The following is a 57464-nucleotide window of genomic DNA, read 5'->3' as shown; positions in this document are numbered from 1 at the left end:
CCGCCCCGCCCGGTCTCATAGGCCTCGCGCAGCGCCTCAGCGCTCTCGACCAGCGTGCCCCCGGTCGGAAAATCCGGCCCCTGCACATGCCGCAGCAGGTCATCCGTCCCGGCCTGGGGGTTGCGGATCAGCTCCAGCGCCGCCCCGCACAGCTCGCCCGCATTGTGCGGCGGGATGCTCGTCGCCATGCCGACCGCGATACCCGTCGCGCCATTGGCCAGCAGGTTGGGGAAGGCCGCCGGCAGCACCACCGGCTCCTGCTCCTCGCCGTCATAGGTCTGGCGGAAGTCGACGGCATTCTCGTCGATGCCTTGCAGCAAGGCCTCAGCGACGGTGGTCAGCCGCGCCTCGGTGTAGCGCATGGCCGCCGCGTTATCGCCGTCAATATTGCCGAAATTCCCCTGCCCATCGACCAGCGGGTAGCGCGCCGCGAAGTCCTGCGCCTGCCGCACCAGCGCCTCGTAGATCGAGGCGTCGCCGTGCGGGTGATACTTGCCCATCACGTCGCCGACGATGCGGGCGCATTTCTTGAACCCCGCCTCCGGGTCGAGCTTGAGCTGATGCATTGCCCAGAGCAGCCGCCTGTGGACCGGCTTCAGCCCGTCCCGCACATCCGGCAGGGAGCGGGACATGATGGTCGAGAGCGCATAGGCCAGGTAGCGTTCCGACAACGCATCGGCGAGGCCGGTATCGCGCGTGCCACCGCCATCCGGGGCGCCGGGAAGGGTCTTGATGTCGTCGGGCATCGTCCGCCGTTTTCGTGCTTTGTTCTCTCTGGCAGTCTAGCCGAGCCGGCCGGGGATTGCCACCCTCGGCCTCACCCCCGCCCGGTCGCGCAGGCGAGCGCCGTGCCGCAGGCCTCGGCGGCGCGGCGGACGGCCTCCAGCACGTTCGGCCCGTCGCTATGGATGCAGACGCTCTCCACCGCCATCGGCAGCACCACGCCGCCGCGCGCCGTCAGCGTGCCGCGCGTCAGGATTCCGGTGATGCGCGCCTCGACCAGCGCCGGCGCCACCGGCCGCTTCCGCCGCTCGACCAGCAGCATGCCGTCCTCGGCATAGTCGAGGTCCGGATAGGCCTCGGTGACGACGCGGAAGCCCCGCGCCCTTGCCCGCTCGGCGAAGACCTCGCCCGCCAGCCAATAGACCGCCGCCCCCGGCGCCGCGCCGGCGATGGCATCGAGCGCCGCCTCCGCCATCGCCGGGTCGCGCAGCACATGGAACATGGCGCCATGCGGCTTTACATGGTTCAGCGGCATGTCATGGATGCGAAGGAAGGCCTGAAGGGCGCCGATCTGGTAGGCGAAGCAGGCATGCAGCTCGGCGGCGCTCAGCGCCATGACGCGGCGGCCGAAGCCCGCGAGGTCCGGCAGCCCGGGATGCGCCCCGACCGCGACGCCCGCCGCCCGCGCCGTCGCCACCGTCTCCATCATGATGAGCGGGTCGCCGGCATGGAAGCCGCAGGCCAGATTGGCGGTGGTGACGAGCGGCAGCAGCGCCGCGTCATCGGCCATCCGCCAATTGCCGAAGCCTTCGCCCATGTCGCAATTGACGTCGAGACGCGTCGCGGCCACGCGGACCTCCTCGGCCGATGCGCCCCAACTTCACCACTCGCCGCCGCCTCAGGCAATGGCGGCCGCCACCCGGTCCTGCAGCATGCCCCGCGTCGACGGCATCCCGCCCGGCCGATGGCCGAAGGCATCGCGCGCCAGGAAATGCCCGGTCAGCCGCAGCCCCGCCAGGCACTCGGGAAGGCTCACCGGGCCCGACTGGCCAAGCAGGAAGCGCGGCAGCGGCAACAGCCGCCCGGCCCAGGGCTCGGACGCGCCCGCGCTGACCGCCCGCCCTGTGCGGGGCGAGACGAAGGCGAGATCCTCTATGCTCCCGGTCAGTGCGCAGCGCGCGAGGTCGAGCCCATAGCCCAGTTCGGTCAGCAGCTCCGCCTCCCAGCGCACGTAATCGGGCAGCGCCGCCACCGCCCCCTCGCCCAGCCGCGCGACCAGCGCCACAAGCCCATGGAAGCAGCGCGGATGCGGCTCCCGCTCCGGCAGCGCCCCCTCGGCCACCGCACAGGCGGCCGAGAGCAGGGCGAGGCCGAGCGGGTCCTCCAAGGCAAGCGCCGCCGCCGGATGCACCAGCTCCCCCGACAGCGCCCCGAGCTGGTCCGCCAGCCGCGCCACCCAGCGCGCCTCGACCAGATTGCCCGCCATCCAGAGCGAGGATTGCGCCCGCGAGGTGCCGCCCTTGGCGAGGCCTGCATGGCGGCCCAACGCCTCCGTCAGAAGGGTCACCACGGCACCCGATTCGCCATGCGGCCGGGCGCCGAGGACGATGGCCGGGCCTTGCCACTCGGTGCTCATGGGCAGAGAGATGGTGCCGCTCCGTTGCAGTTTCGAGGGAGACCGCGCCTGCTCACCCCCCATCCAGCCCGCGACGCCGTCTGGCTCGACCTCCTCGACGGCACGACGGAGGAAAAGGCGCGCGTCGCCGAGGCCACCGGCTTCCGCGTCCCGACCCTCGACTTGCTCCAGGAGATCGAAAGCTCCAGCCGCATGGCGGCCGAGGGCGACACCCTCTACCTCAGCCTGCCCGCCATCGCCCGCACCGGCGACGACCGGCCGGTGCTGACGCCGCTCGGCATCGTCCTCTCGCCGCGCCACCTGCTGACCGTGCGCTTCGCCGCGGTCGGCGCCGTGGAGGCGATGGCGGCGCGGCCGGGGCCGCCGACCGGCAGCTTCGGCACCTTCGTCACCCTGCTCGAGGTGCTGGTCGACCGCATCGCCGATGCGCTGGAGCGGCTGCGGGCCGAGCTCGACACCCTCTCCCGCGCCGCCTTCGAGGCGGAGATGCCGGTGCACAATCGCCCGGCGGCGATGGACAGGCGCCTCCGCCTTGCGCTGCGGGCCATCGGCCGCACCGGCGACCATGTCTCGGTGCTGCGGGACACGCTGCTCGGCGTCGAGCGCATCCTGCCCTTCGCCGCCGATCAGGCGAAGCACTGGATGCCCCCCGAGTTCGACGACCGGGTGCGGACGCTCCGCCAGGACATCGCCTCGCTGAACGATTACGACGCGCGGCTCTCGGACAAGGTGCAGTTCCTGCTCGACGCCACGCTCGGCTTCATCAGCATCGAGCAGAACAACACCATCAAGATCCTGACCGTGGTCTCGGTGGTCGGCATCCCGCCGACGCTGGTCGCCAGCATCTACGGGATGAATTTCAAGTACATGCCGGAGCTGGACTGGCTCTGGGGCTACCCCTGGGGGCTGGCGCTGATCGCCCTCAGCGCAATCGCCCCGCTCGTCCTGTTCCGGGTCAAAGGCTGGTTGTGAGCAGCGCCGCCACCTGACGGGCGAAACCGGCCGGGTCGCGCGGCACGTCGCCATCCTGCAGCCGGGCGAGGTCGAGCAGCGTGCCGGCCTCGGATTTGAGGTCGCCCTCCATCCCGGCGAGCTTGCGGATGAGCCCGTGGCGCGGATTGACCTCCAGCACCGGCAGCCCGGTGCCGAAGCTGCGCCCGGCGCGGCGCAGCAGCCGCTGCATCTGCAGGTCCGGCCCACCCTCGGGCGCGGCCAGCACCACGGCGCTGTCCACCAGCCGGTCGGTAGCCCGCACCTCGGAGACCTCGCCCTCCAGCGCCGCCTTCAGCAGCGGCAGCAGCTTCGAGACATCGGCCGCCTCGCCCGCTGCCTCGGCGCCGGCGATCTTCGAAAGGTCGACGCTACCCTGGGTGATGCTGCGGATCGGCTTCTCCTCGAAGCGGTCGAGCCGCTCCGGCCAGAAGGCATCCACCTGGTCGGAGAGCAGCAGCACCTCGACGCCGCGGGCGCGGAAGCCCTCAAGCTGGCTCGACTTGGCCAGCGCCTCCGGGTCGTCGCCGACCAGGATGTAGATGGCCTCCTGCCCCTCCTTCATTCGCGAGACGTAGTCGGGCAGCGAGGTCCAGCCCTCGACGGCGGAGGAGCGGAAGCGCAGCAGGGGGGCGAGGTCCTTGCGGTACTCGTTGTCCTCCCAGACGCCCTCCTTCAGCACCGGGCCGAAATTCGCCCAGAAGCCGGCATAGGACTCGGCATCCTTGGCCTTCGCCTTCAGCTCCGACAGTACGCGGCCGGTCACCGCCTTGCGGATGCGGGCCAGCGCCGGCGTCGATTGCAGCATCTCGCGCGAGACATTGAGCGGCAGGTCCTCGGTATCGACGACACCCTGCACGAAGCGCAGCCAGGGCGGCAGCAGCGCCGCCTCCTCGGTGATGAACATCCGCCGGACATGGAGGCGCACGCGGCTGTCGCGGTCACCTTCGACCGGCATGAAGGGCTTCATGCCCGGAATGAAGAGCAGCGCCGCGAACTCGGTCGTGCCCTCGGCCCGCCAGTGCAGCGTCGCCCAGGGCTTGTCGAAGGCATGGGCGACGTGCCGGTAGAACTCGGCGTACTGCTCCTCTGTCACCTCGGACTTCGGCTTCCGCCAGAGCGCAGTGCCCTCGTTGGCCGCCTCGTCCTTGCCGTCACGGGAGATGGTGATCGGGACGGTGATGTGGTCCGCCCACTTCCGGATGATGGTCTGCAGCCGGATCGGCTCCAGGAACTCCTCCGCATCCGCCTTGATGTGGAGCGTGATGGTAGTGCCCGGCTCCTCGCGTGTGGCAGGGGCGAGGGTGAAGTCGCCCTGCCCGGCCGAGGCCCAGGTCCAGCCCTCCTCGGCGCCGGCGCGGCGCGAGACCACCTCCACCCGCTCGGCGACCATGAAGGCCGAGTAGAAGCCGACGCCGAATTGCCCAATCAGGCTCGGCCGCTCGCCCGGCTTGGCATCCGCCAGCGATTGGGTGAAGGCGCGCGTCCCGGAGCGGGCGATGGTGCCGAGATTCTTCGCCAGCTCCTCCTTGGTCATGCCGATGCCCTGGTCGGCGATGACCAGCGTCCGCGCCGCCTTGTCTGGGGTGATGCGGATCGCGGCGCCCTCGGGCAGGGCGGGCACCGCCTGGGTCAGCGCCTCGAAGCGGCGCCGGTCCATGGCATCGGCGGCATTGGCCACCAGCTCGCGCAGGAAGATCTCGCGGTCCGAGTAGAGCGCATGGACCACCAGATCCAGCAGGCGCCCCACCTCAGCGCCGAATTCATGCCGCTCGACCGTTTCGCTCACGCCCTATCCTCCAAGAAGGAATGCCTATCGGCGGGGCGATATGCAGAAGCCAGGGCAGCGATTCAAGAGCTCAGGCGGCGGCGGCCAGCTCCTGATGCAATCCCGCCAGGATGGTGTAGGAGCGCTTGCGCAACTCGTGGTCATGGATCGCCGCCGTGACCATGAGCTCATCCGCCCCGGTCTCGGCGACGAAGTCCTGGAGCCCCCGCCGCACCGCCTCGGGCCCGCCGACGATGGCGCAGGCCAGCGCATGGTCCAGCATCGCCTGGCCATGCGGGTCGATCCGGCTCGCCATGTCCTCGACCGGACGCGGCAGCTTGCCCGGCCGCCCGCGGCGGAGGTTGAGGAAGCTCTGCTGGATCGAGCTGAACAGGAAGCGCGCCTCGGCATCCGTGGGTGCGGCGACGATGTTCACGCCGAGCATCACATGGGGCTTCGCCAGCCGCGCCGAGGGCTTGAAGCGCTCGCGGTAGATCGCCATCGCCTGGCGCATCTGCTCCGGCGCGAAATGCGAGGCGAAGGCATAAGGCAGGCCGAGCGCCGCCGCGAGCTGCGCCCCATAGGTCGAGGAGCCGAGGATCCAGACGGGGATATCGAGCCCCTCCCCCGGCACCGCCCGCAGCGCCTGTCCGGGCTGGGCCGGCTCGAAATAGGCCATCAGCTCCATCACGTCGCGCGGGAAGTCGTCCACCTCCCCGGCGAGGTTCCGCCGGATCGCCATCGCCGCCCGCTGGTCGGAGCCCGGCGCCCGGCCGAGGCCGAGATCGACCCGCCCCGGATGCAGCGCGGCCAGGGTTCCGAACTGCTCGGCCACCATCAGCGGCGCGTGGTTCGGCAGCATGATGCCACCGGCGCCGATGCGGATGGTGCTGGTCGCCGCCGCGACATGCGCGAGCGCCACGGCCGTCGCCGCGCTGGCGATGCCCGGCATGTTGTGGTGCTCCGCCATCCAGAAGCGCCCGTAGCCGAGCCCCTCCGCATGCCGGGCGAGATCGGCCGAGTTGCGCAAGGCCTGGCCGGCATCGCTGCCCTCGGGGATGGGGGAGAGGTCGAGGATGGAGAGCGGGATCATCCTAGACATATGGGGTAGGTCGGGGGCGGCTGGAACCCCGCTCGTCGCGACATCGGTCCGGCACGGTGCAGCGACCAATGTGCCGCTACCGTGATGACGATCCGGGGACGGGGATAACCATCTCAGGGAGCGACAAGGTCTCAGCCCTGCTGCTGAGGATGGACCGGCCTTCCTCTCCGCCGGAGCAACGACGCCGCCGATGCATGGGAGAGCTACTCCCGAGGGCTGGCGTATGGCGCCCCTCCCAATCATGGAGACCGTCGATGACGACAAGCATGCAGCGGCCACCCGCTGGGCCAGCCGATCTCGGCAAGGCGGCATTCTATCCCCCGCAAGCGGCCCGGGACCTGCCCGCCTGGCTACTCGCCGCCATGAGCGGCACGCGGCGGCCGGAAATCGCCGCTTCCCCGTCCAGCCCGTCCGAATCCGGTGCGGAACGCGCCTGGTCCTGCCAGGCGGATGACGCCGAGCAGCCTCCTGCGGACCGGCGGCCGTGACCGCCCTCGATCCGGACTCCGCTGCGCCGGCGGCCCGATGGGACGGTCGCCGCGTGCTCTTCGACGTGCAGCACGAGCGGCAGGTCGTGCCCTGCGCTGTCTCGCCTCTCGTCCTGCGCGAGCTCGCCCCGGGGCCGTGCTTCAAAACGAAGGACATCCTGAAATGCTTCGTGGCAGCACGCAGCCAGCTCGAGGCCGCGGCGCAAAGCAAGCTCCAGCGGCGTGCCCTTCCCTACCCGACGCCGCTCACGGTCTGGTCGAGCGATCTCGAGGACCATGCCGCAACGCTGCGCATGTCAGCCAGGCCCGCCTCGTAAAGCATCTCCCAGCCGACAAAGGATTCAGATGACGGTCACGCTCAGCCTTGCCTTGATGATCCTAGCGCTCAGCGCCATCGCCATGGCGGCGGGCCTCGGCCAACCCCATCCCGTCCCGGCAGTCGCGCAGAAAGCTCCTATGCCGCCCCGGATCCGTCGCGCCGCCGGTCCTGCGGTTCTGCCATGCTTGCGCTGATCAAGCGCCGGCTTGGCGCGCTGCGTTACAGGCGCCGCTGGAGCGCCTTGGCCGCCGCCGCCGCCAGCCGAGCGGACCGTGCGACCGCGCTGCACAATCGGGCCAAGCCTGAACCGGCCAGGCCAGCACAGGCCAGGACGGGCTTCCGCCTCCTGCTGAAGCTCCCTCGCCTCTCCGAGTGAGCCTCGCCGCGAGCAGGGAGGTGGCGATTCCTGCTTCGTCCCGAGAGACGCCAGCCGCCGCCCCGAATTCAGGACAACACGGAAAGGGATCGTCACATGCCAATGCGGGCTTATCGAGCGTCGGCCGCTTATGCGGGGGCGCAAATCTCCGCCAATCTGTGGCTCTGGATCATCGCCTTCATCGCCCTGACGGCGGTGATGTGCATTCTGAACTGGCTGAGCCCGCGTTCCGGACCATGGAGCCATCTCGTCGCCCTCGCCGGCATGGTCGCCGGCACGCTGGTGATGATGCAAAGCCAGGTGGGCTACGTGTCGCCCTACGCGCCGAAGGACGACGAGGAGGACACCGTCGTCGCCACCCCTCCCACCCCGCGCGCCTGACCCACGGCCGCGATCACGCCTGCCAGGCGGGCCGGGCGGGCGGCGCCTCGAGACCGGTCCGCCCCCGCCAGAGCAGCCAGGCCGCGATTGCCATGGTCACCGCGTTCCAGGCGAGGCCGTTGATCACCGCCATCTTGTAGGAAGCGGTCGCATCGAAGATCGCCCCCGACATCCACCCGCCGAGCGCCATCCCCACCAGTGTGGAGGACAGCACCAGCGCGACCCTGAACCCCGCCTCCCGCGCCGGGAAGCTCTCGCGGACGATGATCGCGTAGCTCGGCACGATCCCGCCCTGGAACAGGCCGAACACCGCCGAGATCGCATAGAGCGAGGACAGTCCGTCGAAGGGCAGGAAGAGCGACAGCGCCACCGCCTGCAACGCCGCCCCGAGCAGCAGCGTCGCCCGGCTGCCGATCCGGTCGAGGATCCAGCCGGAGGCGAGCCGGCTCACCACCCCGCAGGCCAGCATGAGGGAGAGCATCTCCGCCCCGCGCGCCGCGCCATAGCCGAGATCGACGCAATAGGCGACGATATGCACCTGCGGCATCGCCATCGCCACGCAGCAGGAGATGCCGGCGAACATCAGCAAGGCCTGCAAGGCATTGGGCGGCAGGCCGAAGGTGCCGCGGTTCCCGGCCGGTGCCGCGACCGGTGCCGCCTGGGCCGGCGGCGGCCGCCGCAGCATCAGCGAGAGCGGCAGCATGGTGACGAGGCAGAAGACGCCGATGCCGATATGCGTCTGCCGCCACCCCACCGTCTCGATGAGATGCGACAGCACCGGCGGCCAGAAGGCGCCCGCGAAATAGTTGCCGCTGGCGCAGAGCGACACCGCCAGCCCACGCCGCCGCACGAACCAGAGCGAGGTATCCGCCACCAGCGGGCTGAAGGTGGCGCAGGAGCCGAGCAGCCCGACCAGAACCCCGTAGATCACGGCGAAGCCGGCCATGCTGCCGGCGAAGGCGCTGCCGATATAGCCCGCCGCCAGGGCCAGGGTGCCGAAGATCACCGGCACCATCACCCCGAACCGGTCCGCCGCCCGCCCCATCAGCACGCCGCCGACGGCGAAGCCGAGCGTCGTCAGCGTATAGGGCAGCGAGGCCCCGGCCCGCAGCGTGCCGAATTCCGCCTGCACCGTCGGCAGCACGACGACGATGGACCAGAGCCCGACACCCCCGAGCGTGCTGAGCGCCACCGAGGCGGCGAGCCGGACCCAGGCATAGCGGGAGTCCACGCCATCGGGCGTCGCGGCCATGCGGTTTCCTCCTGACATTTCTCCCAGCATGCCAGCGACGCGGGCCAGGCGCCATGCTTGACCCCGGCGCAGGCAGGCTTAGCCTCGGCTCATTCGGGAGAGACGAGCCATGACCGCGGAGATCGACAAGGCGATGGGCTTCGCGCCCGACTATGACAGCCCCATCCCCTACATGCTGCGCACCCGGGAGTATTACCGGGCCATCGGCTACGACCCCTATCGCTGGGCGCATTACCTGGAGGTGCCCTTCTCCCCGCTGCGCAAGCCATTGGCCGAGAGCCGCGTCGCCCTCATCACCACCGCCGCCCCCTTCGACCCGGAGAAGGGCGACCAGGGGCCTGGCGCGGCCTACAATTCGGCGGCCAAATTCTACCAGGTCCATTCCGGCCGGACCGACGAGGAGCACGACCTCCGCATCTCCCACATCGCCTATGACCGCAAGCACAGCCCGGCTACCGACATGCGCGCCTGGTTCCCACTCCAGGCGCTACGCGACGCGGCCGGGGCGGGCCGGATCGGTGGCCTGACCGAGCATTTCTTCGGCGCGCCGACCAATCGCAGCCACCGCCACACGGTCGAGATCGACTGCCCGGAGATCCTCTCCCGCTGCCTGCAGGACGGCGCCGATGTCGCGGTACTGGTGCCCAACTGCCCGGTCTGCCACCAGACCGTCAGCCTCACCGCCCGCTACCTAGAGCAGCACGGCATCCCGACCGTGGTGCTGGGCTGCGCCAAGGACATCGTCGAGCATTGCGGCGTGCCGCGCTTCTTGTTCAGCGACTTCCCGCTCGGCAACGCCGCCGGCAAGCCGCATGACGCCGCGAGCCAGGCCGCGACGATCGAGATGGCCCTGAAATTGCTGGAGAGCGCCGTCGGCCCGCGCACCACCCTGCAATCTCCCCAGCGCTGGGACGCGACCGGGGAATGGAAGCTCGACTACCTCAACCTCGAGCAGATCGGCGCCGAGGAACTGGCCCGCCGCAAGGAGGAGTTCCTCCGCCAGAAGGCCATCGCCAAGGACCTGCGCGAGAAGGCGGCATGACCGCCCGCCCCTTCGAGGGCATCCGCATCCTCGACTTCACCCAGGTCCTCGCCGGCCCCTTCGCCAGCTACCAGCTCGCCCTGCTCGGCGCCGATGTGGTGAAGGTCGAGCGCCGCGAGGGCGAGGACATGCGCCGCACGCCGCTCTCCCGCGAATGGGCCGAGCGCGGCATGGCCTCCGCCTGGCAGGCGGTGAACGGCAACAAGCGCAGCCTCACCCTCGACCTGCAAAAGCCCGAGGCGCGGGAGATCATCCTCCGCCTCGCCCCCGAGGCCGATGTGGTGATGGAGAATTTCCGCCCTGGCGTGATGGACCGGCTCGGCCTCGGCTATGAGGCGCTGTCGAAGGTCAACCCGCGCCTCATCTTCTGCAGCGTCTCCGCCTTCGGCCAGACCGGGCCCGACCGGCTGGAGGCGGGCTATGACGGCCGCATCCAGGCCATGTCCGGCATCATGGCGATGACAGGCCACCCGGGCGGCGACCCGCTGCGCGCCGGCTTCGCCGTCTGCGACCAGCTCTCCGGCATGACGGCCGCCTTCGGTGTCGCCTCCGCTCTCTTCCAAAGGACGCATACCGGGCAGGGCCAGCGGGTCGATGTCTCCATGCTGGAATCGACGCTCGCCTTCCTCGGCGGCCAGGTGGCGGACTGGACCGTCGCCGGCCACAAGCAGCAGCAATGGGGCAACCAGGCGGTCAGCCGGAAGGCGACCGCCAACCTCTTCCGCGCCCGCGACGGCCACCTGCTGCTCGCCGTCAACACCGATAAGCAGTACGAATGCCTGATGCGCGCCATCGGCCGGGCCGATGCGCTGGAGGAGCCGCGCCTCGCCGACTGGTTCCTCCGCCTCGAGAATGCCGCCCTGCTGCGCGAGGTGATCGAGGGCGCGCTCGCCGCCGCCGACGCCGCCGATTGGGAGGAGCGGCTGAACGCCGCCGGCGCCCCCTGTGCCCGCATCTGGCGCGTCGACGAGGTGATAGACCACCGGCAGATCCGCGCGCGGGACGCCTTGCAGGAGGTGGAAACGCCCTGGGGCCGGCTGCGCTTCGCCACGACGGGCTTCCGCCTGGCGCATGGCGCGGCGCGGCTCGACCGCCCGGCGCCCGCGCTCGGCGCCGACACGGAGGCGGTACTGGCAGCAGCGGGCTACGACCGGGCGCGGATCGCGGCCTTCCGCGAGGGCGGCGTCATCTGATGCCGCGCCCCATCAGCACCACCCCCGCCGCGGCTGCCTGGATCACCGCCGCGGCGAGGAAGAGCCAGGATTCGCCGACCAGTCGCAGCACCCCGAAGGCGGCCGGCGCGAAGGCATAGACCGCCTGGTTGCAGGCGGTGACGAGCGCCACCGCCCGCGCCGTATCCGCCGGGGCGAAATCCTGCTGCGCGATCAGCGGCGGCAGCGAGGCCGCATTGCCGAGCCCGAGCCCGAACAGCACCACCCCCAGCACCAGCAGCGGCACCGAGGTCCCGGCCGCCGCCAGCAGGGCCAGGGACCCGAGAATCTGCACCGCCGAATTCGCCGCCGCGACCCGCCGGCGATCGGCCTCGGGCGGCAGCAGCCAGCCGAAGACGCTCCGCCCGGCGATGGCGCAGGCGGTCGCCAGCCCGGCCGCGAAGCCCGCCCCCTGCGCCCCCATCGCCGGCAGCAGCAGCGAGAAGAGATGCGCGATCAGCCCGATCTGGGCGAAAAGTATGAGCGAGGCCGCGACCGCGAGGGTGACGAAGCGCCGGTCGCTCCAGAGCGCCCGCCCCGGCAGCAACGCCGGCCCGGGCGGGGCCACGGGGCCCGCCGCCCCGCCATCCGGCCGCTGCCCGAGCGAGGCCGGCGTCGGCCCGAAGTAGCGCCCCGACAGCCACCACAGCGCCACCACCATCGCGCCACCCACCAGCGCCGCGGCGCCGACGAAGCCGCAGGCCGCGATCAGCGCCACCCAGAGCGGTGAGAAGAGAATGCCGCCGACGCTCGCCCCGTTATAGGCGAGGCTGAGCGCCGCCGGGCGCCGCCGCGCGAACCAAGGCGAGACCATCGCATTGATCGCCGCCCCGCCCGTCGCCGCCCAGCCGAAGCCGCTCACCAGCGTCGCGGCGAAGAGCTGCCAGGGCTCCGCCGCCAGCGCCCAGCCGAGGATGCCGAGCGCGCTCGCCACCGCCGCCGCCCGCGTCACTGCGACGATGCCGAAGCGCGCATGCAGCGCCGCCAGATTGGCGACGACCACGGCGCCGAGCAGGAAATGCGAGGTCACCGCAGCGGAGATGAGCGCCACCGACCAGCCCCGTGCCGCCTGGATGGCGGGCAGGAAGATCGGCGGCCCGTAGAAGCTCATCCCCCAGCCGAAGACCGCGACGGTGAAGGCCGCCCAGGCCACGTGCCAGCCGAAGAAGGGCGGCTCCTGCGGGATGGCGGGCGTGGCGGCAAGCGACATGAGGAAGTCTCCGACGGGCTACCGGCCCAGCCTGCCCTGCCCAGTCCCCATCATGCTTCGATACGCCCCGAAGCCTACCCCTCATCCTCCAGGCCGAGCGCCCGCAGCCGCCCGCGCTCCTCGTCCCAGCCTGGCCGGTCCTTCACGTTGAGGAAGAGATGGACCCGCCGCTCCAACAGCCCCTCCAGCTCGCGCCGGGCGCTCTGGCCGATGGCCTTGATCCGCGCCCCGCCATCGCCGATCAGGATCGCCTTCTGCGTCGCCCGGCCGACATAGACGGTGCAGTCGACGCGGACGCTGCCGTCCTTCCGCTCCTGCCAGTTCTCGGTCTCGACCGTCGCGTGGTGCGGCACCTCCTCATGCGTCTGGCGGAGGATCTGCTCGCGGACGATCTCGGCGACCAGCATGCGGTTCGGCAGGTCGGACAGCTCGTCCTCGGGGAAGAGGTAGGGGCCGGGCGGCATGGCCTCGGCCAGCCGGTCGAGCAGCCGGTCGAGGCCCCTCGCTTTCTCGGCCGAGATCATGAAGGTCTCCTCGACCGTGAGCAGCTCATTCAGCTCCTGGGCGAGCGGCAGCAGGCGGGGCGGGTCGATCAGGTCCACCTTGTTCAGCGCCAGCCAGACCGGCCGCCGATCCCTGCCCAGCCGCTCGACGATGGCGCGGACGGCATCGGTGAGGCCCGCACGCGCATCGACGATCAGCAGGGTGCGGTCGGCATCCTGCGCCCCGCCCCAGGCGGCGGCGACCATCGCCCGGTCCAACCGCCGGCGGGGGGCGAAGATGCCGGGCGTATCGACCAGGACGATTTGCGCGCCCCGGTGCATCACCACCGCGCGAATGCGGAAGCGCGTGGTCTGCGGCTTCGGCGAGACGATGGTGACCTTGGCCCCGGCCAGCGCATTCACCAGGGTCGACTTGCCGGCATTCGGCGCGCCGACCACGGCCACCAGGCCGCAGCGGGGCCCCTCCTGCACGCTCTCGCTCATCACGTCTCCAATTGGGCGAGCCAGGCCTCGGCCGCCACCTGCTCTGCCGCGCGCTTCGACTCGCCCATCCCCTCGGCCTCCCGCCCCGCCGCGCTCACCGCGACGACGAAGACCGGCTGGTGCGAGGGGCCGGTCGTCGAGACCAGCCGGTATTCCGGCAAGCCGAGCCCGCGCCCGAGCGTATGTTCCTGCAGCCTGCTCTTGGCCGACATTGGCGGGCGCGGGTCGGCGCCCATCTGCGCCTCCCATTCCCGCCGGACCAGGGCGCGCGCCACCGGCAGCCCGCCATCGAGGTACAGCGCGCCGAGCAGCGCCTCCATCGCATCGGCCAGGACATTGGCCCGCTCGCGCAACCCCGCCCGCCCCTCCGATTGCGGCACCCGCAGCACGCCGGCGAGGCCGAGCCCCTCGGCGATGCGGGTTAGCGTGTCGCGCGCCACAAGGACGCCGAGCCGCTTGCCGAGGTCGCCCTCACGCTCCTCAGGGAAGCGCTCCGACAGCCATTCGGCGATCAGCAGCGCCAGCACCCGGTCGCCCAGGAATTCCAGCCGCTCGTTGCTGTCGAGCTGCGCCCGCTTCGGGTCGGCCGCCGAGCGATGGGTGAGCGCCTGGGTTAGCAGCTCCGGCCTGGCGAAGCGATGGCCGAGCCGGGCCGCGAAGGCCGCAAGATCCCCCCCCGTCGTCATGCTGTCAGCGGACGCCGGAAAGCAGCCTGGTCCAGCGGATCGCGAAAGGCCATGCCCAAACCTCCCACCAGGCGGCGGAGCCATCGACCGAGAAGAAGATGAACTCCGCCCGGCCGACCAGATTGTCCACCGGGATGAAGCCCACCGCATTCTGCACCCGGCTGTCCAGGCTGTTGTCGCGGTTGTCACCCATGGCGAAGACATGGCCCTCGGGCACCCGGTATTCCGTGGTGTTGTCGAGCGGCCCGTCATCGGACTGCTCGACGATCGTGTGCGTCCGCTCCGGCCCACCCGCCGAGGCCGGCAGCGTCTCGCGGTACAGCCGCACCGTCATCCTCGGCCCGTCGCCCTCGACCACATAGGGCCCGACCACCTCGCGCCGCACCGCCGTGCCGTTGATGTAGAGCAGCCCGTTGCGGACCTGGATGCGGTCGCCTGGCAGGCCGATGATGCGCTTGATGTAGTCCTGGCTCGTATCCCGCGGCAGCTTGAAGACGGCGACGTCGCCCCGCGCCGGCAGGCTGCCGAAAATGCGGCCCTGGAACAGGTTCGGCCCGAAGGGCATCGAGTAGCGCGAGTAGCCGTAGGAGTATTTCGAGACGAAGAGGTAGTCGCCCACCAGCAGCGTCGGGATCATGGAGCCAGACGGGATGTTGAAGGGCTCGAAGGCGATGGTGCGGATGCCGATGGCGATCAGCCCGGCATAGACGATGGTCTTGATGCTCTCGAGCCAGCCGCCGCTGTTCTTCTTCGCCATGGAGGTGCTCAAGGTCTGACCCATCGGTGCAGGAGGGGGTTCGCCCGCGGATCGGGCCCCCGGTCGGCGGGGATACGGCATCAGGCGGCTGGGATGAAGCCTGCCGGGGGGTAAGGTGTCAAGGAAGCCCCCGGTTACGGCATGTAGCTGCCGCCGCCGACATCGATGGTCGCACCCGTGAGGTAGCCCGCCGCCTCGGAGGCTAAGAAGGTCGCCACTTCCGCCACATCCTCCGGCGTACCGAGCCGGCCGAGCGGGATATTGGCTGCGAAGGCGGCATTCGCCCCCTCGGTCGTCCCGCGCGCCATCGGCGTGTCGATCCGGCCCGGGGCGATGCTGTTCACCGTGATGCCATCCGGCCCAAGCTCGGCCGCGAGGCTGCGGGCGAAGCCCATCAACCCGGACTTGGCGGCGGTGTAGTGGGCGCCGGCGATCTGGCTCTTCGCCCGCGCCGCCTGGCTGGTCAGCATGATGATCCGCCCCCAGCGCCGGGCCCGCAGCGGCGGCAGGCAGGCCTGGGAGACCAGGAAGGCGCCGGTGAGGTTCACCGCCAGCACCCGCCGCCACTCCTCGGCCGGCATCTCGCGGATGGGCCTCGCCTTGCCATCCGGCCCCTTCGGCGAAATGCCCGCATTGTTGACGAGGATGCCGAGCCGCCCCCACCAGTCGCCCAGCGCCCCCGGCAGGCCCATGACGGCCGCCTCATCCGCCACATCGAGCGGGATGGCCCGCGCCTCGCCGCCCGCCGCGCGGATCGCCTCGGCCACCGCCTCGCGCTCTCCCAGCACATCGGCGACGACGACCGGATGGCCAAGCGCCCCGAGCTTCCGGGCGATGGCCTCGCCGATGCCCCTCGCCGCGCCGGTGACGAGGGCGACCTTCTCCCGGTTGCTCATGGCGCGAGGATCACCTTGCTGGCCGCCCTCTGCCGGGCGAGCTCGAACCCCTCGATCCCCCGCTCCAGCGGCAGGCGATGGGTGATCATCGGGCGGAAGGCCTCCGGCTCGGCCGCGAGCCAGGCCATGACCCGGTCCCAGGTCCGCCGCGCGGCACCATGGGTGGCGCGGAGCTGGTACCGCATGCGGACGAAGTCGGTGAGCGGCAGGGTCAGCGCCCCCGCATGGATGCCGGCCGCGACGATCACCCCGCCCTTCTTCAGTACCGCCATGCCCTCGTTGAGGCTCGCCGGCACGCCCGTCGCCTCCAGCACCACATCGACGGGGCGCCCGTCGGTCAGCGCCAGGACCTGCTCGGCGAGGGGCGCCTCCGCCACATCGACCGTCTCGGTGAAGCCGAGCGCCTGACACACGGCGAAGCGCGGCCCGTCGGCGCGCCCGGCGACGATCACCCGCGCCGCCCCGGCCCGCCGCGCCATCAGCGCGATCGCCTGGCCGATGGTCCCCGGCCCCAGCACCAGCACCGTGTCGCCGAGCCGGACCTCGCCGGTCAGCACCGCCTCGGCGCCGACGCCGAGTGGCTCGGCCAGCGCCGCCAGCTCGGCATCCACATTATCGGGCACCGCGACGCAGCAGCGGGCGGGGATGCGGACGGTCCGGGCGAAGCCGCCATCCCGCGTCAGCCCGATCCCCTCGCGCCTCGTGCAGTTGCGGGCATCGTCGGCGCGGCAAGCGGCGCAATGCCCGCAGGCGACGAAGGGGATGACGGTAACCCGCGCCCCCTCAGCACAGCCCGAGCCGGTGCCCGAGCGCACCACCCGCCCGGCGAATTCATGGCCGAGGGTGAGCGGCATGTGCGGGGTCATGAACTCATAGCCGCCCGTCCACTCATAGGCATGGACGTCGGAGCCGCAGATGCCGGCGGCCTCGACCTCGACCACCACCTCGCCCGGTCCGGGCGGCGGCGCCTCCGGCACCTCCTGGAATTCAAGGCCGAAGCCGGCCCCCGCCTTGCGCAGCGCCAGCATCAGAAGGGCTCCGGATAATGGCCGGCATAGAAGGAGATGGGCGGCTTCGCATCCGGGTCGGTGAGCACGTCGAGCAGCACCGGTCGCCGTGCCGCCAGCGCCTCGGCCAGCGCCGGGCCGATCTCGCTGCCCCGTTCGACCCGCCTGCCCTCCACCCCGCAGGCGCGGGCGATGGCCGCATGGTCCACGGCGGCGAAGAAGACGGCCTTGGTATGCTCGCCGAATTTCACCTCTTCCGCATGCTTCTGGTAGCCGAGGATGCCGTTGTTCAGCACTAGCGTGACGATCGGCAGCTCCATCCGCCGCAGCGTCTCGAGCTCGGCCCAGCTATGGGCGAAGCCGCCGTCGCCGCAGAGGCAGACGACCCGCGCCTCCGGGGCTGCGATCTGCGCGCCGATCGCCATGGGCAGCCCCCAGCCCAGCCCGGCGATGCCGCGCGGCGTCAGGAAGCGCTGCCCCGGCCGCTTCGCCGTCAGGTAGTTGGCGATCCAGATCGAGGAATAGGAGGCATCGGCGACGACGATGTCCTCCGGCCCGATCAACCGGTCGAGCTCCGCCATCAGCCGCTCCGGCCGGCAGGGCGAACTCTCCCGCGTGGTGACGCCTTCGACCGTTCGGCGCCAGCCCGTGACGGCCTCCGCGATCTCCGCCTCGATCGCTGGCCTCGCGGCGGCACGGGCGGAGAGGTCGCGCTGCGCCAGCGCCTCGGTGAGCGCCGCCAGGGTGAGCTTCGCATCGCCCACCAGCCGCATCGCCTCGTAGTTCCGCCCGACCTCCATCGGATCGGCGTCGAGATGGATGAAGCGCGTCTCCGCGCCGAAGAGCTTCCAGCTATCCGTCCCGTTCTGGTTGGTGCGGCTGCCGACCAGCAGGACGAGGTCGGCCCGCTCCACCATCGGCCTGAGCGCCGCCGTGCGCGCGCCCTGCCCCATTACATAGCCCACGATGCCGAGGGTCAGCGGATGGGTCTCGTCCGCCGCGCCCTTGCCCATGACGGTGGTGGCGACCGGCAGATGCGCCCGCTCCTGCAACGCAGCCAGCTCAGCCGCTGCGCCGGAGAGATGCACCCCGCCCCCCGCGATCACCAGCGGATGGCGGGCGATGGCCAACGCCTCCGCCGCCGCGGCGATGGCGGCCGGGTCTGCGAGGCTGCGATCCAGCGGCACCTCGCCAAGCGAGAGCCGGCGCGGCCGCAGCCCGCCGAGCGGCGCCGCCGCCTCGGTCAGCAGGTCGGCCGGCAGCAGCAGCACCGCCGGCCCCGGCCGGCCCGAGCAGGCAGCGGTGAAGGCCATGTCCACATAGTCGTCCAGCCGGTCTGCCCGGTCGATCCGCCGCACCCATTTCGCCACCGGGGCGAAGAGGCCGAGATGGTCGAGCTCCTGGAAAGCGTTGCGGTCCGTCGCATCCCGCGTCACCTCCTGGACCAGAGCGAGGACAGGGATGCTGGCCTTCAGCGCCTCGGCCAGCGGCGCCACCAGCAGCGTCGCGGCCGGGCCGTTCTGCGCGGTGACGACGCCGACCTTCCGGGCGATTCGCGCATAGCCATCGGCCATGGCGCCGCCGGCATTCTCCTGGCGATAGACCTTCTGGTCGATCCCCGCATGCGGCGCCGCCAGGTGGAAGGCCGAGGGCAGGCTCTGGCCGAAGGTGAGCGTCACCCCATGCCGGGCGAAGGCCTCTGCGAGGCGCAAGGCGACGGTGGCATTCGCGGCGCTGGCATGGTCCGGCATGGCATTCCCCCTTCGGCCCGGTTGCGGGCTCTCGGGCAGGATTGGATGACCGGGGGCGCAGGGGCGTCAAGCCGGTGCGGTTGCCTCTGACCAATGCGGCGCGGTTTGCCTCGCGTTCCGCATGACACGCCACGACGAGCGTTGCCGACAATTTCACACCACGCTCGAAACACCGCGCCACTCGGCCGCAGCCCCCAGGATTAACCGAAATTCTGGGATTCCGATCATTTACGACCTTGCACAGGGGGTTTTGCGCTCCGGAGATATTTCTTGGCAGAGATGAATTTCAATTTCGCGATGGGTGAACTTGGCCCATAAGTTGAAAAGCTTTGCCCATTACGAACCCATTCGTCAGTCCACAGGGTCCCAAAATGGCACCGCAGCCCGTCGTCAGCTTCCTCAACGGCCTCTCTCAGCAGGCCTTCCTGGGTGCCGACCAGACCTTCACCCTGCGCTTCGACAATTTCGCCAACGGCGCCGAAACGGGCTATGCGCCCTTTATCGACCTCATCCTGCCGGCCAATGGCGCGGACGGCGCCGGCTACGGCAACACCCCTGCGAATGACGGCGTCAGCTTCGTCTCCGCCACCTATCTCGGCGTCAGCCTCCAGGCGCGGACCATCGAGTTCGACGCCACCGGCCGTGCCACCCATCCCTTCGCCCGGGATGCCGCCGGCCAGCCGCTGATCCTCACCGGCACGCCGGGCAATACGCTGCTCGTCCTCACCCTGCCCTTCGGCAGCTTCACCACCAGCCAGACCCCGGCCGACATCGCGCTGACGCTGCACGTCTCCAACCTCGCCGACCCCGGCACGCCGCTCGCCCTCCAGGCGACCGGCGGCTTCGCCTTTGGCGCCGACCCGTTCAACAACCCGGCCGCCGACCCGGTCATCACCGGCCCCGCCGCGACGACCAGCATCGACCCGACCGTCGCCAGGCTCGCCGTCACCTATAACGGCCCGGAGCAGGAGACGGCGACCGGCCCCTCCTACCCACGGGAATGGGTGGTGAAGGGCCTGCTCGCCGAAGGGCAGCCCTTCACCAATTTCACCCTGAGCGACACCACGCCGGACGGCGTCGTCGTCACCGGCGCGCATCTCGAGATCAACGGCGTCGCCATCGCCACGCCCGTCAGCGTCACCGTCAACGCCGACGGCACCACCAGCCTGACCGGCACCTTCCCCGGCACCATCACCGGCGGCACGCAGGTTCCGAGCCTCGTCATCGACTGGTATGCCAGCGAATTCCTGCATGACGGCACGCCCGTGCTCGCTCCCGCGACCGGCAGCTTCCGCGACCTGCACACCAATGCCCGGCTCGAGGCCGACTGGGTGCCAATCGACACGCGCGACGCCAACCCGACGCATATCGACCTCAACCCGGCCGGCGCCGAGAACACCGTCACCGCCAAGTCCATCGCCATCCAGAAGAGCGTGGCCTTCGTCGGAGGCGATGCCGACCATAACGGCGTGTCCGACTGGCAGCCGCATGGCACGCTGGAGTACACGCTGAATGGCCAGATCTCGAACTACTTCGAGCTGGGCAGCCTCGTGGTGAAGGACAGCCTGCGCGACGGCCAGAGCTTCGATGCCGGCTTCACCCCGAAGGTCGTGATCCGCGAGGGCGGCGCCGTCATCTACAGCGGCGCGGTCGCCTATACGCTCGGCGCGAAGGGGGCGGACGGCACCACGCCCATCCTCTTCGACATCTCGAAGACCATGGCCGATGCCGGCCTCGACCGCGTGCTCGACGGCAATGGCGGCGCCCTCGGCGAGGCGACCCACGCCACCGCCTCCAACCAGGCGACCATCCAGCTCGTCTTCCACTCGACGCTCGACACCGCCTGGACCGGCCCCGTCCCCGGCGACCCTCTGGTCGACCAGGGCGACACCGTCCGCAACGACGTGCTCTATGACGGCAATGTCCTCGCCACCGGCAACACCGCCGAGGATGACAGCCATGCCAGCGTGACCTTGCCGGTCAACCAGGTCTCCAAGTCGATCTACGCCATCAACGGTGACACGGCGCTCGGCACGACGAGCTTCGCCGCACCCGCCAAGGTGCAGTCCGGCGACCTCATCACCTTCCGCCTCGGCCTCGACATCCCGCTGACCTCCTCGCATGTGGTCAAGCTGAAGGACTACCTGCCGCTGCCGGTCCTGAAGGCGACGGACCCGGATGCGGACGGCGCGGCCAGCGGCTACGGCTTCGCCGGCACCTTCGACCCGGCCCACCTCACCGCCGGCACTGTCACCTTCGGCCCAACCGATACCTTCCACACCCTGGTCCCCGGCGTCACACCCACCATCACCGCCGACGCCGCCGGCAATTCGCTGACGATCGACTTCGGCGGCGCGACCAATGCCAGCTATCCGGCGACGCATGTCGACCTGCTCGTCACCCTCCGCGTCAGCGATGCACCCTTCGGCGACGGGCTGCTGCTGACCAACCAGGTCACCTCCTCCGAGCAGACCTCCCAGCTCCAAGGCTCGCAGGACAACGCCATCATCCAGTTCGTCCTCGGCGAGCCGGCGCTGAAGGTGACGAAGGGCATCATCGGCGTTGACAACCCGGCCGCGACCTTCCTCAACGCGACGACGCATGACGCGACCATCGGCCCGGTCAGCTTCACCGCGCCGGGCAGCGCCGGCCCGCGCTTCAGCGGCAGGATCGACAGCGCCAGCCTCGCCAGCAAGCCGGTCGATGCCAACCTGACCTTCGCCGATGCGGGCGACCGCGTCTCCTTCGCCATCATCGTCGAGAACAAGGGCCAGGGCTGGAAGGGCGCCTTCGACACCCTGGTCCATGACACCCTGCCGAGCGGCTTCGTCATCCCGCCGGGCGGGCTGAACCTGCATGTCACCGACGGCACCGGCGCCGCGCTCGCCGCGATCGGCGACCTGTTCGGCGCCGGGCTCGAGATCACCGACGGCGCCAACCAGGGCGGCATCGGCGCCTACGACCCGACCAGCGGCAGGAACATCGCCGTCATCACCTACGACCTGGTGCTGGCAAGCAACCTGGCCATGCCGCAGCAGGCGCTGACCAACACCGCCGCCGTCACCCATTACGCGGCAGAGGAAGGCGGCATCGACCGCACCCCGACCGATGCGCTTCCGCTCTCCGACACCGCCTCCGTCACCGTGCTGCCGAGTATCGCCAAGGTGGTGAGCGCCACCAGCCTCGCCGCCACGATCAAGGCGCAGGGCGACGACACCATCGACGACCTGGCGATCGGCGAGACCGTCACCTACACCATTACGCTCCGCATGCCGGAAGGCGTGATGAGCCAGGTCCGTCTCGACGACCTGCTGCCGACCGTGGGCGGCCAGATCAAGGCGGTCTCGGCGAGCGTCACCGGCATCGGCACCCATGTCAGCGGCACCGGCCTCGCGCTCAACCAGGCAGCGGCCCTCGCCGACAGCAACGGCGACGGCATCGCCGACACGCTGAGCTTCGACTTCGGCACCGTGACCAACAACGTCGACAACCGGAACGACGCCGATGACACCATAACCGTCCAGGTCGTCGGCCAGCTCACCAAGAACGCCAGCAACACGGCCGGCGACGTGCTGGTGAACACGGCGCGGGTCAGCGCCGCGGACCCGAACAACCCCGGCAGCCGCATCAGCCAGGATGCGACGGCGAAGATCGAGGTGGTGGAGCCGCATCTCGCCATCACCAAGACCGTGGACAAACCGATCGCCGATGCCGGCGACCTCCTGACCTACACCATCACCCTGACCAACAGGGCGCTCGGCTTCGACGCCTCCGCCTTCGACGTCACCATTGACGACCTGCTGAGCCAGGTCGACCCGAATGCCCGCTACGTCGCCGGCTCGGCGCAGGTCACCGCCGGCAATGCCACCATCGCCAGCGGCAATGGCGTGGGCGACACCAACCTGGTCCTGACCGCGGCGAAGCTCGACCCCGGCCAGTCGATCACGGTCACGCTCCGGGCGCAGATGGTCCCGACGGCAGTCAGCGGCCAGACCCTACTCAACACCGCGACCGCAACCGCCTCCTCCCTCCCCGGCGCCGATCTAGCGGAGCGCGGCACCACCGTCAGCGCCACGGCGCCTGTCACCGTCACCGCCTCCTCCATCAGCAAGAGCGTGACGGGCACGAGCTACGACGACACCGGTACAACCAAGGGCGTCGCCGCAGACGCGGACGTCAAGGTCAATGAGGTCGTCACCTACACGATCACCCTGACGCTGCCCGAGGGCGAGAGCGTCAACTACCGCGTCATCGATCAGCTGGCGAATTCACTCGTCACCGGCAACAATGGCGGGCAGCTGCTCTACGTGCCGGGCTCGGCCGCCATCGTCAGCATCGGCGGCAACCTCTATACCGATGCCGCCTTCACCCAGCATCTGACGGGCGCCGCAATCTCCGGCGGCGATGCCGCTTCGCCCGCGGCCATCACCTGGGCCTTCGGCACCATCTACAACCAGGCCGACAACGCCGTCACCGCCGCAGACCGGATCGTGCTGCAGATCCAGGCGAAGGCGGCGGATGTCGCTGCCAACCAAACCGGCGACCGGCTGGTCAACATTGCCACCGCGCTGAGCGACTACACCACGGCCCAGCAGGCCACGGCGACGGTCGACTTCGTCCAGCCGCACCTGACGGTGACGAAGACCGCGAATGTCAGCAGCGGCGATGCCGGCACCATCATCACCTACACGCTGAAGATCGCCCATGCCGCCGACAGCACCGGTCATGCCTACGACCTCAACCTCAGCGACCTGATCCAGCCCGGCCTGACCTATCGCGCCGGCAGCGCGACCGGAGGCGCGACCTTCGCCAACGGCACCCTGAGCTACCACCGCGACGACTACGCCCTCGGCACCGCCGCCATTACCCTGACCTATCAGGCGGTAATGGCGGATGACGTGGTGAACGGCCAGTCGGTCCCTAATACGGCGACGCTGCACTACCATACCGCGAGCGCCGCGCAGGACCCGACCGAGGGCCGCGACCTCACCGCCACCGCCAGCAAGCCGGTCGCCGTCGCCATCGCCAACGCGGTGGCGAAGTCCATCACCAATACCGACAACGACTATACCACAGGCACCAACCTCGCCATCGGCGAGACGGTGACCTACACCATCACCGCGACGCTCGGCGAAGGCGGCCAGCACCTCATCCTGAAGGACGCTCTGCCTACCGGCCTCACCTACCTTTCCTCCCAGGTGGTGGCGATCAACGGCATCACCGGCTCCATCCTCCAACTCGGCGATGCAGGAATACTGAGCGGCAGCACGCTCACCTTCGATTTCGGCGACATCGTCAACCCGGGCGACAACAGCGCGGCCACGGGCAGCGTGCAGGTGCAGGTGGTGGCGAAGGTCGCCGCGGGCGTTGCAACGGCGGCGGTGCTGACCAACACGGCGACCCTCGCGCCGCTCGTCGGCACCAACCCCTATGGCGTCGGCGCCGGCACCACCATGCCGGTGAAGACCGCGAGCGTCGCCTCGACGATCGTCGCCACCTCGATCGGCGACAAGGTCTTCGAGGACCTGAACGCGAACGGCATGCAGGACAGCGGCGAGCCTGGCCTCGCCGGGGTGAAGGTCGACCTCTACAACGCCGCCAACCAGCTCATCGCCACGACGACGACGACAGGCACCGGCGCCTACAGCTTCGGCAACCTCGTCCCCGGCCAGTACCGCGAGGTCTTCACCGCCCCGACGACGGGCACCTGGTTCGCCTCGCCGCAGGGCCGCGGCACCGCCACGACCGACAGCGACCCAGACGCCTCGGGCAACGGCCCCATCATCACCCTGACCGACAGCCAGGCCGACACCACGCATGACGTCGGTTTCTACCGCAAGGTGACGCTCGGCGACCGCGCCTTTGTCGATGCAAACGGGAATGGCGTGCAGGACAGCGGCGAACAGGGCCTCGCCAATGTCGCGGTGACTCTGCTCGATAGCGCCGGCCAGGCCATTGCCAGCCAGACGACGACGACCGACGCCCACGGCAATTACAGCTTCACCAACCTGATGCCCGGTACCTACGGCGTACGGCTCGCAGCACCCGTTGGTTCCTCCTACGTCGTCACGACGAAGGATTCCGGTGGCGACGATGCCAAGGACAGCGACGCCGATCCGCAGACCGGCGCGACATTGACAAGGCTCTACAACTCGGGCGCCGTTGATACGAGCCTCGATGCCGGCTTCTACATCCCGGCGAAGCTCGGCGACCTGGCCTGGATCGATGCCAATGGCAACGGCGCGCAGGACAGCGGCGAACGGGGCCTCGCCGGCGTCACAGTCAAGCTCTACGCCTGGGGTACGACGACGCTCGTCGCCACCGCGACCACCGATGCCGACGGTGCCTACGGATTCACCGGCCTGAAGCCGGGCGACTACTACGAGACCTTCACCGCGCCGGGCGGCTATGTGCTGACCAAGGCGGGCGCCGGCACCGCGGCGACCGACAGCGACCCCTCGGGCACCGGAACCGCCAGCGGCACGGGGCCGAAGATCACCCTCGTCTCGGGCGACAACGACACGACGCGCGATGCCGGCTTCTATGCGCCGGTGACGATCGGCGACAAGGTCTTCTACGACCTCAACGGCAATGGCGTGCAGGAGACCGGCGAGGCCGGGATCGGCGGCGTCACCGTCACCCTGCTGAACGGCAGCGGCCAGGCGCTGACCAGCGCCACGACCAACGCCAATGGTCTCTACAGCTTCGGCAGCCTGGCGCCCGGCGACTACGGCGTCCGCTTCGCGACGCCCGCCGGCTACGCTATCACCACCAGGGATGCCGGCGGTGACGACACCCGCGACAGCGACATCGACGCTGGCGGCACCACGCCGGTGAGAACCTATGTCTCCGGCACCAACGACAGCTCCGTCGATGCTGGCTACTGGAAGCCGGCATCCGTCGGCGACAAGGTCTTCCTCGATACCAACGGCAACGGCGTGTAGGACACCGCCGAGAGCGGCATCGACGGCATCGGCGTGCAGCTCTGGAAGGGCGGCGTCGCCATCGCCAGCACCACCACGGCCAATGGCGGGCTCTACGGCTTCGGCAGCCTCGTCCCGGGCGATTACCAGGTGAAGTTCATCACCTTCGGCGGCTATGTGCTGACGGCGCAGGACAAGGGCGGCAATGACGCCAGGGACAGCGACGCCGACCCGGAAAGCGGCCTCACGGGCGTCTACTCGCTTGTGGCCGACCAGACCAACCTGTCTGTCGATGCCGGCCTCTACAAGCCGGTGACGATCGGTGACGTCGCCTTCGAGGACAGGAACGGCAACGGCGTGCAGGATGCCGGCGAGGCAGGCGTCGGCGGCGTGAGCGTCAAGCTGTTCAACGACTCGACCGGCGCGACCTACACCACGGTCACGGCGTCGGATGGCAGCTATGCCTTCACCGCCCTTCCGCCCGGCGCCTACCATGAGGAGTTCACCACGCCCGCCGGCTGGGTCTTCACCCCGAGCGGCGCCGGCACCGCGGCAACCGACAGCGACCCGGACCCCGCCACCGGCATCGCCCCGGCCTTCACCCTCACCTCGGGGCAGAGCGACCTGACGCATGATGTCGGGCTCTACCGGCCCATCATCATTGGCGACACCGTCTTCACCGACATGAACGCCAATGGCGTGCAGGATTCGGGCGACACGGCGCTCGCCGGCGTCACTGTGAAGCTGCTGGATGCCAACGGCAATCCCATCGCCGACAGGACCGCGGTGACGGATGCCGCCGGCCACTACCAGTTCAGCGGCCTCGCCCCCGGCCAGTACGGCGTGCAATTCGTCAAGCCGACGGGCCATGCCGCCTCGCCTCGGGATGCCACCGGCGACACGGTCGACAGCGATGCCGACCCGGCGACCGGCAAGACCGCCATCAAGGCCTATGTCTCCGGCGACAACGACAGCAGCGTCGATGCCGGCTTCTACCTGCCGACCGGCCTCGGCGACCGCGTCTTCCTCGACGCCAACGGCAACGGCTTGCAGGATGCCGGCGAGGCAGGCATCGACGGCGTCACCGTCACCCTGCTCGACGGCAGCGGCACGCCCCTGCCCGGCCGCGTCACCACCACCGCGGGCGGCGGTGCCTACCATTTCACTGGGCTCGTGCCGGGCGACTACAAGGTGCAGGTCACCGCCCCCGCCGGCTATGCCGTCACCTTGCGCGACCAGGGCGGCAACGACGCGGCCGATAGCGATGCCAGCCCCATCACCGGCACCTACACGCTGGTCTCCGGCCAGATCGACAACAGCGTGGATGCCGGGCTCTACCAGCCGGTGACGATCGGCGACCGCGTCTGGGTCGATGCCAATGGCAATGGCGTGCAGGACAGCGGCGAGCAGGGCTTCGCCGGCGTCACCGTCACGCTGGTGAACGAGCTCACTGGCCAGTCGGTGAGCCAGCAGACGGATGCCTCGGGCAACTACCTCTTCACCGGCCTGTTGCCGGGCAATTACCAGGAGGTCTTCACCGCCCCCGCCGGCTATGTCTTCACCCGCAGCGGTGCCGGCACCGCGGCCACCGACAGTGACCCGAATGCTGCCGGGCTCACGCCGGGCTTCTTCCTCGCCAGCGGCGCCAGCGACCTGGCCCGTGATGCCGGCCTCTACATCCCCCCGAAAATCGGCGGCACCATCTCGCTCGACCTGCCCCCCGGCATCTGCGACTACAAGCGCCCCGACGCGGTCTTCGCCGGCGTCACCGTCGAGTTGCTTGATGCCCAGGGCCATGTCGTCCAGACCACGACCACCGGCAGCGACGGCACCTATCTCTTCCAGAACCTGGTGCCTGGCACCTACAGCGTCGAGTTCATCGCCCCCGCCGGCACGAAGTTCACCAAGGGCGTGCCGGCGAGCGGCTTGACCGGCAGCATCGCCACCGTCAGCGGCGATGCCTTCACCCATGTCGATGCCGCGCTCAGCCACCTGACCGGCACGATCTTCGACCAGCCGCCAACCGTGCTCACCTCGCCCTGGGCCTATGACGCAAACACGGCGGTGAACATCGCCTTCGAGGGCGCCGGCCATACCAACCTCAACGCGCCTGGCAGCTATGTGGTCGGTGGCCATGGCGGCCTCACTGCCAGCAGCAACCAGGCGGGGCAGTACATCATCGGCGGCGCCGGCGACAACCTGCTGCATGGCGGCTCCAACGGCGCCGTCCTCGGGGGCAGCGTGCTGGTCGGCGGCGCCGGCAACAACGTCTTTGAGGCGACGAGCGGCAACGACATCGTCCTCGGCGGCTGCGGCTCCAACAACATGCAGGGCCTCGGCAGCGTCGATGCCAGCGCGCCGCGCGGCCTCGCCGGTTTCGACATCCTGGTCGGCGGCCTCTCCGCCGATGTGATCGAGGGCAACAACAGCACCGCGGCCATGATCGGCGGCGGCGGCGACGACCAGATCCATGGCGACGGCACCATCATCGGCGGCGCCAATGACGGCACCATCAGCTACGCCAACGGTGTCTTCTCCGACTTCCGCATCGGCGACCACCTGAAAGGCGGCGGCGCGGCGAACACCTTCGTCTATCAGAAGGGCGACGGCGTCCAGTGGATCGAGAACTTTCACCCGGCCCAGGGCGACAGCTTGCAGATCTACGGCTATGCCGCCCCGGCCGCGACCGGCACGGTGAACGGCTTTACCGTGCTGTATTTCGGCCCGAATGATGCGCTGGTCTTCAACGCCCCCGCGCCGACCGAGAATGTCAGCTACTTCGCCCATCAGGACAGCGCACCCGGCGCCTATGGCCATTGGGCACCGCTGCCGCCGACCCTGCTGACCACGGCCGTCACCACCTATACCGGCACGCAGGGCGACGATATCGCCGTCGGCTCCTCCGCCGCCACCACCTTCCGTGGCGGCGACGGCGACAACCTGCTGATCGGTGGAGTGGGCAATGACACCTTCCACGGCGGCGCCGGCCACACCACCTTCATCGGCAATGGCGGCGCCGACGTCTATTACGGCGGTACCGGCAACGACCTCTACCACCTGAGCAGTGCAGCCGAGACGATCGTCGAGCAGGCCAATGGCGGCCAGGACATGGTCGTCGCGGGCTTCAGCCTCACCCTCGCCGTGAATGTCGAGAACCTGGTCCTCTCCCATGGCGCCGGCAACCTCGCCGGCACCGGCAATGCCTCGGGCAACACGCTGGTCGGCAATGAAGGCGCCAACATCCTCAAGGGCCTTGCCGGCAACGACACGCTCCAGGGCCACTCCGGCAATGACTGGCTCCAGGGCGGCGAGGGCGATGACAGCCTCGACGGCGGCACCGGGGCGGACCAACTCTCGGGCGGCGCCGGCCAGGACACGTTGAACGGCGCCTCCGGCCAGGGCGAGGCCGATATCCTCATCGGCGGCGCCGGCGACGACACCTACATCGTCGACAGCACCGCTGAGGTGATCTCCGAAGGCCCGGGCGGCGGCATCGACACCGTCATCGCCGTCACCGGCGGCCCCGCCTATGCCCTCGGCGCCGATCTGGAGAACCTCGTCCTCGCCGGCAGCCTCCGCTACGGCACCGGCAATGCGCTCGACAACCAGATCACCGGCAATGCCCAGGCGAACTGGCTGATGGGCCAGGCCGGCACCGATACGCTGGATGGCATGGGCGGCAACGACGTGCTCTATGGCGGCGCCGGGGCGGATGCCTTCGTCGTCGCCCGTGGCACCGGCCAGGATCTGGTCGGCGACTTCATTGCCGGGATCGACAAGGTCCTGCTGAAAGGCCTCGGCTTCGCCGGCTTCGCCGATGTCCAAGCGCATATGGCGGAAGCCAATGGCAGCACCGTCATCGACCTCGGCGGCGGCGACAGCCTGCGGCTCAACGGCGTCGCCAATGCGGCACTGACGGCGGCGGACTTCCTCTACGCCTGATGTCGCATGAGAAGCGGGCGCCCCAGCAGGGCGCCCGCCACCACCAGCAGCAGCATGGCTCCGCCATGCCAAAGCAGCACCATCACCGCCGCATCCAGGTGATGGAACAGGCTGAGCCCCGCCGAGCACAGCGCCGCCGAGGCCAGCCCGCCCAGCAGCAGCACCGGCAGCGGCCGCACCGGCCCGGCATGCCGCAGCAGCCAGAACTGCGCTCCCGCCAGTGGAATCCCCATCGCCAGGATGAAGCGCAGGCAGGGCCAGCTCGTCCTCATCTGCCCGGCCATCGGCCCGAGCCGCGCCAGATCGGCCAGGCACCCCCAGCCGAGGCTGGCGAACCAGGCGAGCAGCGCCGGCACTGGTAGCAAGGCCCAGCGCCAGGACCGGTCCGGCCGCGCCAGCATCGCCGCCGCCACCGCCGCCAGCACCCCGGCCAGCACGGAGGCAACCCATTGCCCGACCTCATGCGGCATCAGCATGCGCTGGTGCAGGTCGTGCCGTAGCCCGTTCGCCAGCACGGCGAGGCCGACCGCCCCGGCCGCCAGGCCGAGCCACAGCGCCGCCTGCCGCCCCGGCGAGGCCATCCGCCGCACCGGCCGCAGCCCGGCCGTCAACTCGCCGATCAGCTCCTCGCTTCGCACCTACTCCTCCACGCCCAGGCGCCGCCGCAGCACCTTCATCGCCCGGTGCGTCGCCACCTTCAGCGCACCGACGGACATGCCGGACCGCACACTGGCTTCCGCCAGCGGCAGGTCCTCCAGCTTGGCGAGGCCGAGCGCCGTCCGCTGCGCCGGGCTCAGCTCGGCGACGGCAGCCCGCAATTCGGCCGAGGCCACCCTCTCCTCCCCCCGGTTCGCTCCAGGGGCCGCCAAGGTTTCACCGAATTCATCGATCGGCGTCTCCCGCCCGCCCCGTCGCCCATGCCGCCGCAGCCGGTCGATCGCCCGCCGCTCGCAGATGGCGATCAGCCAGGGCCGGATCGGCCGCGCAGGCTCGTAGCTGTGGCGAAGGGTATGGATGGTGAGCAGCGCATCCTGGACCGCATCCTCCGCCTCCGCGGCGTTGGCGATGCGTCGGCGCGCCACGGCCCGCAGCAGCGGCAGCGCCGCCCGCAGCAGCCGGTCATAGGCGGCGGCATCGCCGGCCTGCGCCGCCGCCATCCAGGCCTCCCATTCCCCCTCCGTCCGGCTCACGCCGCCAAGGCGGGGCGCGTCGCGCGCCAGGAATGCGCCTTCTCATAGGCATCCGCGGCGCGGAACAGCAGCGGCTCGGCGAAGGGCTTCGCCACCAGCTGCATCGCCACCGGCAACCCGCCCTCGCCGAAGCCGGTCGGCACGGTGATGCCGGGCCAGCCGGTGACGTTGAAGGGGATAGTGAAATTCGGCTTCTCGAGGAAGGCCCATTTCGGCACCGCCTCGATCAGCGGCGCCTCGCCCGGCTGCGCCGCCGTCAGAAGCAGGTCGAACTCCGCCGAGGCCGCCTCGGTCGCCGCGATCAGCGCCCGCCGCCGCTTCTGCGCCTGGAGATAGTCGGCAGCCGAGAGCAACCCGCCCAGCACCAGCCGGTCCCGCAGAAGCTCGCCATAGAGGTTGGGGGCCCGCCGCATCCAGGTCTCATGCACGGCGAAGGCCTCCGCCAGCAGGATGATCCAGCCACAGGCATTGAACTCGGCGAGCGATGGCAGCACGACATCGCGCACCTCCGCCCCCTCGGCGCGGAAAAAGGCGGCCGCTCCCTCGATCCCGGCCAGCGTCGCCGCGGTCACCGGATGGTCCGTCTCATGGAAATGCCGGATGACGCCGACCCGCAGCCCCCTCACCCCCCGCCCGAGCTCCGCCCGGAAATCCGGCACCGGCCGGTTCGCGCTCGCCGGATCGGCCGGGTCATGGCCGGCCATGGCCTGGAGCAGGATGGCACAATCCTCCACCGTCCAGGCCATCGGCCCGGCATGGTCGAGGCTCTGCGCCAGCGGCAGGATGCCCGCCCGCGAGCAGAGCCCATAGGTCGGCTTGATCCCGGTGATGCCGCAAAGCGCCGCCGGCCCCCGGATGGAGCCGCCGGTATCCGACCCCGTTCCGCCCAGCACCATCCCCGCCGCGACCGCCGCCCCCGTCCCGCTCGAGGACCCGGCGGTGAAATGGGCCGGGTTCCACGGGTTGCGCGCCGGCGGCCAGGGCAGGTCGAAGCTGGGGCCACCGAAGGCGAATTCATGCGTCGCCAGCTTTCCGAGAGGGATGACGCCCGCCGCCGCCAGCTTCGCCACGGTGGTGGCGTCGGCGCCCGGCACATGCTCCTGCAGCACGCGCGAATGCGCCGTCGTCGGGATGCCCGCCGTGCCGTAGATGTCCTTGTGCGCGAAGGGGATGCCGTCCAGCGGCCCGCGCGGCCCCTCCTTCACGATGCGCGCTTCCGCCGCCCGCGCCGCTGCCCGCGCCTCCTCCGGCATCAGCCGGATGAAGGCATGGAGCTGTCCGTCCAAGCGCTCGGCCCGCCCCAAGCAGGCCTCGGTCAGCTCGACCGGGGAGAGCTTGCGGGCAGCGATCAGCGCCGCCGCCTCGGCAATGGAGGGGATCATCGGCCCGCATCCGCTGAAAAGGTGGTCGCCGGCTCCTCCTCCGCCTCGGGCAGCGGCGTGCGGATCAGCGCCTGCATCGCCGCCAGCCCCGGCAGCGCCGGCAGGATGCCCGCCCGCTGCGCCGGGCTGAGCGGAATCCCGGCACGCGCGAGCATCGCTTCGAGTTCGGCCTCGGTGATCGGCTGCGGCATGCCCTCGCCCCCTGGACTGAATGTGACCGCCGCCGAGTATGACGTGATTTCGCGATGCGGAAACCACCCTCGCGCGACGCGGGAGGGCCGGTTGCGCATCCGGCCCGCCGGGGGTTAGGCTCTCCCTAAGGAAACGAATGCGGGGCCGGATGCCGGCGCCGCGATAAGGGCCGGGTGGCTCATATCGGGGGAGGATGACCCAATGAAGCTCGGCGACGCGATCGCAGAGATCATGAAGCGCGAGGGGATCGAGATCCTCACCGGCTATCCGGTGAATCATCTCATCGAGCACGCGGCGGCGCGCGACATCCGCCCAGTGATGGTCCGCCAGGAGCGCATCGGCCTGCACATGGCGGATGCCATCTCCCGGGTCACCTCCGGCCGCAAGCTCGGCGCCTTCTGCATGCAGCACGGGCCGGGCAGCGAGAACGCCTATGGCGGCGTCGCCCAGGCCTACGGCGAGTCCGTGCCGATTCTCGTCCTGCCGATGGGCTATCCGCGGCGCATCGCGCATGTGGATCCGAATTTCAACTCGACGACGGCGATGCGCGGCATCACCAAGAGCGCCGAGCCGATCACCCTCGCCGCCGAGGTGCCGAACATCCTCCGTCGTGCCTTCACCAGGCTGCGCAACGGCCGCGGTGGCCCGGTGCTGGTCGAGATCCCGACCGACATGTGGAACGAGGAGGTGCCGGAGCCGCTCGACTACCAGCCGGTGATGGCGACGCGCTACGGCCCCGACCCGGCCGATGTGAAGCGCGCCGCGCGCATGCTGGCGGAGGCGAAGCGCCCGGTCATCTATGCCGGCACTGGCGTCCACTGGGCGCAGGCCTGGCCGCAGCTCAAGGTGCTGGCCGAGCTGCTGGCCGCACCGGTGACGACGAGCCTCGGCGGCAAGTCCTCCTTCAATGAGGACCACCCGCTGAGCCTCGGCTCCGGCGGCCTCGCCATGCCGAAGCCCGTCCGCCACTTCCTGGACAATGCCGACCTTATCCTCGGCATTGGATGCTCCTTTACCGAGACCAATTTCGGCGTCCGCATGCCAAAGGGCCCGCGCATCATCCATGCGACGCTCGACCCGATGCATCTGAACAAGGATGTCCGCGCCGAGATCGGGCTGATCGGCGACGCCGCGCTGACGCTCGACGCCCTGCTCGCCGAGCTCTCAGGCCTCGTCTCCTCGCCACGCGACCCCGCCCCCGTCGCCGCCGAGATCCAATCCATCCGCGAGCCCTGGCTCGCCGAATGGATGCCGAAGCTGACGCACAAGGACGCGCCGCTGAACCCCTACCGCGTGCTCTGGGACCTGCAGCACACGGTCGACCGCGACAACACCATCATCACCCATGATGCCGGCAGTCCGCGCGACCAGCTCTCGCCCTTCTGGAAGTCGACCACCCCCCTTTCCTATCTCGGCTGGGGCAAGACGACGCAGCTCGGCTACGGCCTCGGACTGGCGATGGGCGCGAAGCTCGCCGCGCCCGAGAAGCTCTGCATCAATGTCTGGGGCGACGCCGCCATCGGCTTCACGGGGATGGATTTCGAGACCTGCGTGCGCGAGCGCATCCCGATCATGTCCATCCTGCTCAATAACTTCTCCATGGCGATCGAGCTGAAGGTCATGCCTGTCAGCACGGAGAAGTACCGCAGCACCGACATCTCCGGCGACTACGCTGCGATGGCCCGCGCCTTCGGCGGCTATGGCGAGCGCATCACCGACGCCGCCGAGATCGTCCCCGCCATACGGCGCGGCATCGAGAAGACGCAGCAGGGCATCCCCGTGCTGCTCGAGTTCATTACTTCCAAGGAGACGCAGGTCTCCCGCTTCGCCTGAACCAGAAGAACCGCCGCGTCCACCAGGGAGGACCAATGGCCACCGTCGAGATCCGCAACGTCCGGAAAGCCTTCGGCCCCGTGCAGGTGCTGCACGGCGTCAATGTCGACATCGCGGATGGGGAATTCGTGGTGCTGGTCGGGCCTTCCGGCTGCGGCAAGTCCACCCTGCTGCGCATGCTGGCGGGGCTCGAGAACATCACCAGCGGCGAGATCGCCATCGGCCCGCGCGTGGTGAACAACGTGCCGCCGAAGGACCGGGACATCGCCATGGTGTTCCAAAACTACGCGCTCTACCCGCACATGACCGTCTTCGACAACATGGCCTTCTCGATGAAGCTGGCCAAGGCGCCGAAGGAGGTCATGGAGCAGGAAGTTGGCCGGGCGGCGAAGATCCTCGGCCTGGAGGCGCTGCTGCAACGCTACCCGCGCCAGCTCTCCGGCGGCCAGCGGCAGCGCGTGGCGATGGGTCGCGCCATCGTCCGCAACCCGCAGGTCTTCCTCTTCGACGAGCCGCTCTCCAACCTCGACGCCAAGCTCCGCGTGCAGATGCGCGCCGAAATTAAGGAGCTGCACCAGCGGCTACGCGTCACCACCGTCTACGTCACCCACGACCAGATCGAGGCCATGACCATGGCCGACAAGATCGTCGTCATGAATGGCGGCCATGTCGAGCAGGTCGGCCCGCCGCTCGAACTCTACGACCGCCCCGCGAACCTCTTCGTCGCCGGCTTCATCGGCTCGCCGGCGATGAACCTGGTGAAGGGCGGCCCCGGCGAGGGCGGCTTCCAGGCCGAGGGCGGCGCCGTGCTGCCGCTGCCGCAAAGCGCCCGCGGCGAGGCCGGCATCTACGGCATCCGCCCGGAGCACATCCAGCTCCGCGAGGACGGCATCCCGGCCACCGTCGTGCTGGTCGAGCCGACGGGCTCCGAGACGCAGGTGGTCGCCCGCATCGGCGAGACGCCGCTGACCTGCGCCTTCCGCGAGCGTGTCACCGCCCGTCCCGGCGAGACCATCCACATCATGCCCGAGATGGGGCTGGTCCATCTCTTCGAGTCCGGCTCCGGCCGGCGGCTTGCCGCATAACCAACAAGACCAAGGGGAAACCACAGGGAATGCACATCCTCAACCGCCGCGCCGCATTGCAGCTCGGCCTCTCCGCCGCCGCGCTCACTGCCTTCCGCGCCTCCGCCCAGACGCCGATCCGGGCCGCCGACACGCCGGAGCCCCGGCTGCAGATCGAGAGCGGCGCCACGCTCCGCATGCTGCGTCCCGTCCGCTTCGTCCAGCCGGATGAGGAGGTGTTCCGCGCCAATGCGGCGAAGTTCACCCAGAAGACCGGCGTGCAGGTCCGCGTCGACTTCGTCGGCTGGGAGGACATCACCCAGCAGACGGCGGTGACGGCCAATACCGGCGCCGGGCCGGACATGATCATCGGCTTCGGCGACGCGCCGCATATCTACCAGGACAAGCTGGTCGAGCTCAGCGATGTCGCCGACTATCTCGGCAAGCGCTATGGCGGCTGGCTGGCACTGGCCGAGCGCTACGGCAAGAAGCACGGCACCAACAACTGGATCGGCATGCCCTTCGGCGCGACGGCCGGCCCGACGGTGTACCGCAAATCAGCGGTGACCGCGGCAGGCTTCGACCGCATCCCGGACGACCATGCCGCCTATCTCGACCTCTGCAAGAAGCTCAAGGCCGCCGGCAAGCCCGCCGGCTTCGCCCTCGGCAACGCGGTGGGCGACGGCAACGGCTTCGCCAACTGGCTGATCTGGTCGCATGGCGGCTTCCTCGTCGACGAGGAGGGCAAGGTCGCGATCAACAGCAAGGAAACGCTCAACGCCCTTAACTACCTGAAGGAGCTGTACCCGACCTTCGTGCCGGGCACGCTGTCCTGGGGCGACATCAGCAACAACCGCGCCTATGCGGCGAGCGAGTGCTGGATGACGGCGAACGGCGTCTCGCTCTATTTCAGCATCAAGAACGACCCAGCGACGGCACCCATCGCCCAGGACACCGAGCATCAGGAACTGCCGAAGGGCGTCCTGAGCGCCTCGCCCATGGCGGGGCTGACGCTGAATGCCATGGTGTTCAAGCACAGCCGCTACCCGAATGCCTCCAAGGCCTTCCTGCAATTCATGCTGGAGCGGGAGCAGTACGACCCCTGGCTGAACGCGAACCTCGGCTACTGGGCGCATCCGCTGGCGAATTACGATGCCAGCGCGGTCTGGACCAGCGACCCGAAGGTCGAGCTGTTCAGGAACACCATGCGCAGCACCTTCTACAATGGCTACAAGGGCCCGCTCTCCGAGGCGACGGGCGCCGCGACGGCCGACTATGTCATGGTGCAGATGTGCGCCGCCGTCGCCTCCGGCCAATCGACGCCCGAGGCCGCCGCGCGCGAGGCTGAGCGCCGCGCCCGTCGCTACTTCCGCCGCTGAGCCGCGCGGGCGGCGCCATCCCGGCGCCGCCCCCGACCGGGGAGCCACGCATGTCCGCCACTACCGCATCGGCCTGGACCAAGCCGCAGCAGCAAGCCAACTGGCTGGTCCGGCTGTTCGACTGGAAGCCCTTCCTCGCCTTCGCCTGCCTGTTGCCGGCGGCGGGGCTGCTGCTGGTCTTCCTCACCTATCCCTTGGGCCTTGGCATCTGGCTCGCCTTCACCGACACAACGATCGGCCGCAGCGGCTACTGGGTCGGGATCGAGAATTTCCAGTACCTGCTCGAAGACCCCTTGTGGTGGAACGCCGTCTTCTACAGCGTTTTCTACACGGGCATCGCGACCATCGGGAAATTCGCGCTCGGCCTCTGGCTGGCGCTGCTGCTGAATAACCACCTGCCCTTCAAGTCGCTGCTGCGCGCTATCATCCTGCTGCCCTGGATCGTGCCGACGGTGCTCTCCGCCATCGCATTCTGGTGGATCTACGACCCGCAATTCTCGATCATCTCCTTCCTGCTGGTCGATAAGCTCGGCATCCTCGACAACTACATCGACTTCCTCGGCAGCGCCTGGCCGGCACGCTTCTCGCTGATCGCGGCGAATATCTGGCGCGGCATCCCCTTCGTCGCCATCTCGCTGCTGGCCGGGCTGCAGACCATCTCGCCCTCGCTCTACGAGGCCGCGCTGCTCGACGGCTCCACCGGGTGGCAACGCTTCCGCTACATCACTTTCCCGATGCTGATGCCGATCCTGGCGATCGTCATGACCTTCAGCATCATCTTCACCTTCACCGATTTCCAGCTCGTCTACGCCATCACCCGCGGCGGGCCGGTGAACTCGACCCATCTGCTGGCGACGCTCGCCTTCCAGCGCGGCATCCCCGGCGGGCAGCTCGGCGAGGGCGCGGCCATCGCCGTGTCGATGATCCCCTTCCTCGTCTTCGCAACCCTCTTCAGCTATTTCGGCCTCGCCCGGCGCAAGTGGCAGCAAGGAGAAGGCAATGACTGACGCCGCCGTTCTGCCCGAAGCGCAGCAGAGCAACGCCGCCACCGCCCAGCCCGAGGCCATGGCCTGGGACAACAAGGCGCGGCGGATGGTGACGATCTACCTGCCGCTCGCCTGCTTCCTCCTCATCCTGCTCTTTCCCTTCTATTGGATGACGGTGACGGCCTTCAAACCGAATGCCGAGCTGTTCGACTACAAGACCTACAATCCCTTCTGGATCGGCTCGCCGACGCTCGACCACATCAAGCACCTGCTCTTCAACACGGCCTATCCGCACTGGCTGGTGACGACGATGACGGTGGCGGTCTGCGCCACCTTCCTCTCGCTCTTCGCCTCGACGCTCGCGGCCTATGCGATCCAGCGGCTGCGCTTCAAGGGCAGCCAGTATGTCGGGCTGGCGATCTACCTCGCCTATCTCGTGCCACCCTCCATCCTTTTCATCCCGCTGGCGACGATGGTCTTCCGCCTCGGCCTGTTCGATAGCCCGCTGGCGCTGATCCTCACTTACCCGACCTTCCTCGTGCCCTTCTGCACCTGGCTGCTGATCGGCTACTTCAAGTCGATCCCTTACGAGCTCGAGGAATGCGCGCTGATCGACGGCGCGACGCGCCTGCAAATCCTCCGCCAGATCACCCTGCCGCTCGCCGTACCGGGGCTGATCTCGGCCGGCATCTTCAGCTTCACGCTGTCCTGGAACGAGTTCATCTACGCCCTCGCCTTCATCCAGAGCAGCGAGAACAAGACAGTCCCGGTGGCGATTCTCACCGAGCTGGTCTCCGGCGACGTCTACCAATGGGGCGCGCTGATGGCGGGCAGCCTGCTCGGCTCGCTGCCCGTCGCCATCTTCTATTCCTTCTTCGTCGACTACTACGTCTCGTCGCTGACGGGAGCGGTGAAGGAATAACCGCCGCCCCCGTCCGCTCGGCCGCGGCTACAGCTTGCGGCCGAGCGCGGCGACATAGCCGCGGTTATGGGTCGGGGTGAGCCAGACCTCGTTCATGGTCACATGCGGCGGCAGCGTCGCCACAGTGAGCAGCAGCTCGGCGCAATCGGCGGGCTGCAGCATCTGGTTCAGCTCCTCCTGGCTCAGCGGGTTCGGCCGCTTCTTCAGGATCTCGGTGTTCACCTCGCCCGGGCAGAAAGCGGTGGAGCGGATGCCGTTGACGCATTCCTCCATGTTGATGCTGTGGCTCATGGCGACGACGCCATGCTTCGCCGCCGAATAGCCGCCGCCGCTCATCACGCCCACATGCCGCCCGGCCATGGAAGCGGTATGGATCATCACCCCGCCGCCCTGGTGGCGCATCATCGGCAGCACCGCCCGCGCCACATAGAAGGCCGAGGAGAGGTTGCCCTGGATCAGCTCGTCGATCCCCTCCGGCGTCAGCTTGCTCCAGCTCCGCTCCACCACATTGAGCCCCGCATTGCTGACCAACACATCGAGCCGCCCGAATTCCTGCCCGATCCCGTCGGCGACCTTCTGCACCTCCGCTGGCTTCATCAGGTCCGCCGGCCGCACATGCGCGGTGCCGCCCGCCTCGCGGATGCGCGCTGCCACCGCCTCCAGCTTCTCCGCGCGGCGCCCGGTGATGACCGTCACGGCCCCTTCTGCGGCGAAGCGCTCCGCCACCGCCTCGCCGATGCCGCTGCCCGCGCCGGTCACCCAGGCGATCTTCCCTGTCAGCTTACCCATCGCACCCTCCCTCGATACAGGCAGGCTAACCCCGCCGCGCCGTCTTGTGGAGCCGCCGCCGCCATGCTTCGCTTCGCCCGAGGGATGAGGAAACGGAGGACGCGATGAAGATCGCCCGGGTCGAGACGCTGCGCGCGGATGCCGGCTGGCGCCTGTTCTCCTTCCTCAAAGTCACGACGGATGACGGCCTGGTCGGCTGGTCCGAGTACAACGAGAGCTTCGGCAGCACCGGCCTCTCCGCCGTCATCGAGGGCCTCTCGCCCCTCATCATCGGTAGCGACCCGACCCGCTGGGAGGAGGTGACGGCCTGGCTCCACGTCATGACCCGCCAGTCCCGCGGCGGCCTTAACCAGCAGGCCATCGCCGCCATCGAGAACGCCCTGCTCGACATCGCCGCGCGCGCGCGGGGCATCTCCGTCGCCGCGCTCTTCGGCGGACCGATCCGGGAGCGCATCCCCGTCTACTGGTCGCATTTCGGCAGCTACCGCGTGCGCAACGCCAGGCATATGGGCGTCCCCCCATTGACCGATTACGAGGAGGTTGCCCGCCACGCCGCCGAGGTGAAGGCGATGGGCTTCCGCGGCCTCAAGACCAACATCCTGATCCCTGGGCCCGATGGGCTGCTCTACCAGTACTCCCCCGGCTTCGGCCGCCATGCCGGCTGGCCCGAGCTGAACTGGGACAACCGGACGCTGGCCCAGCTCAAGCATCATCTCCGCACCATCCGCGACGCCGTCGGCCCGGAGATGGGCATCCATCTCGACACGAACTTCCACTTCCGCACCGAGGGCTTCCAGCGCGTCGCCGAAGCGGTCGCCGAATTCGACCTCACCTGGCTCGAGATCGACAGCCATGACGCGGCGGCGCTGGCGACGATCAAGCGCATGGCCCCCTGCCCCATCGCCTCCTGCGAGACGCTGCACGGCCGGCGCGAATTCCGTCCCTTCCTCGAGCACTACGCCATGGATGTCGGCATCGTCGACGTCATCTGGAATGGGCTGGCGGAGTCGATGAAGATCGCCGCGATGTGCGACGTCTATGAGGTCAACTGCGCGCCGCACAACTTCTACGGCAACCTGTGCAGCATGATCAGCGCCACCTTCAGCGCCTGCATCCCCAATCTGCGCGTCATGGAGATCGACATCGACAGCGTCTCCTGGCGCGACGAGTTCACGCCGCCGCCGGTGATCGAGAATGGCGAGCTGGTGATGCCGACGGGCCCCGGCTGGGGCGTCGAGGTGAACGAGGCCGCCATCCGCGCGCGGCCGTCGAAGTAAGAGGAGCGAGGAATGGCCAAGCACAAGATCGTAACACCCGCCGGTGCCAGCTTCACCGTCGCCGGCGGCGGCTATGCGCTGGAGAGCGAAGCCTTGGACGGCCTCGACGCCGAGATCGTCGAAGCCCCCACCGACACCGCCGGCTTCACCGCCGCCGCCAAGGATGCCGACGCCATCTACGCCAAGGGCATCCCCATCACCAAGGAGATCATCGACGCGCTGCAGAACTGCAAGGTCATCAGCCTCGGCAGCGTCGGCGTCGACAGCGTCGACGTGAAGGCGGCGACGGAGCGCGGCATCCCGGTCACCAACATCCCCGACACCTTCATCGAGGAAGTCGCCGACCATGCGATGACCCTGCTGCTGGCCGGCTTCCGCCGCCTGATCGAGCAGGACAAGATGGTGCGCGACGGCCGCTGGAAGGAAGGCCGCCCGGCGCTCCTCAAGATTCCCCGCCTGATGGGCCAGACCCTCGGCTTCATCTCCTTCGGCCGCGTCGCCCGCGCCGTCGCCCGCCGCGCCGCGCCCTTCGGCCTGCGGATGATGGCCTACGACCCCTTCGTCGAGGAGATGCAGATCTCCGAATACGGCGTCCAGCCTGCGACCCTCACCGAGGTCCTCAGCCAGTCCGACTTCGTCAGCATGCACGCCCCGGCGCGGCCCGAGGTGCATCACATGCTGAAGGAGCAGCATTTCCGACTGATGAAGCCCTCCGCGATCTTCATCAACACCGGCCGCGGCCCGACCGTGCAGGAGGAAGCGCTGATCAAGGCGCTGCAGGAAGGCTGGATCGCCCATGCCGCCCTCGACGTGCTCGAGGTCGAGCCTCCCTCGCACAACAACCCGCTGCTGCGCATGGAGAACGTGACGCTGACCGCGCATGTCGCCAGCGCCAGCGCCCGGTTCGACGAGGCCCGCAAGCGCCGCGTCGGCAGCGAGTTGGCCCTCGTCCTTCAGGGCAAGTGGCCGATGAGTTGTGTCAACCCGTCGGTGCTCCAGAATACTCAGCTTCGCCGCTGGCAGCCCATCGGCATGGGCCGCGGCCCGAACAGCTAGGAAAGACAGAGCCATGACCACCCAATATGCCGTCGTCACCGGCGCCGGCTCCGGCGTCGGCCGCGCGGCGGCGCTCGCCCTGCTCGGCGGCGGCTGGACCGTCGCCCTCGCCGGCCGCCGCCGCGATGCGCTGGAGGAGACCGTCGGCATGGCCGGCGACGCCGCCTCGCGCGCCATTCCCGTCCCCACCGATGTCGGCGACCCGCAATCGGTCAACGCCCTTTTCGACAAGCTGAAGTCGGAGTGGGGCCGGCTCGACTTCCTCTTCAACAATGCCGGCGGCAACGTCCCCGCCGGCCCGATCGAGGACCTCGCCTATGAGGACTGGGCGCGGGTCGTCCAGGTGAACCTGACGGGCAGCTTCCTCTGCGCCCAGGACGCCTTCCGCATCATGAAGCAGCAGTCGCCGCAGGGCGGCCGCATCGTCAACAACGGCAGCATCAGCGCCCATGTGCCGCGGCCGGAGAGCGTCGCCTACACCTCGACCAAACACGCCATCACCGGTCTCACCAAGACGCTGGCGCTGGACGGCCGCGCCTTCGACATCGTCAGCGGCCAGATCGACATCGGCAATGCCGCGACGCCGATGACCGCCCGCATGGCCCGCGGCGTGAAGCAGCCCAATGGCGAGATGAAGGTGGAGCCCACCTTCGACGTCGCCCATGTCGGCAGCACGATCCTGATGATGGCGAATCTGCCGCTGGATGCGAACATCCAGTTCGTCACCATCGCCGCGTCCAAGATGCCCTGGATCGCCCGCGGCTGACCCTCAGGCTGGCCGTGCCGGCTCGATCATGCCGAGCATGGCCAGCAGCGCTGCCCGCTGCACCGGCTTGCCGAGATACTCGTCCATCCCGGCATCCCGGCATTGCTGCTCAAAAACGGGACCCACGGCCGCCGTCAGCCCGATGATCTTGGTCCGCCGGTTGGGCCCGGTGCTGCGGCGAATCTGCCGCGTCGCCTCCAGCCCATCCATCACCGGCATCTGCAGGTCCATCAGGATCGCGTCGAACAGTTCGCGCCGCGCCGCCGCCACCGCCTCGGCCCCGTCCGGCGCCACCTCCACCTCGCAGCCGGCGCGCTGCAGGATGGTCCGCATGACGAGCTGGTTGGTGGCGCTGTCCTCCACCAACAGCACCTTGAGCCCCAGCGCCTCCGCCGCTGCGGGCGCCGCCGCCGGCTTCGCCGCCTCGGCCCCGCCCAGCGCCTGCGTCATCGCCTCGCGGAAGCGCGTCGGCAGGGCCGGCTTCAGCAGCACCGCATCCACCAGCTCGGCCGTCGGCGGTTCGCGCAGCGCCTCGCCCGCGCTGGCGCAGAGGATGATGGCCACCCGCCCCTGGCCCGCCGCGGCCCGGATGCGCCGCGCCAGCTCCTGCCCCTCCTCGCCCGGCAGATCGGCATCCACCACCACGGCGGCGAAGGGCCGCCCCGCCGCCGCGCCATCCGCCAGTGCGGCAAGCGCCGCCTCCCCCGACTCCACCGCCGCCGATTCGGCGCCGAGTACCATCAACTGCCGCGTCAGGATTTCGCGGTTGAGCGGCAGGTCATCCACCACCAGCACCCGCTTGCCGGCGAGCGGCCGCGACTCCCGCGCCTCGGTGGCCTCCGGCGCCATCCCCACCAGCAGGTCGAAGCGGAAGACGCTGCCCCCGCCCGGCCGCTGCGCCGCGCCGATGCTGCCCCCCATCCCCTCCACCAGCTTGCGGCATATGGCGAGGCCGAGCCCCGTCCCGTCGTATTTCCGGCTGATCGAGGCATCCGCCTGGGTGAAGCGCTCGAAGAGCAGCGGGATCTTCTCCGAGTCGAGCCCGATCCCGGTATCGCTGACCCGGCAGGAGAGCCGCCACCCCTCCTCCTCCCGCTCGGCCGAGAGCCCCAGCTCGATCCAGCCAGATTCGGTGAATTTCACCGCATTGCCGACCAGGTTGAACAGCAGTTGGCGGAACCGGCCGGGGTCCCCCACCACCCGTGCCGGCATGCTGGGCGAGAGCGAGCAGACCAGCTCCACCCCCTTCGCCGCCGCCTTCGGGGCGAAGAGCTCGACGATGGTGGACAGCTCTGCCTCGATGCCGAAGGGCACCTCCTCGCGCTCCATCATCCCCGCCTCGAGCTTCGAGAAGTCGAGGATGTCGTTCAGCACCATCAGCAGGTGCTCGGCCGAGCCTTGAATGGTCTGCGCATAGCGCCGCTGCACCGGGTCCATCTCGGTGTCGAGCAGCAGGCCGGCCATGCCGATGACGCCATTCATCGGCGTGCGGATCTCATGGCTCATGGCGGCGAGGAAGTCCTCCTTCGCCCGGCTTGCGGCGACGGCCTCCTGCTCGCTCCGCGCCAGACGGCTGCCCTGCCGCTGCAGCTTCTCCGCCAGCCGCACCATCATCCAGAGCGCCGCCAAGGTGGCGATCGCCGCCGCCCCGACACCGCCCCCGAGCACCAGCCCCAGCTGCCGCAGCGCCGCGAAGGCATCCGAGCGCGCCCGCGCCACCTCGACGACGAAGCTGCCCTGTCGCGTCACCGCGAAGCTGGCGATCACCGGCACGCCGTCTTGGTCGAGCCCCTGGAAAGTGCCGATCTCCCGCCGCGGCAGGAAGTCGCGGAACAGCCAGGCGCTGGAATGCAGCTGCCCGACGCCGCGCGTGCTGCCGTCCGAGCGCGTCAGCAGCTGACCATTCGTCGAATGCAGCCGCACCGTGACGCCGAAGGCCTCCGCATAGCGCCGCGAGACGCCGTTGAAGTAGTCAGGGTTCAGCAGCGCGACCGCCGCCCCCTCGAACTCCCCACGCGGCGAGCGCAGCGCCCGGGCGAGCGGGATGGTCCAGAGCCGGCTCTCGAGGATCGCCGCGCTGCCGGTGCCGAGGTACCGCCCCGCCTCCGGCGCCCCGAGCCGGATCGGCTGCCCGCCGAAGCGCAGCACGCGGAACCACTCCCGCTCACCGACCGTCAGTTCGCGCAGCTGATCGACCGTCGCCTGCGTCACCCGCCCTGTCGCATCGGTCACCACCAGGGCGCGGATCTGCGCCAGGTCGCGCAGCCGGTTCGCCATGGTCTCGGCGAAGGCCGTCGGGCTCGGCTCGCGCGGGCTCTCCGCCAAGTCGTTGAGGATCAGCTCCACCGTCTGCGTCGCCCGGGTGAGCTGGTCGGAGAGTGCGGCGGCGACGCTCTGGGTCAGCTTCTCCGCCTGGGCCAGCGCATCCTGCTGGCCGCGCTGGAGGACGATGCCGTAGATGAGCACCAGGCAGGCGGCGACCAGGGCCACCGCCGCGCCGAACAGCAACCAGGGCCGCGGTTCCGCCGGCTTGGGCGCACCAAGTCGAAGGAACCGACGGATGAGAGCGTTCAATTTCCGAAAAGGATGCCTTGCCGCATCGTTTATTGCATCATTGATATCGTTTTTCGAGATGAATGCGGCCCTGGGCCAGGCACCGAACCGCCCTGGCGCCTCACCCGCCGCCCGGCCGCCCGCTACGGCCCATTCCCGCCCCCCGGCCGAGCCGCCCGACCGACTCGCCCTGATCCGCAGCCGGGGCGAGCTCGGCATCTGCATCTGGCCGGACTACTTCGCCATCAGCTACCGCAACCCGCGCAACAGCGAGCTGGAAGGGCTCGACATCGACATGGCCCGCGCGCTCGCCAACCGCCTGTTGGTTCAGCCGCGCTTCGTCGAGACCAATTTCGCCGAGTTCATGGACAGGCTCGAGGCCGGCACCTGCGACATAGCCATGATGGGCGTCGGCATCTCGGCCGCCCGCCAGCAGCGCGTCGCCTTCTCCAAGCCCTACATGACCAGCGCCGTCTATGCGGTGACGACGCGGGAGAGCAACCGCATCACCCGATGGGAGGATATCGACACGGTCGGCACCGTGGTCGCCGTCGCCGGCGGCACGCTGATGGAGCCGCTGATGCGCCGCAGCCTGAAGGCGGCCGAGCTGCTGGTCGTCCGCCCGCCCCGTACCCGCGAGTCGGAACTCCAGGCCGGCCGCGCCGACGTCTTCATGAGCGACTTCGCCTATACCCGCCGCATGGTGACGATGCATGACTGGGCCCGGGTGATCGAACCGCCGGACCGCTTCGGCGAGGCGCTCTACGCCTATGCCGTGCCGCGCGGGGATGCGCCCTGGCTGGCCGAGGTGAATGGCTTCCTCACCGTCGCTAAAACCGACGGCACCCTGGCCCGCGCCGGTGCACGGCATGGGCTGAGCACAGCACTCGTCTATTGATCAGCCATTGTCCATGGCCTGGCCAAGCGCCGCCAGTGCCTCCGCCACCTCGCCCGGCAGTCGGCTGAGCGCGCCAAGCAGCCCGCTTGCATCCTGCCGCCGCGCCGCCGTCTCGACGGCCAGCAGGTCCTCGGCCAGCACGCCCAGGCCGAAATTGGCCGCAACGCCACGCAGGGCATGCGCCTCGGCCAGCAAGGTGCGGAAATCTCCCGATGCGGCCGCGGACTGGATGCGCGGGTGCCGCTCCCGCAATTCATCGGCGCACAGCCCCGCCAGGACAGGGCCATGACGGGCGGCAAGAAAGGCCGGATCATTCGACATGGCGGCGCGCTCCCGGCCGGGCTGAAAGCCGGCTGAAGAACTGCTCTGGCTTTGATCGAGCATCAGCGGTACCTCCAGCCAGAGAGTCCAGACCGGCCGAAGAATGGCGGAACCGGGCCCGGGTTCGCTTCAAAAGACCGAAGACGGTGGGATCATACCGTCCCGCGACGTCTCTGTAGGCCCTCAACACGTTAAGCGCGATTAAACACGAAAGCGCTACCACCGGCAAGTGTGACGTTATCGAAACAATCTTGTCTGCCGCCGATGGGCTTGCCCGCGACCGGGCCGGGTGCGATGTTCCCGCCGCCCCAACCCCCGCGGCGCCCTGGGCGCCCCATGCGGGAGACCATCGAGGACAGGCATGGCAAAGATCCAGGTAAAGACCCCCGTCGTCGAGCTCGACGGGGATGAGATGACCCGCATCATCTGGGGGTTCATCAAGGAGAAGCTCATCCTCCCCTACCTGGATGTGGACCTGAAGTATTACGACCTCGGCATCGAGTACCGCGACCAGACCGACGACCAGGTGACGGTCGACGCCGCCAACGCCATCAAGCAGTACGGCGTCGGCGTGAAATGCGCGACCATCACCCCGGACGAGGCGCGCGTCGCCGAATTCGGCCTGAAGAAGATGTGGAAGTCGCCGAACGGCACCATCCGCAACATCCTCGACGGCACCATCTTCCGCGAGCCGATCATCTGCTCCAACGTGCCGCGCCTGGTGCCGCACTGGTCGAAGCCGATCGTCGTCGGCCGCCATGCCTATGGCGACATCTACCGTTCGGTCGAGATGAAGGTGCCGAGCGCCGGCAAGGTGACGATGACCTTCACGCCCGAGGGCGGCCAGCCGCAGGAGATCGGCGAGTTCGTCATGCCGGCCACAGGCGGCGTCGCCATGATGATCCACAACCTCAACAAGTCGATCGAGGGCTTCGCCCGCGCCAGCTTCAACTACGGCCTGGCGCGCAACTACTCGGTCTACTTCAGCCACAAGAACACCATCCTCAAGGCCTATGACGGCAACTTCAAGGACATCTTCCGCGGCATCTACGACGCCGAGTTCAAGGCGGAGTTCGAGAAGCGCGGCCTGACCTACGAGGACCGACTGATCGACGACATGGTCGCCTCCGCCCTCAAGTGGGAAGGCGGCTATATCTGGGCCTGCAAGAACTACGACGGCGACGTGCAGTCCGACATCGTGGCGCAGGGCTTCGGCTCGCTCGGCCTGATGACCTCCGTGCTGCTCTCGCCTGACGGCAACACCGTCGAGTCGGAGGCCGCCCACGGCACCGTCACTCGCCACTACCGCGAGCACCAGAAGGGCCGCGAGACCAGCACCAACCCGATCGCCTCGATCTTCGCTTGGACGCGCGGCCTCGCCTATCGCGGCAAGTTCGACAACACCCCGGACGTGACGGCCTTCGCCGAGACGCTGGAGAAGGTCTGCATCCAGACCGTCGAGAGCGGCTCGATGACGAAGGATCTCGCCATCCTCATCGGCAAGGACCAGCCCTGGCTCAACACCCAGGCCTTCCTTGCCAAGATCGACGAGAACCTGAAGAAGGCGATGGGCTGATCCCAGGCCTTTCCACGGACAGGGGGCGGGCCCGCAACGGCTCGCCCTTTTCTTGCGCTATACCAGCCGCATGCATTCCCTGACTCCGCTCGACTGGCTGGCGCTGGCCGCCTTTATCGTCTGTTGGGCCATCTATTCCACGCTGGTGGACCGTCACCCGGCACTGCGCCGGCGCAGCGTCATCGCGGCGATGGACGAGCACCGCCGGCGCTGGATGCGCACCATGGTGACGCGGGACAACCGCATCATGGACACGAACATCGTCGGCAACCTGATGAACAGCACCAGCTTCCTCGCCAATACCGCCATCTTCATCCTGGGCGGCCTCGTGGCGATGCTGGGCAGCCCTGAGCTCGGCGCCCGGGTCTTCGGTGCCCTCCCCTTCGCCACCGCGCCCGACCCGGCGGCCTGGGAGATGAAGATCGCGCTGCTGCTGCTGATCTTCGTGCGCGCCTTCTTCGAGCTGACCTGGGCGCTGCGGCAGTTCAATTACTGCTCGATCGTCATGGGCGGCATCTCGCAAGACCCGCAGGACCCCGAAGGGCTGCACCATGCCGAGATTGCCGCCAAGGTCGCCAACCGCGCCGCTGGGCACTTCAACAGCGGCTTGCGCGCCTACTATTTCGGCCTGGCGGCACTCGCCTGGATTCTCCACCCGCTGGCCCTGATCCTGGCCAGCCTCCTGGTGATGCGCGAACTCTACCGCCGCGAATTCCGCTCCGTCGTCCGCGAAGCCCTGCGCAGCTAAACTGGAGGGCTCCAAGGGGTTGAACCTACAGGTTCAACCGGCTCTTGGCGGGTGGAGCTTGAGGAGGGCAGCACCCTCCTCAACCCTTCAGCGCCGCCCTGACAGCCTCCAACGCCGCATCAGCCAGGGCCGCATCCGGCCCCCCCGCCTGCGCCATCTCCGGCCGCCCACCTCCACCCTTGCCGCCCGCCGCCGCGCTCGCCGCGCGCACCAGGGCGACCGCATCCGCCTTGCCCCGCGCCGCTTCGCCGAGCCCGACGACGATGCTCGCCTTGCCCTCCGCGGTGGAGACCAGCGCCGCCACATCCGCCGTGCCGCCCTTGAGGATGGCCTCCGCCACGCCCTTCAGGTCGCGCGCCGGGATGTCGCCGAGGTTACGCAGCGCGACGCGCAGCCCGCCGATCGTCTCAGCCTCCGCCGCCGCGCCGCCCGTCGCCAGCTTCTTCCGCAGCTCGCTGACCTCGCGCTCCAGCCGCCGCCGTTCCTCGACCAGGGCGGCGACCCGCGCCGGCACCTCGGCCGGCGCCACGCGCAGCGCCAGCGCCGCCTCGGCAAGCTGTCGCGCTTGGTCCTCGACCAGCGCCAGTGCCGCCTCGCCCGTCACGGCCTCGACCCGCCGCACGCCCGCCGAGACTGCCCCCTCGGAGACGATCTTGAACAGCCCGATATCCCCCGTCCGCCGCACATGCGTGCCGCCGCAGAGCTCGAGCGAATAGACGCCCTGCTTCTCAACGGCCGCCGGATCATGCGCCATGCCGACGACCCGCACCTCGTCCCCATACTTCTCGCCGAACAGCGCCATGGCCCCGACGCCGACTGCCTGCTCCGGCGTCATCAGCCGCGTGGTGACCTCGGCATTCTCGCGGATGCGGGCATTCACTTCCGTCTCGGCCCAAGCGATGTCCTCCGGCGTCATCGGCGTCGGCTGCGAGACGTCGAAGCGCAGCCGGTCCGGCGCATTCAGCGAGCCCTTCTGCGCCACATGGCTGCCGAGCCGCCGCCGCAGCGCCTCATGCAGCAGATGCGTCGCACTGTGATGCGCGCGGATCGCGCCCCGCCGCGCATGATCCACCTCGGCCAGCACGGCCAGCCCCGGCTTCGCCTCGCCATGCGCGACGGTGCCGTAATGCACGAAGAGGTCGCCAAGCTTCTTCTGCGTATCCCGCACCACGATCCGGCAGGCCTCGCCCGCCGAGATCAGCCCGGCATCGCCCACCTGCCCGCCACTCTCGGCATAGAAGGGCGTCTGGTTCAGCACCACGGCGACCTCCGTCCCCAGCCCGGCGCTCTCGACGACCTTGCCATCCGCGATGACGGCGAGAATCTCGCCCTCGGCGGATTCCGTGCTGTAGCCGAGGAACTCGCTGGCCCCGACCCGCTCCTTGATGTCGAACCAGACGGCATCCGTCGCCGCCTCGCCGCTGCCGGCCCAGGCCGCCCGCGCCCGCCGGCGCTGCTCCGCCATCGCCGCCTCGAAGCCCGCGACATCGACGCCGCGCCCTTCGGCCCGCAGCGCATCCTGCGTAAGGTCCAGCGGAAAGCCGTAAGTGTCATACAGCCGGAACGCCACCTCGCCCGGCAGCACGCCGCCCTCGCCGAGCTTTCCGCTCTCTTCCGCCAGCAGGCCGAGCCCGCGCTCCAGCAGGCTGCGGAAGCGCGTCTCCTCCAGCTTGAAGGTCTCGGTGACCAGCGCCTCCGCCCGCACGATCTCCGGATAGGCCGCGCCCATCTGCCGGATCAGCGCCGGCACGAGCTGGTTCAGCAGCGGCTCGCGCGAGCCCATCATATGCGCATGCCGCATCGCCCGCCGCAGGATGCGCCGCAGCACATAGCCCCGCCCCTCGTTCGAGGGCATGACGCCATCCGCCATCAGGAAGGTGCCGGCCCGCAGATGGTCGGCCACCACGCGGTGGCTCGTCTTCCACTTGCCGTCCGGGTCCGTGCCCGTGGCCTCCGCCGAGGCGAGGATCAGCGCCCTGAGCGTATCTGTATCGTAGTTGTCGTGCTTGCCCTGCAGGATGGCGGCGAAGCGCTCCAACCCCATGCCGGTGTCGATCGAGGGCCGCGGCAGCGGCACGCGGGTGCCAGGCGGCCCCTCCTCGAACTGCATGAAGACTAGGTTCCAGATCTCGATGAACCGGTCGCCATCCTCCCCCGGACTGCCCGGCGGCCCGCCCGGGATATGCTCGCCATGGTCGTAGAAGATCTCGGAGCAGGGCCCGCAAGGCCCGGTATCCCCCATGCGCCAGAAATTATCGCTAGTCGGGATGCGGATGATCCGGCTGTCCGGCAGCCCGGCGATCTTCTTCCAATAGACCGGCGCCTCCTCGTCCTCCGAGAAGACGGTGACGAGCAGCTTCTCCTTCGGCAGGCCGAAATCCCGGGTCAGCAGATCCCAGGCATGGCCGATCGCCTGTTCCTTGAAATAGTCGCCGAAGGAGAAATTCCCTAGCATCTCGAAGAAGGTATGATGCCGCGCCGTATAGCCGACATTGTCCAGGTCATTGTGCTTGCCGCCGGCGCGGACACACTTCTGCGCCGTCGTCGCCCGGCTGTAGGGCCGCTTCTCCTGCCCGGTGAAGACATTCTTGAACTGCACCATGCCGCTATTGGCGAACATGAGCGTCGGGTCGTTCCGCGGCACCAGCGGAGAGCTTTCGACCACCTGATGCCCGTTGCGGGCAAAATAACCGAGGAAGGTCGCGCGGATATCGTTGCTGCTGGTCATCGCCGGTGCCGGTCCTGTCTTCCGCCCCGCCGCATCCCGGCCGCGGGGCCCCGAGCCTCCTACCGCGCAGGGCAGGAGGCGTCGAGAGGCGCCGGCTTACTCGGCCGGCGCCGCCTCGTCCTCGCTCTCGGTCGACTCGCTCTCGCCCGTCAGCATGGCATTGGCGACGATGCCCGCCTGGCCCCGCACCTTGGCCTCGATGGAGGCGCCCATGGCCGGGTTGTCGCGGAGGAACTGCTTGGCGTTCTCCCGCCCCTGACCGATGCGCTGGCCCTCGGCGCTGAACCAAGCGCCCGACTTCTCGACGACGCCGGCCTTCACGCCGAGATCGACCAGCTCGCCGACCTTGGAGATGCCCTCGCCATACATGATGTCGAACTCGACCTGCCGGAACGGCGGCGCCATCTTGTTCTTCACCACCTTCACTCGGGTCTGGTTGCCGACCACGCTCTCCCGGTCCTTGATGGCGCCGATGCGGCGGATTTCCATGCGGATCGATGCATAAAACTTCAGCGCGTTGCCGCCCGTCGTCGTCTCCGGGTTGCCGAACATGACGCCGATCTTGAGCCGGATCTGGTTCAGGAAGATCAGCAGGCAGTTCGAGCGGGAGACGGTGCCCGTCAGCTTGCGCAGCGCCTGCGACATCAGCCGGGCATGCAGGCCGACATGGCTATCGCCCATCTCGCCCTCGAGCTCGGCCCGTGGCACCAGCGCGGCGACGCTATCGACCACCAGCACGTCGATCGCGCCGGAGCGCACCAGCGTGTCGCAGATCTCGAGCGCCTGCTCGCCAGCATCGGGCTGGCTGATCAGCAGGCCGTCCACATCGACGCCGAGCTTCTTCGCATAGCCCGGGTCGAGCGCATGCTCGGCATCGATGAAGGCGCAGGTACCGCCCTTCTTCTGCGCCTCGGCGATCATGTGCAGCGCCAGCGTGGTCTTGCCCGAGCTTTCCGGGCCATAGATCTCAATGATGCGGCCCTTCGGCACGCCGCCGATGCCGAGCGCGATATCGAGGCCGAGCGAGCCGGTCGAGATCACCTCGATGTCGCCGTCCCGCTCCTGGCGCGCGCCCATCCGCATGATCGAGCCTTTGCCGAAGGCCCGTTCGATCTGGCTGAGTGCGGCGTCGAGCGCCTTTCCCTTGTCCATTCTGGCTAACCCCGTCCTGCCCCGTTCACCCGCCCACTCTACATGCAAAAGAGCCAAGAATGTAACGGTATCGAAACTAATGCCGTCGCTCCGCGATGGCGTCTCCAGAGTATGGCCCTGACACCACCGGAAAACAAGAACATTTAGAAAACACCGTCACGCCGTGACAGGCTCCCGCCGCGCGCCCGCCAGGGCCGCCATCAGCTCCGCCGGCGTATAGGGCTTGGCCAGAAGCTGGAAGCCCTCCGCAGCCAGTTCCTCCCGCAGCCCGGGATAGCCCGAGGTCAGCACCACCGGCAGCCCCGGCCAGCGGCCGCGCAGCCGCCGCGCCAGTTCCCGCCCATCCATCCCCGGCAGGGCGATGTCACTCACCAGCATCGCCGGCACCGGCGCCCGCTCGAGCAGGTGGAGCGCCGCCTCGGCACTCTCGGCGAGCAGGAGCGCATGCCCGGCCCGGCCCAAAACCCGCTCCGCCAGCCGCCGCAGCACCGCCTCGTCCTCCACCACCAGCACCGGGCCCTGCACTATTGCCGCCACGCCCGTCGCCTCCGCCTCGAAGCAAGGCATATGGATGCGGAAGCAGGAGCCCCAATCCGGCTCGCTCTCCACCACGATCCGCCCGCCGGCGCCGGCGACAATATCGCGAACCGTCGCCAAGCCGAGCCCGGTGCCCCCTTCCAGCGCCCGCGTCGTGAAGAAGGGCTCAAACAGCCGCGGCATCGCCTCCGGCGGAATGCCGCAGCCGGTATCCCGCACCTCCAGCACCGCCTCATTCGCCACCAGCCGCGTGGCGATACCGAGCCTTCCCCCGTCCGGCATCGCCTGCCCTGCATTCGCCGCCAGGTTCAGCAGCAGCTGATCGAGCTCCACCGCCCCCAGCCGCACCTTCGCCCCCGGCGCATCCAGGGCCAGCTCCAGCCGTACCCCCGTCCGCAGCAAGCGCCGCAGCATCGGCACGAGATCCTCGATGGCTGCATCGAGCCTCAGCAGGCCAGGCGCCGCCTCGCCCGGCCGGACGAAGGCCAGAAGCTGGCCGATCAGCGCCGAGCCCCGCCGCGCTGCATCCTCGATTCCCAGCAGCTCCGCTAGGGCCGCTGGCGCCAACCCTTCGGCGCGCATCGCATCCGCACTGCCCCGTATGGCCGCCAGCAGGTTGTTCATATCATGCACGACCCCGCCGGTAAGCCGCCCAAGCAGTTCCAGTCGCCCGGCCTCCGCGAGCCGCGCCTCGGCTCGCCGCTCCGTGCGACGGTCGACGATCCGCAGCAGCATCTCCCCCTCCGGCAGCGGCTCGACCGTGATCTGCCATTCCGCATCGCTATCCCCGGCCGGCGCGGCCCGCAGAGCGGCCTCACCCACCCCCACCAGAAGCGCCGCCAGAGCCGGCCGGTCCGCCGCCGCCAGCAGCCCGGTCGCCGGCCGCCCCAGCCTGAGCCCCTCCCCCGCCATGCGCCTGAGCGCCGGATTGGCGTCGATAACCGAGCCCGCCGGATCGAGCAGCGCCACCCCCTCCGGCGCCGCGGCGAAAAGGGTCCGGAATGCTGCCCGCAACGCCACCCGCGGTTCAGCCATGACGCTGGCCCTGCAGGCGCCAGACATAGGCGATGATCTCCGCGACCGCCTGCCAATGCTCAGCTGGGATTTCGCTGTCCACGTCCAGCCGCCAGATGGCCCGGGCGAGCGGCGGATTCTCGACGATCGGCACGCCGTGCTCGGTCGCCGTGGCCCGGATTCGCGCCGCCATGGCATCCACCCCTTTCGCCACCAGCTTCGGCGCCGAGGCCTGCCCTGGCGCATAAGACAGGGCGACAGCGTAATGAGTTGGGTTCGTTACGAAAACCGTTGCTTTCGGCACTGCCGCCAGCATCCGCCGCCGCGCCCGCTGCTCCCGCAGCCGCCGCAGCCGGGCCTTGATGTATGGATCACCCTCGCTGTCCTTGTGCTCCTGCCGCAACTCCTCGCGGCTCATCCGCATACGCCGCAGATGGCGCCATCGCACCCAAAGCAGATCGAGCAGCGCAATCCCCCCGAAGGCGAAGAGCGCCGCCACCAGCAGCCGCAATCCCCCCCGCCCGGCCTCGCCCAGCAGCGTGGCCGCCGGCTGCTGCAAGGCCGCCTCCAACACCGGCAGGTCGACCGCATGCCAGAGCGCCGCCCCGACCAGCGCCAGCTTTAGCAGGGTCCGCGCCAGCTCCGCCAACCCGTCAGGCCCCAGCAGCCGCTTCAGCGCCGCCGCCGGATTGAGCCGACTCAGCTGCGGCGCCACGGCCTCGGCCCGGACCACGATCCCGGTTTGCGCCAGACTCGCCAGCATCCCCGCCAAGGCCACCAGCCCCAGCACGGGTAAGAGGACCAGCGCCGACTGCCGCAACAAGGCCGGCGCCAGCACCGCCCCTTCTCCTGGCATCTCCAATAAGGCCCGCATCAGCCGCAACCACTCGGTCCCGAGCGGAGGCAAGGCCAGGAACCCCGCCAGCGTCCCGGCCAGCAGGGTGGCGAAGCCGACCGCCTCCCGCGATACCGGCGACTGCCCCTCATCCCGCGCCCGATCGAGCCGCCGTTGCGTCGGGGCTTCTGTCCGGTCCTCGGCGGACGCCGACTCCCCCTCCGCCATCCCCTAGCCCGCCAAGGCGAGCGAGGTGCCGGCCGCGCCCAGCCAGGACGCCACCATCGCCGGCACCAACAGGCCGAGCAGCAACAGCCCCACCAGGATTTGCCCCGGCGCCGCCATGGTGAAGACCTGCACCTGGGGCGCCAGCCGTGCGAGCAGGCCCAGCGCGAAATTCCCGAGCATCGACGCCAGCACCAGCGGCGCAGCCAGGCGCAACGCCAGCGCCAGGCTCTCCGCTACCGCCTGCGCCACGGACTCCGCCCCCCGCCCAAGCGGCAAGGGCGCCCCCGGCGGCAATGCGGCATAGCTCTCCGCCAGAGCCCGCAACGGCAGCGAATACAGTCCCGTCGACAACACCAACACCGCCGCCATCAGGGAGAAGAGCCGCCCCGTCGCCGTGGACTGCGCACCGAGCATCGGATCCGTCTGCAAGGGGCTGGCGAGCCCGACCATGAGCCCCACCACCTGCCCCGCCTGGCCGAGCGCCAGCGCGACCAGCCGCGCCAGCATCCCGAGCCATATGCCGATCGCCGTCTCCGTCAGCATCAGCCGCAGTAGCTCCGGCAACTCCGCCGGCAGCGGCGGCAGCCCCGGCGCCAGTCCCGGCAGCAGCACCGCCACCAGGGCGAGCAACAGCGCCAGCCGGATGCTTGCCGGCACATCCTGTTCCCCAAGCCCCGGCAGCAGCAGCACCGCCCCACCGAGCCGCGCCACCAGCAGCACCGCCTGGAAGGCCAGCCCGGGCAGTGCCTCCAACATCACGGCTGCCCGCCGACGGCGATCATCCGGTCGAAGAGCGAGGCCGCATACCCTCGCATCGCCCCCGCCATGCCCGGACCAAGCAGCAGCAGGGCCAACACCAGCACCACCAGCTTCGGCAGAAAGGCCAGCGTCGCTTCCTGCACCTGCGTGAGCGCCTGGAAGATCGACACTGCCAACCCTACTGCCAGCATGGCCAGCAGCGGCGGACCAGACAGGTGCAGCGCCATCCACAGCGCCTCCCGTACTGCCAGCACAGACTGGTTCTCCATCCTCGCGCCTCCTGCGCCAGAGCAACCTTCGATGGCACGCCCGCACCGCCTCTTCCCATGCATGGCGCGGCCGAAAGCGGCCTAGATCGGCATCCGCATCACATCCTGATAGGCCGAGACCACCCGGTCCCGCAGCGCGACCGCCGTCTGCAAGGTGAGCTCCGCCCGAGACACCGCCATCACCACATCTGACACGCTGCCCTGACCGAGCATCGCCTGCGTGCTGGCCGCATCGGCGCTCCGTTCCATCTCGACCGCGCCCTCTACCGCCCGCTGCAAGGTGGCGCCGAAGCCGCCTTCGGCCGGCGCCTCCGCCGCCGCCAAACGGTAGGCCGCCGCGGCTTGGACCGGCGCAATCGCCCCCGGCATCAGCGCAGCGCCTCGATGGTCCGCGTCAGCATCCCACGCGTGGTCTCGAGCACGGCGAGATTGGCGCTGTAGCTCCGCTGCGCCTCGCGCATGTCCATCATTTCGACCAGGCCGTCGACATTCGGCCGCTTTACATAGCCCTGCGCATCGGCCGCCGGATGCGACGGGTCATGCACCTGCGGGAAGTCCCCCGGCGCCGTCCCGATCCGCCGCACCTGCACCATCTCCGTGCCCAGGCTGCGGTCCAGACGGTTGCCGAAGGTCACTGTTTTCCGCCGATACGGGTCCGCTCCGGCCGACTGCCCGGTGCTGTCCCGGTTGGCGATGTTTTCAGCGACCACCCGCAACCGCGTCGCCTGCGCCTGCATGCCGGCGGCGGAAAGCCGCAAGGCGCTGTCGAGATCCATGACCAGCCCTCCCCCTTATCTCACTGCGACCGGCCGAGCGCGGTCCGGAACAGCCCTATCCAGCGCCGGTAGAGCCCGGTCGCCAACGCATGCGCCGTTTCGGTATCGGCCACCTTCATCGCCTCACGGTCGAGCGAGACGGCATTACCATTCGGCGTCCTGTCCACCGCCGCCCGGTCCGGGCGCGCCCGAGCCGAACCGCCGCTGCCCGCAAGATGCGATCCACTCGTCCGCGTCAGGCTGAAAGCCCCGGCGAGGTTCTTGCTGAAGTCGCCAAGGTCGCGCGGCTGGTAGCCGGGCGTATCCGCATTGGCGATGTTCTGCGCCAGCACCCGCTGGCGCTCCTCGAGCCAGGCTATGCGGCGTTCTGCCAGGGCGATGGTCGGGCTGCGCGTCAGGTCCATGCCGCGATCCTGCCGATAATCCCCGAAGATTCCGTAAACCTCGGCTCTAAGCTTGAGTTTGCACATGCTGTGACGATCTCGTCATGATGCATGGATCCAGAAAAAGCCCTCGGCGGCGATAAAGGCGAGAGCGTCGTCGAGCGGCATGACCTCGCGGCCGAACGGGCCCGGGTTGCCCCAAGCCTCGCGGCGCCACCAGAGAACCTGAACTCTGTCACCCTGGCCGGTTAGGCGCAGCCGGGCGACAGGTCCGCCGGTGCGCTGGCTGTAGAGCGTGTAGCCCCTGTTGGCGCGCACCACCTCGATGCCACCGCGCCCGGCTGGCCAGGGGTAGGCCTCGATCCGGGCGCGCAGGTCATCTGGGGTGCTGGCCATGAGCCTTCC

49 protein-coding genes and 1 pseudogene (1 of these 50 running past the window's edge) are annotated in these 57464 nt (G+C 69.5%); 20 read left to right on the top strand and 30 right to left on the bottom strand.

Features of this window, described 5'->3' with window-relative positions:
- From parC to recO, 3 genes are all read right to left on the bottom strand, one after another.
- Positions 1 to 746, bottom strand: partial view of a DNA topoisomerase IV subunit A gene (gene parC, locus EP26_RS15915; RefSeq protein ID WP_043339856.1) — the 5' end (the start) only. It extends 1495 nt beyond the left edge of the window; only the first 746 of its 2241 coding nucleotides appear in the window; it begins with the start codon at positions 744 to 746; its stop codon lies off the left edge, out of view.
- A gap of 71 nt (positions 747 to 817) precedes the next feature.
- On the bottom strand, positions 818 to 1573 hold the full coding sequence (locus tag EP26_RS15910) for a 5-oxoprolinase subunit PxpA (RefSeq protein ID WP_052389252.1): 756 nt from the start codon (positions 1571 to 1573) through the stop codon (positions 818 to 820).
- 48 nt (positions 1574 to 1621) lie between these two features.
- Positions 1622 to 2359 (bottom strand): DNA repair protein RecO, encoded by a 738-nt coding sequence (gene recO / locus EP26_RS15905; protein ID WP_043339855.1) that lies wholly within the window; start codon positions 2357 to 2359, stop codon positions 1622 to 1624.
- 24 nt (positions 2360 to 2383) lie between these two features.
- On the opposite strand from recO, the gene EP26_RS15900 reads away from it, so the two are divergent.
- On the top strand, positions 2384 to 3331 hold the full coding sequence (locus EP26_RS15900; RefSeq protein ID WP_043339854.1) for a magnesium transporter CorA family protein: 948 nt from the start codon (positions 2384 to 2386) through the stop codon (positions 3329 to 3331).
- On the opposite strand, the gene htpG is transcribed toward EP26_RS15900, so the two are convergent.
- Positions 3315 to 5138 (bottom strand): molecular chaperone HtpG, encoded by a 1824-nt coding sequence (gene htpG, locus EP26_RS15895; protein ID WP_043339852.1) that lies wholly within the window; start codon positions 5136 to 5138, stop codon positions 3315 to 3317. The two genes, EP26_RS15900 and htpG, sit on opposite strands and share 17 nt — an antisense overlap.
- 70 nt (positions 5139 to 5208) lie before the next feature.
- Complete coding sequence (locus EP26_RS15890) at positions 5209 to 6210, bottom strand: LLM class flavin-dependent oxidoreductase (RefSeq protein WP_043339851.1); 1002 nt, start codon at positions 6208 to 6210, stop codon at positions 5209 to 5211.
- 263 nt (positions 6211 to 6473) lie between these two features.
- Here EP26_RS15890 and EP26_RS15885 point away from each other — a divergent pair, with 263 nt between their 5' ends.
- The 3 genes from EP26_RS15885 to EP26_RS15870 all read left to right on the top strand — a co-directional run bounded on the left by EP26_RS15885 (position 6474) and on the right by EP26_RS15870 (position 7783).
- Positions 6474 to 6707 (top strand): hypothetical protein, encoded by a 234-nt coding sequence (locus EP26_RS15885; protein ID WP_043339849.1) that lies wholly within the window; start codon positions 6474 to 6476, stop codon positions 6705 to 6707.
- Positions 6704 to 7024, top strand: a complete 321-nt coding sequence (locus EP26_RS15880; RefSeq protein ID WP_043339846.1) for a DUF1488 family protein — start codon at positions 6704 to 6706, stop codon at positions 7022 to 7024. The genes EP26_RS15885 and EP26_RS15880 overlap by 4 nt, the downstream gene beginning before the upstream one ends.
- Before the next feature lie 474 nt (positions 7025 to 7498).
- Positions 7499 to 7783, top strand: a complete 285-nt coding sequence (locus tag EP26_RS15870) for a hypothetical protein (RefSeq protein WP_157033566.1) — start codon at positions 7499 to 7501, stop codon at positions 7781 to 7783.
- Positions 7784 to 7796: 13 nt separating this feature from the next.
- Here EP26_RS15870 and EP26_RS15865 read toward each other — a convergent pair whose 3' ends face one another.
- Positions 7797 to 9035, bottom strand: coding sequence for an MFS transporter (locus tag EP26_RS15865; RefSeq protein WP_043339839.1), 1239 nt, complete (start codon positions 9033 to 9035; stop codon positions 7797 to 7799).
- 109 nt (positions 9036 to 9144) lie between these two features.
- On the opposite strand from EP26_RS15865, the gene EP26_RS15860 reads away from it, so the two are divergent.
- Positions 9145 to 10077, top strand: a complete 933-nt coding sequence (locus EP26_RS15860; RefSeq protein ID WP_043339837.1) for a glycine reductase — start codon at positions 9145 to 9147, stop codon at positions 10075 to 10077.
- Positions 10074 to 11270 carry a CaiB/BaiF CoA transferase family protein gene (locus tag EP26_RS15855; RefSeq protein WP_043339836.1) on the top strand — a complete coding sequence of 399 codons (1197 nt, stop codon included), beginning with the start codon at positions 10074 to 10076 and terminating at the stop codon, positions 11268 to 11270. The genes EP26_RS15860 and EP26_RS15855 overlap by 4 nt, the downstream gene beginning before the upstream one ends.
- On the opposite strand, the gene EP26_RS15850 is transcribed toward EP26_RS15855, so the two are convergent.
- The 7 genes from EP26_RS15850 to EP26_RS15820 form a co-directional block, all read right to left on the bottom strand.
- Complete coding sequence (locus EP26_RS15850) at positions 11263 to 12498, bottom strand: MFS transporter (protein WP_052389251.1); 1236 nt, start codon at positions 12496 to 12498, stop codon at positions 11263 to 11265. The two genes, EP26_RS15855 and EP26_RS15850, sit on opposite strands and share 8 nt — an antisense overlap.
- A 74-nt stretch (positions 12499 to 12572) precedes the next feature.
- Entirely contained in the window at positions 12573 to 13484 is a 912-nt protein-coding gene (era, locus tag EP26_RS15845; RefSeq protein ID WP_043339835.1) for a GTPase Era, read from the bottom strand.
- A complete protein-coding gene (rnc, locus tag EP26_RS15840; RefSeq protein WP_043339834.1) occupies positions 13484 to 14170 on the bottom strand; it encodes a ribonuclease III in 687 nt (228 codons plus the stop codon). Before rnc ends, era begins: the two co-directional genes overlap by 1 nt.
- A 4-nt stretch (positions 14171 to 14174) precedes the next feature.
- On the bottom strand, positions 14175 to 14927 hold the full coding sequence (gene lepB, locus EP26_RS15835; RefSeq protein ID WP_043339887.1) for a signal peptidase I: 753 nt from the start codon (positions 14925 to 14927) through the stop codon (positions 14175 to 14177).
- A 134-nt stretch (positions 14928 to 15061) separates the two neighbouring features.
- Entirely contained in the window at positions 15062 to 15823 is a 762-nt protein-coding gene (locus EP26_RS15830) for an SDR family oxidoreductase (protein WP_043339832.1), read from the bottom strand.
- On the bottom strand, positions 15820 to 16851 hold the full coding sequence (locus EP26_RS15825; protein ID WP_043339830.1) for a zinc-dependent alcohol dehydrogenase: 1032 nt from the start codon (positions 16849 to 16851) through the stop codon (positions 15820 to 15822). The genes EP26_RS15830 and EP26_RS15825 overlap by 4 nt, the downstream gene beginning before the upstream one ends.
- Positions 16851 to 18581, bottom strand: a complete 1731-nt coding sequence (locus EP26_RS15820; RefSeq protein WP_043339829.1) for an acetolactate synthase catalytic subunit — start codon at positions 18579 to 18581, stop codon at positions 16851 to 16853. The genes EP26_RS15825 and EP26_RS15820 overlap by 1 nt, the downstream gene beginning before the upstream one ends.
- 371 nt (positions 18582 to 18952) lie before the next feature.
- On the opposite strand from EP26_RS15820, the gene EP26_RS32040 reads away from it, so the two are divergent.
- The 3 genes and pseudogenes from EP26_RS32040 (at position 18953) to EP26_RS38480 (ending at position 29446) form a co-directional block, all read left to right on the top strand.
- Positions 18953 to 25525 carry an SdrD B-like domain-containing protein gene (locus tag EP26_RS32040; RefSeq protein ID WP_052389250.1) on the top strand — a complete coding sequence of 2191 codons (6573 nt, stop codon included), beginning with the start codon at positions 18953 to 18955 and terminating at the stop codon, positions 25523 to 25525.
- A gap of 12 nt (positions 25526 to 25537) precedes the next feature.
- A pseudogene (locus EP26_RS38485) lies at positions 25538 to 27811 on the top strand (SdrD B-like domain-containing protein); the annotation flags it as partial.
- An 18-nt stretch (positions 27812 to 27829) separates the two neighbouring features.
- Positions 27830 to 29446, top strand: coding sequence for a calcium-binding protein (locus EP26_RS38480; RefSeq protein ID WP_342669108.1), 1617 nt, complete (start codon positions 27830 to 27832; stop codon positions 29444 to 29446).
- On the opposite strand, the gene EP26_RS15810 is transcribed toward EP26_RS38480, so the two are convergent.
- From EP26_RS15810 to EP26_RS36265, 4 genes are read right to left on the bottom strand one after another with little or no spacing between them, the layout of a single operon-like run.
- A complete protein-coding gene (locus tag EP26_RS15810; RefSeq protein WP_043339828.1) occupies positions 29437 to 30084 on the bottom strand; it encodes an NrsF family protein in 648 nt (215 codons plus the stop codon). The genes EP26_RS38480 and EP26_RS15810 overlap by 10 nt on opposite strands.
- Positions 30085 to 30603 carry an RNA polymerase sigma factor gene (locus tag EP26_RS15805; protein WP_084112586.1) on the bottom strand — a complete coding sequence of 173 codons (519 nt, stop codon included), beginning with the start codon at positions 30601 to 30603 and terminating at the stop codon, positions 30085 to 30087. It lies immediately after the preceding gene.
- Positions 30604 to 30632: 29 nt separating this feature from the next.
- The gene (locus EP26_RS15800) at positions 30633 to 32018 is read right to left on the bottom strand and encodes an amidase (RefSeq protein WP_043339822.1); all 1386 of its coding nucleotides are present in this window, start codon (positions 32016 to 32018) and stop codon (positions 30633 to 30635) included.
- On the bottom strand, positions 32015 to 32209 hold the full coding sequence (locus EP26_RS36265; protein ID WP_043339821.1) for a hypothetical protein: 195 nt from the start codon (positions 32207 to 32209) through the stop codon (positions 32015 to 32017). Before EP26_RS36265 ends, EP26_RS15800 begins: the two co-directional genes overlap by 4 nt.
- 163 nt (positions 32210 to 32372) lie before the next feature.
- Here EP26_RS36265 and EP26_RS15790 point away from each other — a divergent pair, with 163 nt between their 5' ends.
- The 5 genes from EP26_RS15790 to EP26_RS15770 are packed head-to-tail and all read left to right on the top strand — an operon-like array spanning position 32373 to position 38394.
- Positions 32373 to 34043 carry a thiamine pyrophosphate-requiring protein gene (locus EP26_RS15790; RefSeq protein ID WP_342669107.1) on the top strand — a complete coding sequence of 557 codons (1671 nt, stop codon included), beginning with the start codon at positions 32373 to 32375 and terminating at the stop codon, positions 34041 to 34043.
- A gap of 35 nt (positions 34044 to 34078) precedes the next feature.
- Positions 34079 to 35128 carry an ABC transporter ATP-binding protein gene (locus tag EP26_RS15785; protein ID WP_043339817.1) on the top strand — a complete coding sequence of 350 codons (1050 nt, stop codon included), beginning with the start codon at positions 34079 to 34081 and terminating at the stop codon, positions 35126 to 35128.
- 29 nt (positions 35129 to 35157) lie between these two features.
- Positions 35158 to 36486, top strand: coding sequence for an ABC transporter substrate-binding protein (locus EP26_RS15780; protein ID WP_043339816.1), 1329 nt, complete (start codon positions 35158 to 35160; stop codon positions 36484 to 36486).
- Between the two features lie 50 nt (positions 36487 to 36536).
- Positions 36537 to 37493, top strand: a complete 957-nt coding sequence (locus EP26_RS15775) for a carbohydrate ABC transporter permease (protein WP_043339815.1) — start codon at positions 36537 to 36539, stop codon at positions 37491 to 37493.
- On the top strand, positions 37486 to 38394 hold the full coding sequence (locus EP26_RS15770; RefSeq protein ID WP_043339814.1) for a carbohydrate ABC transporter permease: 909 nt from the start codon (positions 37486 to 37488) through the stop codon (positions 38392 to 38394). Before EP26_RS15775 ends, EP26_RS15770 begins: the two co-directional genes overlap by 8 nt.
- A gap of 27 nt (positions 38395 to 38421) precedes the next feature.
- On the opposite strand, the gene EP26_RS15765 is transcribed toward EP26_RS15770, so the two are convergent.
- Positions 38422 to 39183, bottom strand: a complete 762-nt coding sequence (locus EP26_RS15765; protein WP_043339813.1) for an SDR family oxidoreductase — start codon at positions 39181 to 39183, stop codon at positions 38422 to 38424.
- 104 nt (positions 39184 to 39287) lie between these two features.
- Here EP26_RS15765 and EP26_RS15760 point away from each other — a divergent pair, with 104 nt between their 5' ends.
- From EP26_RS15760 to EP26_RS15750, 3 genes are read left to right on the top strand one after another with little or no spacing between them, the layout of a single operon-like run.
- On the top strand, positions 39288 to 40460 hold the full coding sequence (locus tag EP26_RS15760) for a mandelate racemase/muconate lactonizing enzyme family protein (RefSeq protein WP_043339812.1): 1173 nt from the start codon (positions 39288 to 39290) through the stop codon (positions 40458 to 40460).
- Positions 40461 to 40472: 12 nt separating this feature from the next.
- On the top strand, positions 40473 to 41516 hold the full coding sequence (locus tag EP26_RS15755; RefSeq protein ID WP_043339810.1) for a C-terminal binding protein: 1044 nt from the start codon (positions 40473 to 40475) through the stop codon (positions 41514 to 41516).
- A 13-nt stretch (positions 41517 to 41529) separates the two neighbouring features.
- Complete coding sequence (locus EP26_RS15750) at positions 41530 to 42282, top strand: SDR family oxidoreductase (RefSeq protein WP_043339808.1); 753 nt, start codon at positions 41530 to 41532, stop codon at positions 42280 to 42282.
- Positions 42283 to 42285: 3 nt separating this feature from the next.
- Here EP26_RS15750 and EP26_RS32030 read toward each other — a convergent pair whose 3' ends face one another.
- A complete protein-coding gene (locus EP26_RS32030; RefSeq protein ID WP_052389247.1) occupies positions 42286 to 44790 on the bottom strand; it encodes a hybrid sensor histidine kinase/response regulator in 2505 nt (834 codons plus the stop codon).
- Positions 44791 to 44914: 124 nt separating this feature from the next.
- Here EP26_RS32030 and EP26_RS15740 point away from each other — a divergent pair, with 124 nt between their 5' ends.
- Positions 44915 to 45733: a substrate-binding periplasmic protein gene (locus tag EP26_RS15740; RefSeq protein WP_052389246.1), complete on the top strand. Its 819-nt coding sequence runs from the start codon at positions 44915 to 44917 to the stop codon at positions 45731 to 45733.
- Here EP26_RS15740 and EP26_RS15735 read toward each other — a convergent pair whose 3' ends face one another.
- On the bottom strand, positions 45734 to 46054 hold the full coding sequence (locus EP26_RS15735; RefSeq protein WP_169747413.1) for an Hpt domain-containing protein: 321 nt from the start codon (positions 46052 to 46054) through the stop codon (positions 45734 to 45736). It abuts the gene before it with no gap.
- Positions 46055 to 46415: 361 nt separating this feature from the next.
- Here EP26_RS15735 and EP26_RS15730 point away from each other — a divergent pair, with 361 nt between their 5' ends.
- Complete coding sequence (locus tag EP26_RS15730; RefSeq protein WP_043339805.1) at positions 46416 to 47630, top strand: NADP-dependent isocitrate dehydrogenase; 1215 nt, start codon at positions 46416 to 46418, stop codon at positions 47628 to 47630.
- A gap of 70 nt (positions 47631 to 47700) precedes the next feature.
- Entirely contained in the window at positions 47701 to 48378 is a 678-nt protein-coding gene (locus EP26_RS15725) for a DUF599 domain-containing protein (protein ID WP_043339882.1), read from the top strand.
- Between the two features lie 79 nt (positions 48379 to 48457).
- On the opposite strand, the gene alaS is transcribed toward EP26_RS15725, so the two are convergent.
- The 10 genes from alaS to EP26_RS36260 all read right to left on the bottom strand — a co-directional run.
- Positions 48458 to 51106: an alanine--tRNA ligase gene (alaS, locus tag EP26_RS15720; RefSeq protein WP_043339803.1), complete on the bottom strand. Its 2649-nt coding sequence runs from the start codon at positions 51104 to 51106 to the stop codon at positions 48458 to 48460.
- 96 nt (positions 51107 to 51202) lie between these two features.
- A complete protein-coding gene (gene recA / locus EP26_RS15715) occupies positions 51203 to 52258 on the bottom strand; it encodes a recombinase RecA (RefSeq protein WP_043339802.1) in 1056 nt (351 codons plus the stop codon).
- A gap of 156 nt (positions 52259 to 52414) precedes the next feature.
- Positions 52415 to 53830, bottom strand: coding sequence for a hybrid sensor histidine kinase/response regulator (locus EP26_RS15710; RefSeq protein WP_169747412.1), 1416 nt, complete (start codon positions 53828 to 53830; stop codon positions 52415 to 52417).
- Entirely contained in the window at positions 53823 to 54872 is a 1050-nt protein-coding gene (locus EP26_RS15705; RefSeq protein ID WP_043339801.1) for an EscU/YscU/HrcU family type III secretion system export apparatus switch protein, read from the bottom strand. The genes EP26_RS15710 and EP26_RS15705 overlap by 8 nt, the downstream gene beginning before the upstream one ends.
- 3 nt (positions 54873 to 54875) lie before the next feature.
- Positions 54876 to 55628 carry a flagellar biosynthetic protein FliR gene (locus EP26_RS15700; RefSeq protein WP_043339800.1) on the bottom strand — a complete coding sequence of 251 codons (753 nt, stop codon included), beginning with the start codon at positions 55626 to 55628 and terminating at the stop codon, positions 54876 to 54878.
- A complete protein-coding gene (gene fliQ, locus EP26_RS15695; protein WP_043339799.1) occupies positions 55628 to 55900 on the bottom strand; it encodes a flagellar biosynthesis protein FliQ in 273 nt (90 codons plus the stop codon). The genes EP26_RS15700 and fliQ overlap by 1 nt, the downstream gene beginning before the upstream one ends.
- An 81-nt stretch (positions 55901 to 55981) precedes the next feature.
- Positions 55982 to 56269, bottom strand: a complete 288-nt coding sequence (locus tag EP26_RS15690) for a flagellar hook-basal body complex protein FliE (protein ID WP_043339798.1) — start codon at positions 56267 to 56269, stop codon at positions 55982 to 55984.
- On the bottom strand, positions 56269 to 56676 hold the full coding sequence (gene flgC, locus EP26_RS15685) for a flagellar basal body rod protein FlgC (RefSeq protein WP_043339796.1): 408 nt from the start codon (positions 56674 to 56676) through the stop codon (positions 56269 to 56271). The genes EP26_RS15690 and flgC overlap by 1 nt, the downstream gene beginning before the upstream one ends.
- 20 nt (positions 56677 to 56696) lie before the next feature.
- Positions 56697 to 57080 (bottom strand): flagellar basal body protein, encoded by a 384-nt coding sequence (locus EP26_RS15680; RefSeq protein ID WP_043339793.1) that lies wholly within the window; start codon positions 57078 to 57080, stop codon positions 56697 to 56699.
- A gap of 81 nt (positions 57081 to 57161) precedes the next feature.
- Positions 57162 to 57464 (bottom strand): hypothetical protein (locus EP26_RS36260; RefSeq protein WP_043339791.1); only part of this gene is annotated, 303 nt, incomplete at its 5' end.

This window comes from Belnapia moabensis DSM 16746 (assembly GCF_000745835.1).
In the GTDB taxonomy this organism is placed as follows: domain Bacteria; phylum Pseudomonadota; class Alphaproteobacteria; order Acetobacterales; family Acetobacteraceae; genus Belnapia; species Belnapia moabensis.
This window is presented reverse-complemented; position numbering and strand designations above follow the sequence as displayed.

Excerpts from the sequence above, each read along its gene's own strand:
- EP26_RS15750 (WP_043339808.1), top strand. The coding sequence starts at position 41,530 with ATGACCACCCAATATGCCGTCGTCACCGGCGCCGGCTCCGGCGTCGGC.
- EP26_RS15860 (WP_043339837.1), top strand. The coding sequence starts at position 9,145 with ATGACCGCGGAGATCGACAAGGCGATGGGCTTCGCGCCCGACTATGAC.
- EP26_RS38480 (WP_342669108.1), top strand. The coding sequence starts at position 27,830 with ATGCAGGGCCTCGGCAGCGTCGATGCCAGCGCGCCGCGCGGCCTCGCC.
- EP26_RS15755 (WP_043339810.1), top strand. The coding sequence starts at position 40,473 with ATGGCCAAGCACAAGATCGTAACACCCGCCGGTGCCAGCTTCACCGTC.
- fliQ (WP_043339799.1), bottom strand. The coding sequence starts at position 55,900 with ATGGAGAACCAGTCTGTGCTGGCAGTACGGGAGGCGCTGTGGATGGCG.
- EP26_RS15785 (WP_043339817.1), top strand. The coding sequence starts at position 34,079 with ATGGCCACCGTCGAGATCCGCAACGTCCGGAAAGCCTTCGGCCCCGTG.
- EP26_RS15770 (WP_043339814.1), top strand. The coding sequence starts at position 37,486 with ATGACTGACGCCGCCGTTCTGCCCGAAGCGCAGCAGAGCAACGCCGCC.
- EP26_RS15825 (WP_043339830.1), bottom strand. The coding sequence starts at position 16,851 with ATGCTGGCGCTGCGCAAGGCGGGGGCCGGCTTCGGCCTTGAATTCCAG.
- recA (WP_043339802.1), bottom strand. The coding sequence starts at position 52,258 with ATGGACAAGGGAAAGGCGCTCGACGCCGCACTCAGCCAGATCGAACGG.
- EP26_RS15850 (WP_052389251.1), bottom strand. The coding sequence starts at position 12,498 with ATGTCGCTTGCCGCCACGCCCGCCATCCCGCAGGAGCCGCCCTTCTTC.
- EP26_RS15800 (WP_043339822.1), bottom strand. The coding sequence starts at position 32,018 with ATGATCCCCTCCATTGCCGAGGCGGCGGCGCTGATCGCTGCCCGCAAG.
- EP26_RS36265 (WP_043339821.1), bottom strand. The coding sequence starts at position 32,209 with ATGCCGCAGCCGATCACCGAGGCCGAACTCGAAGCGATGCTCGCGCGT.
- era (WP_043339835.1), bottom strand. The coding sequence starts at position 13,484 with ATGAGCGAGAGCGTGCAGGAGGGGCCCCGCTGCGGCCTGGTGGCCGTG.
- alaS (WP_043339803.1), bottom strand. The coding sequence starts at position 51,106 with ATGACCAGCAGCAACGATATCCGCGCGACCTTCCTCGGTTATTTTGCC.
- rnc (WP_043339834.1), bottom strand. The coding sequence starts at position 14,170 with ATGACGACGGGGGGGGATCTTGCGGCCTTCGCGGCCCGGCTCGGCCAT.
- EP26_RS15690 (WP_043339798.1), bottom strand. The coding sequence starts at position 56,269 with ATGCCGGGGGCGATTGCGCCGGTCCAAGCCGCGGCGGCCTACCGTTTG.
- EP26_RS15735 (WP_169747413.1), bottom strand. The coding sequence starts at position 46,054 with ATGTCGAATGATCCGGCCTTTCTTGCCGCCCGTCATGGCCCTGTCCTG.
- EP26_RS15765 (WP_043339813.1), bottom strand. The coding sequence starts at position 39,183 with ATGGGTAAGCTGACAGGGAAGATCGCCTGGGTGACCGGCGCGGGCAGC.
- flgC (WP_043339796.1), bottom strand. The coding sequence starts at position 56,676 with ATGGATCTCGACAGCGCCTTGCGGCTTTCCGCCGCCGGCATGCAGGCG.
- EP26_RS15890 (WP_043339851.1), bottom strand. The coding sequence starts at position 6,210 with ATGATCCCGCTCTCCATCCTCGACCTCTCCCCCATCCCCGAGGGCAGC.
- EP26_RS15870 (WP_157033566.1), top strand. The coding sequence starts at position 7,499 with ATGCCAATGCGGGCTTATCGAGCGTCGGCCGCTTATGCGGGGGCGCAA.
- recO (WP_043339855.1), bottom strand. The coding sequence starts at position 2,359 with ATGAGCACCGAGTGGCAAGGCCCGGCCATCGTCCTCGGCGCCCGGCCG.
- EP26_RS15730 (WP_043339805.1), top strand. The coding sequence starts at position 46,416 with ATGGCAAAGATCCAGGTAAAGACCCCCGTCGTCGAGCTCGACGGGGAT.
- EP26_RS15775 (WP_043339815.1), top strand. The coding sequence starts at position 36,537 with ATGTCCGCCACTACCGCATCGGCCTGGACCAAGCCGCAGCAGCAAGCC.
- EP26_RS15680 (WP_043339793.1), bottom strand. The coding sequence starts at position 57,080 with ATGGACCTGACGCGCAGCCCGACCATCGCCCTGGCAGAACGCCGCATA.
- EP26_RS15780 (WP_043339816.1), top strand. The coding sequence starts at position 35,158 with ATGCACATCCTCAACCGCCGCGCCGCATTGCAGCTCGGCCTCTCCGCC.
- EP26_RS15710 (WP_169747412.1), bottom strand. The coding sequence starts at position 53,830 with ATGGCTGAACCGCGGGTGGCGTTGCGGGCAGCATTCCGGACCCTTTTC.
- EP26_RS15725 (WP_043339882.1), top strand. The coding sequence starts at position 47,701 with ATGCATTCCCTGACTCCGCTCGACTGGCTGGCGCTGGCCGCCTTTATC.
- EP26_RS15855 (WP_043339836.1), top strand. The coding sequence starts at position 10,074 with ATGACCGCCCGCCCCTTCGAGGGCATCCGCATCCTCGACTTCACCCAG.
- EP26_RS15700 (WP_043339800.1), bottom strand. The coding sequence starts at position 55,628 with ATGTTGGAGGCACTGCCCGGGCTGGCCTTCCAGGCGGTGCTGCTGGTG.
- EP26_RS15805 (WP_084112586.1), bottom strand. The coding sequence starts at position 30,603 with ATGGCGGCGGCGCAGGCCGGCGATGCCGCCGCCTATGACCGGCTGCTG.
- EP26_RS15705 (WP_043339801.1), bottom strand. The coding sequence starts at position 54,872 with ATGGCGGAGGGGGAGTCGGCGTCCGCCGAGGACCGGACAGAAGCCCCG.
- EP26_RS15830 (WP_043339832.1), bottom strand. The coding sequence starts at position 15,823 with ATGAGCAACCGGGAGAAGGTCGCCCTCGTCACCGGCGCGGCGAGGGGC.
- EP26_RS15740 (WP_052389246.1), top strand. The coding sequence starts at position 44,915 with ATGAATGCGGCCCTGGGCCAGGCACCGAACCGCCCTGGCGCCTCACCC.
- EP26_RS15820 (WP_043339829.1), bottom strand. The coding sequence starts at position 18,581 with ATGCCGGACCATGCCAGCGCCGCGAATGCCACCGTCGCCTTGCGCCTC.
- lepB (WP_043339887.1), bottom strand. The coding sequence starts at position 14,927 with ATGGCGAAGAAGAACAGCGGCGGCTGGCTCGAGAGCATCAAGACCATC.
- EP26_RS15760 (WP_043339812.1), top strand. The coding sequence starts at position 39,288 with ATGAAGATCGCCCGGGTCGAGACGCTGCGCGCGGATGCCGGCTGGCGC.
- EP26_RS15865 (WP_043339839.1), bottom strand. The coding sequence starts at position 9,035 with ATGGCCGCGACGCCCGATGGCGTGGACTCCCGCTATGCCTGGGTCCGG.
- EP26_RS32040 (WP_052389250.1), top strand. The coding sequence starts at position 18,953 with ATGGCACCGCAGCCCGTCGTCAGCTTCCTCAACGGCCTCTCTCAGCAG.
- EP26_RS15885 (WP_043339849.1), top strand. The coding sequence starts at position 6,474 with ATGACGACAAGCATGCAGCGGCCACCCGCTGGGCCAGCCGATCTCGGC.